General features: G+C 37.6%; 59 protein-coding genes, 1 pseudogene and 1 riboswitch (2 of these 61 only partly in view). Of the genes and pseudogenes, 9 read left to right on the plus strand and 51 right to left on the minus strand.

The features are described from left to right. From RHP64_RS09635 to alr, 3 genes are all read right to left on the minus strand, one after another. Window positions 1-724: the 5' portion of a YdcF family protein gene (locus RHP64_RS09635; protein WP_025268541.1), read on the minus strand. It extends 284 nt beyond the left edge of the window; 724 of the gene's 1008 nt are visible here — the first part of the coding sequence; its start codon is at window positions 722-724; the stop codon falls past the left edge of the window. Between the two features lie 87 nt (window positions 725-811). Continuing rightward, complete coding sequence (locus RHP64_RS09640; protein WP_038534140.1) at window positions 812-1906, minus strand: aspartate-semialdehyde dehydrogenase; 1095 nt, start codon at window positions 1904-1906, stop codon at window positions 812-814. A gap of 9 nt (window positions 1907-1915) precedes the next feature. Further along, on the minus strand, window positions 1916-3028 hold the full coding sequence (gene alr, locus RHP64_RS09645) for an alanine racemase (RefSeq protein ID WP_025268543.1): 1113 nt from the start codon (window positions 3026-3028) through the stop codon (window positions 1916-1918). A 98-nt stretch (window positions 3029-3126) separates the two neighbouring features. Continuing rightward, window positions 3127-3295, minus strand: a riboswitch (Lysine riboswitch). A 125-nt stretch (window positions 3296-3420) separates the two neighbouring features. On the opposite strand from alr, the gene RHP64_RS09650 reads away from it, so the two are divergent. Further along, on the plus strand, window positions 3421-4086 hold the full coding sequence (locus RHP64_RS09650; protein ID WP_010285559.1) for an NAD(P)H-hydrate epimerase: 666 nt from the start codon (window positions 3421-3423) through the stop codon (window positions 4084-4086). 84 nt (window positions 4087-4170) lie between these two features. On the opposite strand, the gene RHP64_RS09655 is transcribed toward RHP64_RS09650, so the two are convergent. From RHP64_RS09655 to RHP64_RS09710, 12 genes are all read right to left on the minus strand, one after another. Next, a complete protein-coding gene (locus RHP64_RS09655; RefSeq protein WP_011680485.1) occupies window positions 4171-4623 on the minus strand; it encodes an Rrf2 family transcriptional regulator in 453 nt (150 codons plus the stop codon). A gap of 53 nt (window positions 4624-4676) precedes the next feature. Continuing rightward, window positions 4677-6842, minus strand: coding sequence for a YhgE/Pip domain-containing protein (locus RHP64_RS09660; RefSeq protein WP_025268544.1), 2166 nt, complete (start codon window positions 6840-6842; stop codon window positions 4677-4679). Between the two features lie 93 nt (window positions 6843-6935). Continuing rightward, window positions 6936-7415 (minus strand): 23S rRNA (pseudouridine(1915)-N(3))-methyltransferase RlmH, encoded by a 480-nt coding sequence (gene rlmH / locus RHP64_RS09665; RefSeq protein ID WP_011680487.1) that lies wholly within the window; start codon window positions 7413-7415, stop codon window positions 6936-6938. 629 nt (window positions 7416-8044) lie between these two features. Further along, complete coding sequence (locus RHP64_RS09670; protein ID WP_014325193.1) at window positions 8045-9184, minus strand: S1C family serine protease; 1140 nt, start codon at window positions 9182-9184, stop codon at window positions 8045-8047. A gap of 60 nt (window positions 9185-9244) precedes the next feature. Then, window positions 9245-10048 carry a two-component system regulatory protein YycI gene (gene yycI / locus RHP64_RS09675; protein WP_010289058.1) on the minus strand — a complete coding sequence of 268 codons (804 nt, stop codon included), beginning with the start codon at window positions 10046-10048 and terminating at the stop codon, window positions 9245-9247. A gap of 56 nt (window positions 10049-10104) precedes the next feature. Beyond that, window positions 10105-11397 carry a hypothetical protein gene (locus RHP64_RS09680; protein ID WP_025268545.1) on the minus strand — a complete coding sequence of 431 codons (1293 nt, stop codon included), beginning with the start codon at window positions 11395-11397 and terminating at the stop codon, window positions 10105-10107. After that, entirely contained in the window at window positions 11387-13252 is a 1866-nt protein-coding gene (gene walK / locus RHP64_RS09685; protein WP_025268546.1) for a cell wall metabolism sensor histidine kinase WalK, read from the minus strand. Before walK ends, RHP64_RS09680 begins: the two co-directional genes overlap by 11 nt. 67 nt (window positions 13253-13319) lie before the next feature. After that, the gene (gene yycF, locus RHP64_RS09690; RefSeq protein WP_010281559.1) at window positions 13320-14027 is read right to left on the minus strand and encodes a response regulator YycF; all 708 of its coding nucleotides are present in this window, start codon (window positions 14025-14027) and stop codon (window positions 13320-13322) included. Window positions 14028-14135: 108 nt separating this feature from the next. Next, window positions 14136-15116, minus strand: coding sequence for a ribose-phosphate diphosphokinase (locus tag RHP64_RS09695; protein WP_011680491.1), 981 nt, complete (start codon window positions 15114-15116; stop codon window positions 14136-14138). A gap of 104 nt (window positions 15117-15220) precedes the next feature. Continuing rightward, the gene (gene tpx, locus RHP64_RS09700; RefSeq protein WP_002815705.1) at window positions 15221-15718 is read right to left on the minus strand and encodes a thiol peroxidase; all 498 of its coding nucleotides are present in this window, start codon (window positions 15716-15718) and stop codon (window positions 15221-15223) included. Window positions 15719-15817: 99 nt separating this feature from the next. After that, on the minus strand, window positions 15818-16630 hold the full coding sequence (locus RHP64_RS09705; protein ID WP_014325196.1) for a Cof-type HAD-IIB family hydrolase: 813 nt from the start codon (window positions 16628-16630) through the stop codon (window positions 15818-15820). Between the two features lie 107 nt (window positions 16631-16737). Then, on the minus strand, window positions 16738-17667 hold the full coding sequence (locus RHP64_RS09710) for an isocitrate/isopropylmalate family dehydrogenase (RefSeq protein WP_223825238.1): 930 nt from the start codon (window positions 17665-17667) through the stop codon (window positions 16738-16740). Window positions 17668-17766: 99 nt separating this feature from the next. Here RHP64_RS09710 and RHP64_RS09715 point away from each other — a divergent pair, with 99 nt between their 5' ends. After that, window positions 17767-18159: a RidA family protein gene (locus RHP64_RS09715; protein WP_002815709.1), complete on the plus strand. Its 393-nt coding sequence runs from the start codon at window positions 17767-17769 to the stop codon at window positions 18157-18159. Between the two features lie 35 nt (window positions 18160-18194). On the opposite strand, the gene ilvA is transcribed toward RHP64_RS09715, so the two are convergent. The 4 genes from ilvA to ilvB form a co-directional block, all read right to left on the minus strand. Continuing rightward, a complete protein-coding gene (ilvA, locus tag RHP64_RS09720; protein WP_014325198.1) occupies window positions 18195-19460 on the minus strand; it encodes a threonine ammonia-lyase IlvA in 1266 nt (421 codons plus the stop codon). Window positions 19461-19532: 72 nt separating this feature from the next. Next, window positions 19533-20576 (minus strand): ketol-acid reductoisomerase, encoded by a 1044-nt coding sequence (gene ilvC / locus RHP64_RS09725; protein WP_025268548.1) that lies wholly within the window; start codon window positions 20574-20576, stop codon window positions 19533-19535. Between the two features lie 36 nt (window positions 20577-20612). Continuing rightward, complete coding sequence (locus tag RHP64_RS09730; protein WP_010296022.1) at window positions 20613-20858, minus strand: ACT domain-containing protein; 246 nt, start codon at window positions 20856-20858, stop codon at window positions 20613-20615. Next, the gene (gene ilvB / locus RHP64_RS09735) at window positions 20858-22570 is read right to left on the minus strand and encodes a biosynthetic-type acetolactate synthase large subunit (protein ID WP_025268549.1); all 1713 of its coding nucleotides are present in this window, start codon (window positions 22568-22570) and stop codon (window positions 20858-20860) included. The genes RHP64_RS09730 and ilvB overlap by 1 nt, the downstream gene beginning before the upstream one ends. A gap of 318 nt (window positions 22571-22888) precedes the next feature. On the opposite strand from ilvB, the gene RHP64_RS09740 reads away from it, so the two are divergent. Then, a complete protein-coding gene (locus RHP64_RS09740) occupies window positions 22889-23680 on the plus strand; it encodes an ABC transporter ATP-binding protein (RefSeq protein WP_025268550.1) in 792 nt (263 codons plus the stop codon). Window positions 23681-24091: 411 nt separating this feature from the next. Here the strand turns inward: RHP64_RS09740 and RHP64_RS09745 are convergent, their stop codons facing one another. Beyond that, entirely contained in the window at window positions 24092-26533 is a 2442-nt protein-coding gene (locus RHP64_RS09745; protein ID WP_014325202.1) for a phosphoketolase family protein, read from the minus strand. A gap of 186 nt (window positions 26534-26719) precedes the next feature. Continuing rightward, window positions 26720-27448 (minus strand): GntR family transcriptional regulator, encoded by a 729-nt coding sequence (locus RHP64_RS09750; protein ID WP_011680498.1) that lies wholly within the window; start codon window positions 27446-27448, stop codon window positions 26720-26722. 77 nt (window positions 27449-27525) lie between these two features. On the opposite strand from RHP64_RS09750, the gene RHP64_RS09755 reads away from it, so the two are divergent. Together RHP64_RS09755 and RHP64_RS09760 are read left to right on the plus strand one after the other, a co-directional pair. Further along, complete coding sequence (locus RHP64_RS09755) at window positions 27526-28026, plus strand: aminoacyl-tRNA deacylase (RefSeq protein ID WP_025268551.1); 501 nt, start codon at window positions 27526-27528, stop codon at window positions 28024-28026. After that, window positions 28019-28561 (plus strand): hypothetical protein, encoded by a 543-nt coding sequence (locus RHP64_RS09760; protein ID WP_025268552.1) that lies wholly within the window; start codon window positions 28019-28021, stop codon window positions 28559-28561. Before RHP64_RS09755 ends, RHP64_RS09760 begins: the two co-directional genes overlap by 8 nt. Before the next feature lie 138 nt (window positions 28562-28699). On the opposite strand, the gene dnaB is transcribed toward RHP64_RS09760, so the two are convergent. The 20 genes and pseudogenes from dnaB to RHP64_RS09860 form a co-directional block, all read right to left on the minus strand. Beyond that, complete coding sequence (dnaB, locus tag RHP64_RS09765) at window positions 28700-30163, minus strand: replicative DNA helicase (RefSeq protein WP_002815498.1); 1464 nt, start codon at window positions 30161-30163, stop codon at window positions 28700-28702. 1 nt (window position 30164) lies between these two features. Further along, window positions 30165-30617 (minus strand): 50S ribosomal protein L9, encoded by a 453-nt coding sequence (gene rplI, locus RHP64_RS09770; protein WP_011680501.1) that lies wholly within the window; start codon window positions 30615-30617, stop codon window positions 30165-30167. 16 nt (window positions 30618-30633) lie between these two features. Beyond that, on the minus strand, window positions 30634-32661 hold the full coding sequence (locus RHP64_RS09775) for a DHH family phosphoesterase (RefSeq protein ID WP_462785049.1): 2028 nt from the start codon (window positions 32659-32661) through the stop codon (window positions 30634-30636). Between the two features lie 169 nt (window positions 32662-32830). After that, window positions 32831-33115: a 30S ribosomal protein S18 gene (rpsR, locus tag RHP64_RS09780; protein WP_004911134.1), complete on the minus strand. Its 285-nt coding sequence runs from the start codon at window positions 33113-33115 to the stop codon at window positions 32831-32833. Window positions 33116-33147: 32 nt separating this feature from the next. Further along, window positions 33148-33714 (minus strand): single-stranded DNA-binding protein, encoded by a 567-nt coding sequence (gene ssb / locus RHP64_RS09785; RefSeq protein WP_002815494.1) that lies wholly within the window; start codon window positions 33712-33714, stop codon window positions 33148-33150. 33 nt (window positions 33715-33747) lie between these two features. Beyond that, a complete protein-coding gene (gene rpsF / locus RHP64_RS09790; RefSeq protein ID WP_011680503.1) occupies window positions 33748-34044 on the minus strand; it encodes a 30S ribosomal protein S6 in 297 nt (98 codons plus the stop codon). A 257-nt stretch (window positions 34045-34301) separates the two neighbouring features. Further along, on the minus strand, window positions 34302-35732 hold the full coding sequence (gene pepV / locus RHP64_RS09795) for a dipeptidase PepV (RefSeq protein ID WP_025268553.1): 1431 nt from the start codon (window positions 35730-35732) through the stop codon (window positions 34302-34304). Next, on the minus strand, window positions 35729-36556 hold the full coding sequence (locus tag RHP64_RS09800; RefSeq protein WP_011680505.1) for an energy-coupling factor transporter transmembrane component T family protein: 828 nt from the start codon (window positions 36554-36556) through the stop codon (window positions 35729-35731). Before RHP64_RS09800 ends, pepV begins: the two co-directional genes overlap by 4 nt. Window position 36557: 1 nt before the next feature. Then, window positions 36558-38234, minus strand: coding sequence for an ABC transporter ATP-binding protein (locus RHP64_RS09805; RefSeq protein ID WP_011680506.1), 1677 nt, complete (start codon window positions 38232-38234; stop codon window positions 36558-36560). Window positions 38235-38265: 31 nt separating this feature from the next. Beyond that, window positions 38266-38829, minus strand: a complete 564-nt coding sequence (locus RHP64_RS09810) for an ECF-type riboflavin transporter substrate-binding protein (protein WP_002815489.1) — start codon at window positions 38827-38829, stop codon at window positions 38266-38268. Window positions 38830-38854: 25 nt separating this feature from the next. Next, window positions 38855-39715, minus strand: coding sequence for an SAM hydrolase/SAM-dependent halogenase family protein (locus RHP64_RS09815; protein WP_014325209.1), 861 nt, complete (start codon window positions 39713-39715; stop codon window positions 38855-38857). Window positions 39716-40067: 352 nt separating this feature from the next. Beyond that, window positions 40068-41876, minus strand: coding sequence for a DNA helicase RecQ (gene recQ, locus RHP64_RS09820; RefSeq protein ID WP_025268554.1), 1809 nt, complete (start codon window positions 41874-41876; stop codon window positions 40068-40070). A gap of 46 nt (window positions 41877-41922) precedes the next feature. Then, window positions 41923-42381 (minus strand): hypothetical protein, encoded by a 459-nt coding sequence (locus tag RHP64_RS09825; RefSeq protein ID WP_025268555.1) that lies wholly within the window; start codon window positions 42379-42381, stop codon window positions 41923-41925. 399 nt (window positions 42382-42780) lie between these two features. Next, window positions 42781-43368: a helix-turn-helix domain-containing protein gene (locus RHP64_RS09830; protein WP_220457714.1), complete on the minus strand. Its 588-nt coding sequence runs from the start codon at window positions 43366-43368 to the stop codon at window positions 42781-42783. A 91-nt stretch (window positions 43369-43459) separates the two neighbouring features. Beyond that, window positions 43460-43800 (minus strand): annotated as a pseudogene (locus RHP64_RS09835) (site-specific integrase). 12 nt (window positions 43801-43812) lie between these two features. After that, window positions 43813-44685 (minus strand): hypothetical protein, encoded by an 873-nt coding sequence (locus tag RHP64_RS09840; protein ID WP_025268557.1) that lies wholly within the window; start codon window positions 44683-44685, stop codon window positions 43813-43815. Window positions 44686-44824: 139 nt separating this feature from the next. Next, window positions 44825-45112 carry a bacteriocin immunity family protein gene (locus RHP64_RS09845; protein WP_010280513.1) on the minus strand — a complete coding sequence of 96 codons (288 nt, stop codon included), beginning with the start codon at window positions 45110-45112 and terminating at the stop codon, window positions 44825-44827. A gap of 104 nt (window positions 45113-45216) precedes the next feature. Next, window positions 45217-45417, minus strand: coding sequence for a helix-turn-helix transcriptional regulator (locus RHP64_RS09850; RefSeq protein ID WP_010280515.1), 201 nt, complete (start codon window positions 45415-45417; stop codon window positions 45217-45219). 10 nt (window positions 45418-45427) lie between these two features. Next, window positions 45428-45739 (minus strand): hypothetical protein, encoded by a 312-nt coding sequence (locus tag RHP64_RS09855; RefSeq protein WP_025268558.1) that lies wholly within the window; start codon window positions 45737-45739, stop codon window positions 45428-45430. Between the two features lie 332 nt (window positions 45740-46071). Continuing rightward, complete coding sequence (locus RHP64_RS09860) at window positions 46072-46416, minus strand: hypothetical protein (RefSeq protein WP_025268559.1); 345 nt, start codon at window positions 46414-46416, stop codon at window positions 46072-46074. Between the two features lie 122 nt (window positions 46417-46538). Between RHP64_RS09860 and RHP64_RS09865 the strand changes: the two genes are divergently transcribed. After that, the gene (locus tag RHP64_RS09865) at window positions 46539-46694 is read left to right on the plus strand and encodes a hypothetical protein (protein ID WP_014325216.1); all 156 of its coding nucleotides are present in this window, start codon (window positions 46539-46541) and stop codon (window positions 46692-46694) included. Between the two features lie 401 nt (window positions 46695-47095). Here the strand turns inward: RHP64_RS09865 and RHP64_RS09870 are convergent, their stop codons facing one another. From RHP64_RS09870 to ulaG, 10 genes are all read right to left on the minus strand, one after another. Beyond that, complete coding sequence (locus RHP64_RS09870) at window positions 47096-47284, minus strand: hypothetical protein (RefSeq protein ID WP_223825242.1); 189 nt, start codon at window positions 47282-47284, stop codon at window positions 47096-47098. A gap of 187 nt (window positions 47285-47471) precedes the next feature. Then, complete coding sequence (locus RHP64_RS09875) at window positions 47472-47669, minus strand: hypothetical protein (RefSeq protein WP_014325218.1); 198 nt, start codon at window positions 47667-47669, stop codon at window positions 47472-47474. A gap of 140 nt (window positions 47670-47809) precedes the next feature. Further along, entirely contained in the window at window positions 47810-48178 is a 369-nt protein-coding gene (locus RHP64_RS09880) for a hypothetical protein (protein WP_014325219.1), read from the minus strand. 346 nt (window positions 48179-48524) lie between these two features. Then, complete coding sequence (locus RHP64_RS09885) at window positions 48525-49253, minus strand: L-ribulose-5-phosphate 4-epimerase (protein ID WP_025268560.1); 729 nt, start codon at window positions 49251-49253, stop codon at window positions 48525-48527. 2 nt (window positions 49254-49255) lie between these two features. After that, a complete protein-coding gene (locus RHP64_RS09890; RefSeq protein ID WP_025268561.1) occupies window positions 49256-50119 on the minus strand; it encodes an L-ribulose-5-phosphate 3-epimerase in 864 nt (287 codons plus the stop codon). 2 nt (window positions 50120-50121) lie between these two features. Then, window positions 50122-50760 (minus strand): 3-keto-L-gulonate-6-phosphate decarboxylase UlaD, encoded by a 639-nt coding sequence (locus tag RHP64_RS09895; RefSeq protein WP_014325222.1) that lies wholly within the window; start codon window positions 50758-50760, stop codon window positions 50122-50124. A 10-nt stretch (window positions 50761-50770) separates the two neighbouring features. Then, a complete protein-coding gene (locus RHP64_RS09900; protein WP_011680518.1) occupies window positions 50771-51076 on the minus strand; it encodes a PTS sugar transporter subunit IIB in 306 nt (101 codons plus the stop codon). Between the two features lie 36 nt (window positions 51077-51112). Then, the gene (locus RHP64_RS09905; protein WP_025268562.1) at window positions 51113-52624 is read right to left on the minus strand and encodes a PTS ascorbate transporter subunit IIC; all 1512 of its coding nucleotides are present in this window, start codon (window positions 52622-52624) and stop codon (window positions 51113-51115) included. A 13-nt stretch (window positions 52625-52637) separates the two neighbouring features. Further along, window positions 52638-53114 (minus strand): PTS sugar transporter subunit IIA, encoded by a 477-nt coding sequence (locus RHP64_RS09910; protein ID WP_011680520.1) that lies wholly within the window; start codon window positions 53112-53114, stop codon window positions 52638-52640. A 12-nt stretch (window positions 53115-53126) separates the two neighbouring features. Continuing rightward, on the minus strand, window positions 53127-54200 hold the full coding sequence (gene ulaG / locus RHP64_RS09915) for an L-ascorbate 6-phosphate lactonase (RefSeq protein WP_025268563.1): 1074 nt from the start codon (window positions 54198-54200) through the stop codon (window positions 53127-53129). A 220-nt stretch (window positions 54201-54420) separates the two neighbouring features. Between ulaG and RHP64_RS09920 the strand changes: the two genes are divergently transcribed. The 3 genes from RHP64_RS09920 to RHP64_RS09930 all read left to right on the plus strand — a co-directional run. Continuing rightward, window positions 54421-55932 carry a BglG family transcription antiterminator gene (locus RHP64_RS09920; RefSeq protein WP_025268564.1) on the plus strand — a complete coding sequence of 504 codons (1512 nt, stop codon included), beginning with the start codon at window positions 54421-54423 and terminating at the stop codon, window positions 55930-55932. Beyond that, a complete protein-coding gene (locus tag RHP64_RS09925; protein ID WP_025268565.1) occupies window positions 55922-56743 on the plus strand; it encodes a Cof-type HAD-IIB family hydrolase in 822 nt (273 codons plus the stop codon). The genes RHP64_RS09920 and RHP64_RS09925 overlap by 11 nt, the downstream gene beginning before the upstream one ends. A gap of 139 nt (window positions 56744-56882) precedes the next feature. Further along, window positions 56883-57671: the 5' portion of a DMT family transporter gene (locus tag RHP64_RS09930; protein WP_025268566.1), read on the plus strand. 168 nt of this gene lie beyond the right edge of the window; the window shows 789 of its 957 coding nt (coding positions 1-789); the start codon lies at window positions 56883-56885; its stop codon lies off the right edge, out of view.

Genomic DNA, 57671 nt, shown 5'->3' on the forward strand with positions numbered 1-57671 from the left:
ATTCTTCCAATATTGTCTTTTCACAGGGAACATTTAGTCTTTTTACAGCAAAGTCTCTCATAGCTTCTGCCTCAGAAACTAATTCATCTTTCCCTTGACCACCCGAAAAAATGATAGTTGGATACTCTGACATTTTGGTTGCATCTTTAACAGCTGCCTGAATACGATTACCAACAATTCGACCAACATATTGTCCATCAACTAACCCACCGCCTAAGACAACAATCGGACCACGGATTGGTCGTTTAACCACCAATCCATACAAGATACTACTGCTAATAAACTGTAAAAATTGCCAAAGAACGTACAGTGACAACCATGGGATAACAACGAGAATGGGTTTTAAAGATATTGAAAACCCATCATTCAGAAGCCAAATGCCAATATCAGCACTAGCATACACAAGCAACACTAGTGGGAAAACTAACTGCTGTAGGCTATGTTGCCATTTACGCCAACTTTGAAAACTGTGATAGGCCAGTGTAATCACCAAAAACAGACCCGCAATATTCCCCCATTTAACGAACAGCTTAGCTTCATTAATTATATGAACAACTGATATACTTGGAAACTGAATCACCTGCAGACCAATAAATAAAAAAATCACAATAATCAATACATAAAATCCCAGTCGTAAACTTGCTGGGTTAATCCTGATTTGATGCCAAAGTAGCCAAGAAAACATACTTATAGCTAAAGTTAAAATTGTTAGAATTGCTATCATAAAGCTATTGTAACACGTTGCTTTTACACACAGTTGTGCCACCGCTTTTTGAGATATAAAAAGAGCGCTGAACGCTCTTAAAAAAATTTATGCTGTGATAAACTTATTTGCTGCGTCTTCTGGGACTCTGACCAAGTCTAAGTCAACAAGACGTTCTGCAATTTGCACTGTATTCCAAGCAGCACCTTTAAGCAGGTTATCTGAGACAACCCACATATGGAAACTATCATCATTTTCCAAATCGGGACGCACACGGCCGACGAATGTTTCGCGTTTTCCTTCGGCATTAATTGGCTGTGGGTACAACTGTTCCTTTGGATTGTCTTCCAAAACAACACCTGGGGCTTCACTCAGAATCGCTTGAATATCAGCGGCTGTCGCTCCTGATCCGGCATCCGTTTCAAAATAAACAGTCTCGCCATGACCAATAGGAACAGGTACCCGGACCGCTGTTGCTGTCACTTTAACTGCTTTAGAATTTTTATCACCGAACATAATTTTTTTAGTCTCATGAATCATCTTCCATTCTTCATGAGTGTAACCGTCTTCTTCAAAAACATCTATTTGTGGCAGTAAATTATAAGCTAGGGGATAATGATGCTTAGCACTTTTAACCGGCAAAATCTCAGCATGCATTTCTTTACCAGCATTGTGGGCATCAGTTTCTGAAACTAGCTCTTGCCATGCAGATTGTCCCGCACCAGAAGCAGCTTGATAAGTTGACACGATAACACGTGTCAAACCATATTTAGCTTTAATGGGCGCTAGAGCAACAACCATTTGAATCGTTGAACAGTTAGGGTTGGCAATAATTCCTTGGTGTTGTTTCAAATCTGCTTCATTAACTTCAGGAACAATTAACGGGACATCATCATTCATTCGCCATTGGCTTGAATTATCAACAACCACAGCGCCGCGTTTCACAGCTTCGGGTGCAAATCGTGCTGAAACTGAACCACCACCGCTAGCCAAAACTAAATCAACCCCATCAAAACTTTCTGGAGTTGCTTCCTCAACAACCACGTCTGTACCTTTAAATTGAAGTGTCTTACCTGCTGAACGTGACGAAGCAAGCAATTTTATATTCTTCACGGGAATCGTTGATTGCTCTAATTGTTCAATAAGTCGTGTGCCCACAGCACCTGTTGCGCCAAGAATGGCAACACTATATTCTCTAGTCATTATCTTCTCCTAATCTACTAAAATACGATGTATTCTATCTTGTAGTCCTGTTGTGATTTCCCAGGGCGCCAAACCTGCAAACTGTGCAACGTCCTCGATTGTATTCTCTAAGTCTCCATCTTGACCAATAAAGGTTACCGTTGTACCTTCTGGATATTCACGAGGCAAACGTATCATTAACTGATCCATTGCTACTTGCCCTACAATAGGGGCGTATTGACCGTCAATAATAACCTTAAATCCCATTAATTTGCGTAGCCAACCATCCCCATAACCAATAGGAACAGTGCCTATCCACTCGTTTTGAGTTGTCGTATATTTGTGTGAATAACTAATACCTTCACCAGCAGGTAAGCGTTTAACAAAATTTACCTCGCTCCGAAGGGCCATGACGGGTTTCAGGTTACGTCCATCTGCTAGTTCACCACGAGAGGGCTCAATCCCATAAAGCACCGTTCCTACGCGGACAACCTCATGGGGAACCTCTTCTGCGTGATACATTGCAGCACCCGAATTAGCAACATGATAATACTTTGGTTTTGGCAAGTCATCCGTCAATTGATGCCAACGTGTTAATTGCTTTTGGAAGTACCTGGTATCTGATGAATCAGATTCGGCAAAGTGCGTCGATAGTCCAACATATTCAAACTTATTAGCATGATCCAAAACAAACTGTATCGCTTTCGCTAAAGTTTCACGATCTCTAAACCCAATTCTACCCATGCCAGTATCGATACCTAGTGTAACAGGTAATCGCTGTTCACCAGTTAACTGATGTTCTGCTTTCTCCAGCCAGTCCAATGAAACAACAGTTGCCATGATATGCTGGACAGCCATTAGTTCAACATACTTTACCTGTGAAATACCTAAAATTAAAATTGGTGCGGTTATGCGCTCATGCCGCAGTGCAATAGCTTCATCAAGAACAGCTACACCTAAGCCATAAATACCTCCTGCCACAGCAGCTTGAGCCATAGGAATCAAACCAAATCCATAGGCATTTGACTTAACGGTCAAAAAGACTTTGTCTGCACCTGATACATTTTTAACGGTCGTTATATTATGTTCAACAGCGCTCTTGGAAACTTCAAGACGTGTTGGACGTGTTATTGCCTCTACCATATGTTAGCCCATTCACAGATATTCTATGAATGCATACCTCCTCTATTAAAAAATCCACAGCGCACAAGTAGCAGCCATGGATCCCAATTAATTGCAATCTATAACATAGCACCCCGCTTACGCGACAGTCCAACGATTTTTCACCGATTGGCCCAGCTACTTGGTGTCACAGCACCAATGCTTCGGCTACATCCCCTTTAACCTGTTTCATTGTGCCTGTAAGCACTCCGCAAGCGACTAATGTCAGCAGCAACCTCTATGATTCTTAAATTGTTATTATTGTATTCTAATTTTTTTTATTTGTCAAATTCAATATTTTTACGCTTGTTTGATTGATAACACTGTCAAATCACCGTATAATGAATTTAATAACTTATGAAATGATGGGAACTATGACGCGACTTGTTACAGCTACAGAAATGCAGCAAATAGATAATTACACGATTGAGACTATTGGTATGCCACAGGATGTATTAATTGAACGGGCCGCAATGGCAGTGCTTGATGTTATCGGCGCCGGTAGATTCGATTTGAGTCATGTGTTAGTACTAGCTGGTCTTGGTAATAATGGTGCTGACGGCGTAGCAATCGCTCGTCTCTTGTACGCTCAAGGCGTAAATGTCTCATTACAATTTGTCGGAAACGTTAGCCGTGCGAAAGACAGTGTGAAACGGCAACTGGCAATCATTGAAAAGCATGGCTTAGTTCGTTCTGAAAAAAGTGACTTTAATGAGGCAACTTTAATTATTGATGCGATATTTGGAGTTGGATTGAACAACGTTCTACCTGAAGGCTTACAAAAAATGATTAAAGCGGCCAACCACATTGATAAACCTGTCATTGCTGTTGATGTTCCTACTGGTATTGATGCAACAACGGGAGAGGTACGTGGCGCTGCTCTTAAAGCTCATACTACAGTCACTTTCGGCTTCACAAAGGTTGGTTTAACGCAACAGAATGGTTGTTACCTTTCCGGAAATGTTATTTTAAAAGATGTCGGGATGCTTATTCCAGATGATTTTGAATTCAGTTTACAGGAGACGCTACCTGTTGCATAGAATATAATACTTCACAATATAAAAACAGTTTATTAATGCCAACCTGGCATTAATAAACTGTTTTTTTAGTCAATATGTGTCACTTCATCGCCAATCAACAATTTCTTCTCCTTCTTTAGCAAACAATAACAAATCAGCAATTGATGTACGTTTTAACCGTTTCTTAAAATCTTTTTCTGCTTCATAGACAATAGATAGAACTTCTTTTGTTCCTTCAGCGACAGCAGTTTTGGCAGGAAACACGCGATCTGCCAATTGGGTAGAATGAATAAAGCTATCTTCTCCTTCAATCGCCTCATAAACATCCAATAACGTAATATCATTGGTATTACGAGCCAATTTGAAACCACCTTCCTTACTAGCGATCGCTTTTATTAAATTTGCAACAACTAATTTGCGCATTGTTTTTTTTAAGTACGATTCAGATACTTCTAAATGTTCACTTAAAACATGACTTTTAACAGGTAAGCCATCTTTTTGCAAAGCTAACATAACCAAGACAACCAAACTTTGTTCAACTGCACTAGACATTTTCATTTATTTTTCCAACTTCATTTCTTTATGTACGCAGTCTGCCGACTGCTTTTAAATTAATGCTTAAAAGTTAACTGATTATGGTTTAATTTCATTTGGTACACAAACCATGTTAGTACCATTGATATCACTCCTAAGGATAACAATACAGTTAAGTCTGATGCAACACTGCCACCCATAGAAATTGTTTCGCGGAAGGCATGGACAGAGTAACTCATTGGCATCCATGGATGAATTGCCTCAAAAAAACTGTTTGACAACTCAATAGGATAAGATCCTGCACTAGCACTCAGTTGTAATACCATCAAAACCAGCATAATCCCTGACCCTAGTTTACCAATTAGCACGTTAAACAAGACAACAAACTGATTGAACCCAAAGGATGCTGCTAAGGCTACAACAAATGTCATCGCTGGCCGCTGCGCTTCCATGCCATCCACTAAGAAGAGTAATCCAGTCATAATCAGTGCTTGTCCAATAAAAACTGGCGCATTAATTAACTGCTTATTAGCCCACCATGTGAAACCATTTTTTGGCTTTTTAGAAACCGTCATGAAATCAAATATGGTCGTAAATGTGATCATACCAACAAATAGCCCAACAGACATCATATATGGCGCCATTCCGGTTCCATTGTTAGGAACCTTTGATAAATTAGATGATTTTTGCTTGACTGGCTGTGATAATGCTACCACATTTGATTTCTTATTGTGTATGGCTGACAATTTCACAGCACCATCAGCTAATTTATTCGCTAAAGTGGTTGCACCAGTACCTGCCTGCTGTAAGGCCTCACTAGCTTGATTTTCACCAGTAAGTAACTGTGTCGTGCCATCATTTAATTGCGAAACACTACTATTAAGTGTATCGTTTTGGGCGGCTAACTGTCCAAGTCCTGTAGTTAATTGAGATGATCCTTGCGCTAGCTGCTGAGCACCTGGTACTGCTTGGTTAGCTATTCCTTGACTGACAGTAGTTAAGCTATCATTTAGTGTTTTAATGGCTGTTTGCGCGCCTTGAGTGGCAATGGATCCTTGTTGACCGAGTTTCTGTAATTCTGGAATTTCTGCCTGCAACGCTTGTAATTGTGGCAACATAGCTTTTAATGTAGTTAATTGATTTTGAATTGTAGTGGCTGCTGTTGCACTTGATTGCACATTTTCAGCCAAATCACTTAATGCTGCTTGATATTTAGCAGCAACAGTAGGATTTTCTTGTAAAAATTTTTGGAAATCAGCATCTTGAGCTAATGCTTTGAAAGCAGCTGCGTCTTTCCCAGCACCAGTTAATCCAGCTGACAGCTTTTCGGACGCTTCGTTAAGCTTTGTTAAATCAACAGTTACCGTTGGTGATTCAACCTTACTTAGTTTTTGCAAGCCCTGTGTCAGTTGCGTCAAGCCTGTATCAAGCTGCTTTAAATCAGCCGCCTTAGCACTTTGCTTTGTATTAATCTCGTCAGAAACCTTTTGGAGCTGTGTGGCAAGTTGTTGAGCACCTGAAGTTAACTGCTGAGCACCAGTATTAGCGGACGACACGCCATTTGTATACTGTGACAAGCCCGTTGCCAACTGTGAAGTACCAGTTTGGAGCTGCGTTGTGCCATCTTGCAATTTTTTAGTACCATCTTGTAATTGTGATAAACCACTCCCAAGTTGTGTAGCACCTTTAGATCCCGATTGAAAACCTTTTTTTGAGGAGGCTGTTGCATTTAAAATTGTTTTATTATAAACACCTTGCAGTGATTTTGAGACATTTGCCTGTACTTTATCAGCCGCGGAAGCCGTTAATTTTTCAGCAATGAATCCTTGCCCTGTATTATGCGCAATTTTAATCTCAGGCTTGACTGGCTTAGCATCCAACAGCGTACCTGAATTCTTAGTAAAGGACTTCGGTATCGTGATGGTCATGTAATACTTTCCAGATGCAAGTCCTTTTTTAGCTTTTTCAGCCGAAGTCTTAGTTAATTTTAATTGCTTGCTGTCAAGCAATTTTTTAGTTAAATCATCGCCTATATTCTGTGACTTTCCATTAATCTTTGCGGTCTTATCTTGATTAACAATCGCAACTGGAAGATGGTCCACTCTACCATAAGTATCCCAAAGTGACGACAAAAAAATGACTGCGTATAAACTCGGAATGAGTGTAATACCAACCAATAATAATGGTAACCCCCTGATTTTTCGAACACGGTTCCATTCTGAATTCTCAAAAAACTTCCTCATACTTCGCACTCTTTCGTGTATATTTTTTATCTATGGATATATTATAGACACGGAAAGATGAAAATGCAACAATAGTTTTCATTTTTTTACATGTTACTTATGATACGGTGATCCTTGTTGAATCATAAAAGCACGATAAATTTGTTCAATCAGTACAAGACGCATTAATTGATGTGGCAAGGTCAGCAACCCAAAGCTCATCTTTAGGTTCGCCCTTTGCTTGATTGCCTTAGATAATCCAAGAGAACCACCAATAATAAAAGTAATGTCCGAATAACCATTAACCGCAATGGCTTCAAGTTTTTGAGAAAATTCCTCGGAAGGAAACTGTTTCCCTTCTATTGCTAGCACAATAACATAATCACGCGAACCAATTTTCGCTTGAATTCGCTCCCCTTCTCTAGCCATAATTTGATTATTCTGTGCTTCACTAGCATTTTCCGGCGTCTTTTCATCAATCAACTCAACTACTTGAACTTTACAAAAGCGAGATAATCGTTTTGTATACTCCGCAATGCCTTCTGTTAAATACTTTTCCTTTAGTTTCCCGACCGTGATTAATTTAATATTCATTTCAAACCTACTCTTTACAATTTCTTAATATTTTTGGTTGATTACCTATATTCATTATATCCGATGTTATCCACACGAACAAAAAAAATATTTTTTTCTGAAAAAGCTTTTATACCAACTCTTTTCGCTGTTCGCTTTTTAAGTTATCCACTGTTTTTTTTAATTTCAAAAAAAATGTGGATAACTTTATAAACGTTATTTTACTCTTATTTAGACAAATTATAGATATTTTCCCGCAAGTTATCCATAGTTATCCACAAAGTTGTACACAATTGTGGATAAGCACACGCGTTCGACTAATGTTTAAAGTAAATTTTCTTTACATTGTTCGGAAAATATATTTTAAATAACATTGCATCAGTGTTATTTCTTTAATCGCTTCAATACACGAACATTGCTGATAGGCGTCTAAAAACTGCCCATTTTCCCTAAATATTGCCTAAAATTACCAATATTTATTATTTCTTATAAAAACAAAGCACTTATCCACGAATTTAAACGTCTTTTCCACATTTTCTGGTATTTAGTCCACAAATTGTCAACATTTTCAGCTTGTTTTCAACATTTACAGAAAATACATATTTTTTAATAAAAGTCAAACAAGGGTAAAGAAAAAGCTAACATTTTTGTTAGCTTGCCAATTTCTGTGTTAATTTAACCTTGACGGTTTGCTTAGTATCCTGATGATAATAAGTCAATGTTATTGTGTCCCCAAGCGAATGCTTGTAGAGTTCTTCTCGCAGATCAGCCTGTGAGCTGACCTTTTTACCATTAATGCCAACAATAACGTCGTACTTCTTCAATCCAGCTTTATCTGCTGGGCCATTGTTAGTCAAACTCATTACAACAACACCACCAGTAACGCTATCTGGAATTTTCAGTGTTGATTTTTGCTCAGAAGCTGTTACTTCTGACAAATTAATCAAACTAATGCCAATTGCTGGTCGTGTGACTTTACCATCTTTGACTAATTTGTTAACAATGTCAACGACTTGATCAGAAGGAATTGCAAAACCCATCCCCTCAACGCTCGTTCCAGAAGAAGATGTTGATAACTTCATTGAGTTAATACCAATAACTTGTCCTGCAAAGTTGATTAATGGTCCACCTGAGTTACCAGGATTAATAGCAGCATCCGTCTGAATAACCGTGGATCCACCATAATTTTGACCATTTTCAGATGTTGCCTCAACTAACCTTTTCTTGGCCGAAATGATGCCTTGCGTCACTGACGAAGCATACTCAGATCCCAGCGGCGAACCAATTGCCAAGACATTTTCACCAACAGTTATTTTACTTGAATCGCCAAATTGTGCAGTTGTTGTAACGTCTGTGCCGTCGATTTTCAGAACAGCTAAGTCAGTCATCGCATCTTTGCCGACTAATGTAGCGGTCACTTTCTTCCCACTGTGCAGCATAACTTGAATTTTAGCCGCTCCAGTGATTACGTGATTATTCGTTACAATAAATGCCGATCCATCCGTTTTTTTATAGATCACGCCAGAACCTTCTGACGATTCTTGATAACTACCTTGACTGGATTTAGTAAAGTTCAATACAGATACAACTGCATCTGATACCTTATTATAAGCTGATGTAGCAGTTGCATTCTTGGCAATCGTTTTTGTACTTGTTGCTGTCGTACTCACTTTTTGATTTTGATTTTGTAACAATTGTACACCCTGCTGCCCATACAAAATTGCTCCTCCACCAACAACACCAGCAATGACGCCAGTTAACAACGTTTTTGTTAATGCTGATTGTACCATTAGTCACCTCTCGACTATATTTATTTTATTTTATCAATTTGAAGTTAAGCAAAAATTAAATTATTCTGATAAATTGTCGCTCGTAAAGGCATTGATTTTCAAAATCCCTGTGCTGCCATTTGCGTGTGTTACAACAAATACCCATACCGGTAAATAAATGTCATAGCCATTAACCTTTACCGATGTATCATATGATAGAGCGCCTTTTGATAATTTATCACCACTATTTAGCTCATTGAATTTATAGAGAGCGACAATTGCGGCTTCCTCTGTAATTGTTGCACGTTCATCGCGCAATACTGTAACCTTAGTTATTTTAGTTTGTGTAAAATCAGTTACCTTACGGTCTTTATCTTTGTTAAAGATCATCAGCCCTTGTTTAGCGATGACCGGCAAATTATCAATATACTGAGAATAGGTTACACGATTTTTCACATTAACTTTAGACAGAATAGGATTATATCGATATCCTGCATTACGTGCTATCTTTGACGCCTCAACATCATCCGCCGCAGCTTTCTTACCACTACTGCTACTACTAGTATTCCCTCTACCTAGTTGCGATGTTTTATTGAAAGTCACGTAGAGCGTCTGATTATTAATATTTGCATTGAAGTTTGACAACTTATCAATCGTTGACATTAAACTATTTGATCGTTTACCAGCTAAATAACTAGCATAAGTAACCGAAGTACTAAAGTTAGCTACTTTTATTTTTTGATTTTTAATCTCACTAATGATATTCGCATTGGCGTCGGTTACTTTAATACTTGGTCTCTGATTACTACGCCACCAAAAAAAGAGAAACACGTCCAAAAAGATGAATAACATCGTCATTAATATTTTTAGTCGTCTAAATTGCATAAAAACGTATTTCTCCTTTCATAGTTTTCAGAACCCTGAATCATCCTAATTGGAAACTATTCTCGATTAGCTAGAAACGTATTGACGCTCATCCAACCCGTTGGCGTTTCAATCATCCATGTAGGATTCATGTTGACTGAAACGTCATTTTCTTTGTTAGCCAACCATTCATAGCCTGGTGCAATAGAATAATACTCACTACTTTTGACACCAGCTTGTTGTAACTTAGCCAAAACATCTGCTGCTTTTGGTAAAGTAACATCTTCTTGCGTATTAGGAACCGGCACACCCAACTCATTTAGCGAATAGGTGCTTGTTAGGTTACCGTATTTATCTAACGTCATATGAATAGCACCAGTTTTTGATTGGTAATAAACTGGTAGCCCTTCAACAAACGTTCGATAAGTAATATCCTTCCCATTATCACGGCTCTGGTAAAAGCGCGTATCAGAGAGATCTAACTGTAACAAATTAATTTGCGAAAAACCGACATTCAACCGATTGTAATAGCTGCGCTGTAATGTACCAGTCGTTCGATTATCTGTAAAGGTCACTGTTTCTAAATCTGGATCATAAATGATTTGTTGATTACTGTATTTATTAGTATAAATTTTTTTATTGTTCTCAGTGGTCTGGGTTAACTGATTTGTAGTCCCTAAGAGTGCTGATACATAAGTCGTTGGATCACGATGATTCACTAAATAAGAGTACACAGGTAATTTAAACTCTTTTGGGTAGTTCAACATCACATGTCCGTTAACCACTTTAAAGTTTACCGTTAAAGCTTTGGGCAACCGAGCAGCGACCTTCCATGCCTCAGTTGTATCAATTTTGCTAATAGTAACTGTCGTAATCGTTTTAGACTGTGTATTCACAAAATATGCTTTTTTAGAATGGTTAAGTGGCACAACAACATAGTTAAAGTTAAAACTTTTATGCGTTGATACACGCTGAGAATAATAAGAATTAAAATATTCAATTGGCACAACGTCTGGATAGTGATACAAGGCAGTTTGCGTTTTATCCAGTAATTGACTAATCTGCTTATTAGTTGCTTTTCTTTGCGTAGGATTCGTCATTCTAGAATTTGCTAAATACTGATGAATACTTTTATATTGCGCATTCGTGGTGTGCATAACCATATGCTGTTTGCCACTTTTATCATTCACAATGTAGTTCGTAGGTCTAAACAACTCGGAAGCTTGTTGCGATTGTTGATCCGTTTGTGTTGGCGCCTCTTGACTGCCTGCTGAAATGAATATTAATGCAGTTAGTACAATAGAAACAATAATAGCAATCGTCAATAAAATATTTATCATAACGCCTTGGACTGATCGATTATTCTGCATCCCAATCGTCCTCCGGTTCTTCGTCAACATAAGCTAACGAAATATAGAAGGTAGAGCCCTTATTTTCAACTGAATCAACCCAAATACGACCATTAAACTTTTCAACTACTTCCTTAGAAATAGCCAATCCTAGCCCTGTTCCACCCTGCGCACGGGACCTTGATTTATCAACTCGGAAGAAACGATTAAATATATTATCCAAGTCTTTTCTTGGAATGCCTAGCCCTTGATCAGAGATGCTTAAGATTGCACGTGTTTTTGTCTTAATCAGTCGGGCTGTTATGGTGCCGCCGTCTGGTGAATATTTCACCGCATTATTCATGATATTGTCTAATACCTGAGTAAACTTGTCCGGATCAACTTCAACCCAAACATCTTCCTTGGTAAATTCACGCAAAATATTATAGTTTTTAGTGATTGTGTTTTCGTTTTTAGCGTCACTTTCCAAAATCATATCAAAACGATTCAAAACAAAGTTAAACAAACTGTTTAAATTAATAACTTCTAGCTTGACCTCCATCGTGCCTTGATCTAGACGCGATAACTCCAACAAATCATTAATCATTCGAATCATACGCTGTGTTTCATCTTGAACAACACCCAAAAAGTTTTGTGCCATTTCTGGGTCATCAATAGCGCCTTCTGCCAAAGCATCCACATAGGATCGAACTGAAGTCAAAGGTGTTCTTAATTCGTGCGATACATTGGAAACAAACATACGCCGTTCAGAATCTATACGTTGTTGCTCGGTAATATCATGTAGGACCACAACTAATCCAGAAATAAAACCAGATTGGCGTTTAATCAAAGAAACATAGGTCTGGACTAACAGTTCTTTACTATCATCTGATAAGTCTACTCTAAAATCATTTAGATTTTCCAATATATCACGTAATGTACGTTTGCCCTCCAAACGTAAGAGACTAACAACATTTTGTCCAAGGGCATCTTCCCGGTTAACCCCTACAAAATCTGCTGCAGCCTGATTAATAATGGTGACTTCACCACGACGATTAGCCGCTAAAACACCATCCGCCATATGTGTCAAAACCGAATCCAAACGATTACGCTCCGCATTGACTGTTTCTGTTGACTCTTCGATACGCGTAGATAGATCATTAACCGATAATGCCAATTGACTTAACTCATCAGAACCATAAATGTGATTCACCATCGAGTAATCACCTTCAGCGATTTTAGTCGTCTGTTCACTGATTTGTTCAATTGGTCTTGTCAAGGTTCTTGCTAAAAATAGGGCCAGCGCCACACTGGCAACTAGTGCAATCAAGCCAGCAATAATAAACAGTCGCATGACACTGTTAATATTCTTATATACTGGCAATAAACTGGCTTTTACAACAATAACACCGGAGACGTCTTTTAATCTCCCCGTAGACACCCCTAGAGGTGTCGTCATGATTTCTTTACGCTCGCCGTTTTCATTGATCGTTCGAGTGGCAACATACGACTGGTCCCCAGCAAGCGCCTTTTGTGCATTAATGTCGGTCGTTTTTTGGCTGATCGTTTGCTGACCTGATACAGAAGTCGTTCCTCGAATTGTTCCAGTTTTATCAATAACTTGTACTTCTTCAATGTTGGTATTGTTTAATCCTGACAAAACGTCTTGGATTTCATGATTGCCTTCATCAGAGTTACTATTACGTAAAGCAGTGTTAATTGGATCAGTAACATATTTAGGTAAGGTGATCTGTTGTTGGAATGTTCTTAAGTTCTGACGTTCCATTTGGCGTACGAAAAAAGCACCCAAAAGTTCGAGTGCGATAATCATTAGCAGCACAAAAACAAGTGTGATGCGAAAACGAATAGATTGGAAAAATTTAGTAATTGACGTCATCTTCATTATGCTCAATGGCGAGCATTCTTCCCCTCATTATGTACGCGTAAACTTAAATTTCATTCATTTATTCTTCTGATGGGCGTAAATAATATCCGACGCCACGGCGTGTTGCTAGCCAATTAGGATGGCTAGGATTGTCTTCAATTTTCTCACGTAATCGTCGAACCGTAACATCTACTGTACGTACGTCACCAAAATAATCATAGCCCCAAACTTGCTGTAACAAGTGTTCACGTGTCATCACCTGTCCAATATGTTGTGCTAAATAATATAATAATTCAAATTCACGATGCGTTAACTCAATATCAGCACCATCCTTTGAAACCATATAGGCTTGGGGATGGATTACTAAATCACCTAAGTGAATATCTTCTGTACTATTAAAAGTCTCTTCAGAAGTTTGCGAAACAGACTTTCGACTTCGCAAATTAGCCTTAACTCGTGCAACCAATTCACGATTAGAAAATGGTTTAGTGACATAATCATCGGCTCCCATTTCTAAACCAAGAACCTTATCAATCTCACTATCCTTAGCGGTCACCATGATGACAGGCACATCTGACTTAGAACGGATTTGACGCAAAACCTCGATACCATCTACTTCTGGTAACATCTGATCTAGTAAAACCAAATCAGGATTTTCATCATTATACATATCTAATGCTTCTTGCCCATCCGCAGCGGTGACTACATCGTAGCCTTCTTTGGTTAGGTTAAATTTAATAATATCAGAAATCGGTTTTTCATCGTCCACAACTAATACTTTACTCATGGCAGAACTCCTATCGTATATGTGTCGTTTCTTTTCATTATAACATTTCGGGTAAACGAAAAGAACAAGCAATGTCACTTGTTCTCATAAAAATGCAACAATATTTTATTAATGTCCACGTCGGTAGAAGCGATTTTTAAACAAAGAACTAATCGCCTCATTTTTGCTAATACGGGTAATTGCCTCACCAATCAGCTCTCCAACAGAAACAATTTCTAATTTCTCAAATTTCTTATCTTCTGGTAAATTGATTGAATCAGTTAGAATAACTTTTTTAAACACTGAATTCTGTAGACGTTCAATGGCTGGCCCGGAGAAAACAGCATGCGATGCTACTACATAAACCTCTTTGGCACCGTGTTCCATAACAAGTTGAGCACCTTGCGTTATCGTTCCAGCAGTGTCAATCATATCATCAATCATGATAGCCGTTTTACCTTCAACATCACCAACAATGCTACCAACTTCAGCCACGTTTGGTTTTGGACGGCGCTTATCAATCACTGCAACTGGTGACTCAAGTTCCAACATATTATTCAAATTACGCGCGCGTGTCATCCCACCGTGGTCAGGGGAAACAACAACCGCATTTTTTTTATCAGCAATGCCTGATTCAATCAAATAATCTGCTAATAATGGGGCGCCTTGTAGGTGATCCATTGGAATATCAAAGAAACCTTGAATTTGAGCGGCATGAAGGTCTAATGCTAATACACGTGTAGCTCCGGCACGTTCTAACATATTAGCTACCAACTTAGCTGTGATTGGCTCACGAGAACGCGCTTTGCGATCTTGACGTGCGTAGCCATAATACGGCAGAACAACATTGATTTGATTTGCACTTGCACGACGCAATGCATCAATCATAATCAATAGCTCCATCAAATTATCATTCACGGGTGCTGAAGTCGATTGAATAACAAAAACATTATCGCCACGAATACTTTCCTCAATGTTAATTTGCACTTCACCATCAGCAAAGCGTTTAACGGAAATACGGCTCAACGGAACACCAACCGAATCGGCAATCTTTTGCGCAAGTGGTTCGTTTGAGCTGAGTGAAAAAAGTTTCAATTTAGGTTCTGGCATGTCTAACTCCGAGTTTTTATAGGTAGCTATTGTAGTATTACTGTATTCATTTTACCAAAAAAAACATTTAAATACAGGTCTTATTACAAGTTTTAAATAAGATATTATGCTATGACATTTGATAATGCTGTCAAAGCTGCATCATAATCAGGTTCATCAGAAATTTCTGGTACAATTTGCGAATAAAGGACCACGCCTGCCGCATCGATAATGTAAATCGATCGTGTGTCAAAACCAGTGTCTGGTACATATAACTTAGTTGCGTATCCAAATGATTCTTGCTCATCTGAAAGCATACGCATGTTATGTACCCCTTCAGCTGCGCACCAATCACGTTGCTCTGCTACTGTATTTGTGGAGATAGTCACAAAATTAACATCTGTATATTGATCCACAGCTTGGTTAAATCGACGTGTCTGTAATGAGCAAATATCTGTATTTAAATCCGGAACGACAGAAAGCAACGTCACTTTTCCTAACAAATCGGCCGTCTTAACTTTTTCATTGTTTTGATCAACTAATTTGAAATGAGGCACCTCATCACCAACTTTAAGGGGATCGCCTTCCAATGCAACTTTATTACCATTTAACAGAACGTTCATCTTTTTTGCCTCCTTGGCTTATATATCGGAATATTTTAAATTAAGTAATCTACACAGATTATAACTTCAGCTGTGTCAAAACTAAAATACAACTATCTTTTAAAGAACATATTCTTCTAGGACCCGCGCTACACCGGAATCATTGTTTGTTGCTGTCTCGATGTCAGCTATTGTTTTAATTTTTTCAATTGCATTACCCATGGCAACACCTAATCCTGCGCGCTCAATCATTGAATAATCATTTTCTTGATCACCAATTGCCATTGTGTTTTTAATATCAACATTTAATGCTTTTGCCAGAGCTTCAAGTGCATTGCCTTTCGAAGCATCTTTGTTGATAAACTCTAGGTTATTGGCAGTTGACCGAATCACTGACATTTTGTCAGAAATACTTGTTGGCACATTCGCTTGTACGTTATCCAAATCGTCAGATTCAGCGTTGGCAATGCCCTTAATAATTTCAACATGCTCCAGCTCATTGTCATTATTAACAATATGTAACGGCAAATTTACAAGAGAATTTTCAAAACTAGCCCAACGATGAATTAAACGATTGGTCGTATAAGCCGCGAACTGATCCTCAGCTTGAATATACGTCTTTTGCTCACGCATAAAGGTATTTAGCTCTTTATACTCTGCCAAATCTAGTGCAGCATGAAACAAAATTTGAGAGCCATCAGCAGTTTGCATTAAGCCACCATTATGTGTAATGACATACTGTTCGCTGCCTACAATGCCTAACTCGTCTAATATATTGCGAACACCAGGAAGTGGTCGACCGGTTGTAATAACAACTTTGACATCTTGTGCAAGTGCCTGTTGAACTGCAGATTTTACATCTAACGGAATTTGACGCTCATCGTTAATCAATGTGCCGTCAATATCGATAGACACAATTTTTATCTCTGACATGTTTTGACTCCATTTTTAGGGATACTATTATTATACCAAACAGCAGCGCATTCAAAACATTAATTTGTATATTATTAATTGCATTATAAACAACAAAAAATTGGTGATTAGACACCAATTTTTTGCAAATTATCATAATGTTTAAAACATTCTTTTAAAATAAGCTTAGCTGTGCCTTCCCCAGCTGTCATCATCAAATTCTTATCATCTACATTGATTTGTGGTAACTGATATAGCATTTGCCCGCTATTATTTTTCATAGATACCGGCACTGTTTCAGGTAGACCCGTAATTTTTTGGCTTTCTTCATTTAAAATCTGGTCAACCCATTTAGGAGCAACAACAACATCTAAGCTAGTTGGTTGCTGAATAATAGTTGATATCACACATGATAATGATACGTAGTTTACAACAACATCGGGATATATTTTAGCAATTTTTTCAGCAGTTAGTGCCCATATTTTTGATGTATAAAACGAATCAAAAGGGGTGACGATTGTGACCGCCCTTTTTCGATTCATCGCTCGCTCAAACCCCGCCGTGATAACTTGTTCAACTTCACGTTGTTCATACGTTATTGTGTCTTGTGCGAAATCATCGACCGAAATATTACCATCCACGTGATCATTAGCCCTCTTAGCACTTTGTACAATTATAAAATCCGTATCCCTGACTATTTGATTCTTGAGTGGTGAGGCATCAACATTATTATCAGAAATTTGAACTGCTTTGCAAGCAAGTGTGATGTTTAAATATTTTCTCAATGCCACAAGCGATTCTTGTACGCTTAGTAAACTATCCGTCCCCACCTCTTGGTTCAGTGCGCCAACCAAAATGCCATCATAATTCTTCAATTCGCGAAGCGTCTGGTTTGGTAACGGTTCATGAAATGAAAGTACTGCGTTGACACCAAAAGGAAGTTCCGTCACCTCGAATGCAGTTGAATCATTTACAGATGACTTAATGATGCCCAAGGCTCTGTCAATTACACTGCTAGATTCTTTATCGCCTTTTAATATTGCTAATTTATACATCATAATTTTTCCTTCTTATTCTCATCTTTTCGTTTTTTTATTCTACAAACATTGCATAATATAGATTTTTAGATTAAAATATCAACCAGGAGGACACTATCCATGTCAAAGAAAGTCGTTTCAACAACTACAGCGCCCAAAGCACTCGGACCCTATTCGCAAGCTATTCTAAATGACAATACATTGTACATTTCTGGACAAATTGGTATTGATCCAGAAACCGACGAATTTGCTGGCGCTACGACAGCCGAACAAGCACATCAAATTTTTGATAACATTGATAACATCTTACACGAAGCTGAATTTTCACGAAATGATATCGTAAAAGCTGCATTATTTTTTGATGATATTGCAGACTTTGCATTAGTTAATGATATCTACGCACAATACTTCGATACAACTTCGGTTGAGGAATTTCCTGCCCGTTCAGCCGTTCAGGTAGCTGCTTTACCTAAAAATGCTAAATTAGAAATTGAAATTACCGCTATGAAATAAAAACTTGATTTAATAAATCAAGTTTTTTTCTTTTCCTAAACTAACATATTGAAAAGCACAGTATTCTCTTGCAAATTGATATATTTCGGAAAAAAAGCTGCTAAACGGGCTGTTAAGTCATCTACTTTCGTAACAGGATCCAGCAGAATACCAACCATGACAGAGCCTGTTTCAGAGTTTATTTTTTTAGTATATTCAAAACGAGTAATATCGTCGTTTGGTCCTAAAACATCATTTACAAATTGCCGTAATGCCCCGGGTCGTTGCGGAAACTCAACTAAGTAAAACTGTTGGCGACCCTTATACATTAATGCCTTTTGTTCCATTTCTTGCATACGGCCGATATCATTGTTTCCACCAGAAACAACTAGAACGACGTTTTTCCCTACGATATCACTGGCCATAAAATCCAAACTAGCGATAGGCATCGCTCCAGCTGGTTCGGCAACTATCGCCTCATAAGTGTACAAGTCTAATACTGCTTGAGCAACCTTTCCTTCAGGGATAGCCAGCAGTTTGTCAACATACTGCTGTGCTTGATTATAGGTAAACTGACTGACACGCGCAACGGCAGCACCATCAACAAAGTGATCAATATTCTCGACGGTGGTAGGTTTTTGAGCTTGAAAAGCCGCTTTCATTGACTGTGCCGTTTCTGGTTCGACACCTACTACTGTGGTTTGTGGTGATACCTTTTTAGAATAGGTCGACAGACCACCGATTAAACCGCCACCACCAACAGAAGCAATCAAATAATCAACATTAATATTTTGCTCTACAGCATCTTCAAATACCTCAACCGCCACCGTTCCTTGCCCAGCCATGGTACGCCGATCATCAAATGGTGCTACAAAGAACATATTATGTTTTTCAGTGTATTCAAACGCTGCACTTTGTGCTTCGTCAAAGGTATCACCGACTAGGATTACCGTAACATATTGACTACCAAAACGTTTAACCGCTTCTACTTTTTGATTTGGTGTAGTGACTGGCATAAAAATAGTTGCTTGTATCTTTAAATTATGACATGTATCGGCTACGCCTTGCGCGTGGTTTCCAGCTGAAGCAGCAACAACCCCATTATTGAGTTTTTCTTTCTCTGCCTTAATGATATTGTAGTAGGCACCACGAATTTTGAACGAACGAACCCGTTGCATATCTTCTCGTTTAAGATACACATTAGCTCTATATTTTTTTGATAGATAGTCATCATATGCCAATGGCGTATGCGTTACTACCTTTGACAAGACTCGATGCGCCTCATCTATTTCTTCAGCCGTTAGCTTTCCCTCAGTCGTCATGTATTCATCTCCAATTACTAATTCATTTTATGTACGAAAAGCACGCCATTTCGGTCAATGCTTCTCATTTTGTTACTTTGCTGCTGAGAATTGCTCAGTATCTGCTGCTGTCGAGTACTTATCTGCATCTGAAATCCATGGCATCATAGCACGAACCTTCTTACCTGTTTGCTCGTACAAACCGCTCTTATACTCTGTCCGCATCTTTTCCAAATCCTTCAAACCAGAATTGTATTCTGCCAACCACTTCTTAGCATAAGTACCATCTTGGATATCTTTCAAAACATCACGCATTCCTTGCTTTGATTCTTCAGTAATGATACGTGGGCCATTCAACATTTCACCATATTCACAAGTGTTTGAGCAATCATGTCTCATCTTTTCGAAACCACCTTCGAAAATCAAATCGACAATCATCTTCATTTCATGTGATGTTTCAAAGTAAGCCAATTCTGGTGAATAGCCAGCTTCAACCAATGTGTTAAATCCAGCTTCAATCAATTGTGTCAAACCACCACAAAGAACAGCTTGTTCACCGAATAAATCTTCAGTTGTTTCTTCTTCAAAACTTGTTTCCAAAATACCTGCGCGACCCGAACCAATACCCTTAGCATAAGCTTTGGCAACGTCAGCTGTGTCACCAGTAGGGTCTTGCTGTACACCATACAAAGAAGGAATACCACCACCTTCAACGAATTGACGACGTTCAATGTTCCCTGGACCCTTAGGCGCAATAATCATGACATTAATGTCAGCATTTGGCTTAATCAAACCATACACAATGTTAAATCCATGAGAAAATCCAAGATATGAACCAGCTTTAATGTTAGGTTCCACTTCTTTTTCCCAAACTGCCGCTTGTAATTCGTCAGGGGTTTCCATCATAACAACATCCGCTTGTGCCGTTGCTTCAGCAGCTGAGTAAACTTCGAACCCATCTTTTTTAGCACTATCAAAAGATTTTCCTGGGCGCAATCCCATGATGACATCAAATCCTGAGTCGCGTAGATTATTCGCTTGAGCATGCCCTTGTGCACCATAGCCAATAACTGCAATCTTTTTGTTTTCCAATGGTGTTGTATCAATATCTTTATCATAAAACATTTTTGTAGTCATAATAAAATCCTCCGTGATTTTAAATTCATTTTCTAATTAATAATGGCAAAAACCATCATTTACCGTTAATACATCTAATTGCTTCAATAAGTTACGTCGTACCGTTGCTGTTTGTTTGTCATTTTGAGATTCAAAGATAAATGAAATTGTCGAAATCTTTTGATCTTCATCTGGCGTCACCATTAGTGATTTAATGTTCAGATTTAACCGTGTCAACACACTCGCAAACCTTACTAACAATCCCGGACGATTGTACACACGTGTTATAAATGTTTTATCCATTAAGCATCCTCCTCGGTAATCATGTCACGATAAGGCGCACCCGCATTAACCATTGGCAAAACCTTTACATCATCAGGAATAATTATTTCAATTAGTACTGACTTGTCCGATTGAAAAGCTAATTGCAAATCTTCAAGCATTCGCTCAGGTTTCTCAATTCGAACATAATTAATACCATACGCCTGTGCTAACTGATTAAATTGTGGTTGTGATTTGAAAACTGTACTAGATAATCGACCATTATAAAATAGTGTTTGCCATTGTCTCACCATTCCTAATGAATGGTTGTTTAACAATATGATCTTAATATTTAAGTCATTATCGTTTAAAATTGCTAGCTCTTCTGACGTCATTTGAAAACCGCCATCACCAACAAAAAGTACCACCTCTTTGTCCCGTCTTGCAAACTTCGCCCCAATCGCTGCCGGAATACCGTACCCCATTGTCCCTAAACCACCGGAAGTCAACATCTGGTAATTATTCTGGAATGGATAATACTGTGCTACCCATATTTGATGTTGACCAACATCTGTGACCACAACCGCCTCACCTTTAGTAACTTTGCCAACCGCTTGAATCACTGCTTGTGGCATAATCGCTGTTTCTGACTTCTGATAGTAAAACATTGAATCTCTTTTCGCTTGACGAATACTTTCTTGCCATTTTGACGTATCTGTCATTTTGGCATTTTTAATTTCCGTCAAGATTGCATTTAACGCATCGTCAGCACTAGCATGTATAGCGTGAGCGGTTGGTAGCACTTTCCCTAATTCCGTTTCATCAATATCAATATGAGCGATGGTTGCATGTTTTGCAAAATCATCAACATTCGTAACAACACGATCATCAAATCTCGAACCAATATTTAAAACAAAGTCAGCCTGGTCAACAGCTTGATTGGCTGCTATGGATCCATGCATGCCCACCATTCCCAAAAATAGTGGGTTTTCTGATTCAACTGCTCCGAGTCCCAATAATGTTGAAACAGTCGGTATGTGGTAGTGCTGTATAAGTGTGCGTAGTAAATCTTGTGCATTTGATTTCAAAACCCCTGCCCCAGTAATAATAAGTGGCTGACGAGCTTTAGACAAAGCCGCTACTAATTGATGAATCTGAACAGCATCAACATCCGGTTTTTGCGTATCAATTTGACGTAGCCAGATATCAGCTTGACTTTCTTCAGTGTTCTTTGCCAACATCACGCTCTTTGGCAAATCAATTAACACTGGGCCCGGACGACCAGAAACAGCCACCTTAAATGCTTCTTCAACAATTAACGGCAATTCGCCAACTGTTCTAACTTGGTAACTCATCTTAGTTATTGAACTTGTAATTGACAATATGTCTAACTCTTGAAAAGCATCTGAACCAATAGCTGCCGATCCTACTTGGCCGGATATCACAACAAGCGGTACAGAGTCACAAAACGCATCTGCTATACCAGTGACGGTATTTGTCGCTCCCGGACCAGACGTGACTAGAACAACACCTGGTTTCCCTGTAGCTTTAGCATAGCCTTCCGCAGCGTGAGCAGCTGCTTGTTCATGTCGAACAAGTATGTGCTTGATGTGCGATGATTCATATAGTGCGTCATATAGCGGTATAACAGCTCCACCAGGGTATCCAAAGAGACTATTAACACCTGCTTTCTCTAAAGAATCTAGTAGTATGTGTGCCCCATTTTTACCTTCGGTTAATACTACATTTTTCATAGCTTACTCCCTTCTTAAATTTATCAGCCACTTCGAAAATTAGTAAAATTAGATTTTGATTAACAAAGCAACAAGTGTATTGTGACAAATCGAATTAGTGCTGTCAACGTTAAAAACGGAAAAACCATGAAAAGAGAATGATATTAAAACTAATTATCACTTGGTACAACAGTATTTCTGAAATGAATATATAACTTTGGAATATTTAAGCCTATATAAAAACGGAATATTTTTAGTAATCACAGCAACTAACTAATTATAAAAATGATATTCTGAATCTATAATTTCATTTATTTTTAATACAAAGGAGAGCAGTATATGACAAATAATGCTGTATTATCGATGAAAAATGTTTCGTTTGAACGAGACAAAATGATATTAAAAAATATTAATTGGTCTTTACATAGCGGCGAAAATTGGGTGCTGATGGGACTAAATGGTGCTGGAAAAACCACATTACTATCATTGATTTATGGTAATCATTGGGCAACAACCGGAAGCATAGAAGTTCTCGGAGAAACTTTTGGGAAGACAAATGTTTTAGCGTTGAAAAAACGCATTGGTCTCATTTCTACTGCCGTACAATCCCGATTTCCAGAACATCATCTAGCCCAATATATTGTATTGAGTGGAAAATTTGGTACCATTGGTATTCACAATGATTTTGAAAAAAATGACTTGAACGAAGCCATTGGACTATTAAAGAAACTAGGCGGGGATGAGTTAATTAATAAACCTTATCGTGTTCTATCCCAAGGCCAACGACAGTTGGTGCTAATTGCCAGGGCTTTGTTAGGAAAACCTGAACTGCTTATACTTGACGAACCATGTAATGGTTTAGATTTATTCTCCCGCGAATTATTGTTGGAACAAATTAATAAGCTCGCTCAATTACCTAATCACCCAACCTTACTATTTGTCTCCCACTACACCGAGGAAATTTTACCGATCTTTAAAAATATTATGTTGCTTAAACAAGGTGAAATTTTTGCACAAGGAACGCGCGATAAGATATTAACAGAAAACGTGCTTTCTAAGTTTTATCCCAAGCCCATCAAAATATTTCCCGTAACTAATAATCGTTTCGCGGTATATCCAGCTGAATTATGAAATTTAAATGTGAGGTTGACATTATATTTCTTATATGATTTAATTTAAGTTAAATAAAACGTCGGAGAAAATGCTATGAATAAGACCATACCAGCAACTACAAAACTCATTCTCAGCCTCATCGTCATTATTACCTAACGACAATGAGCTGATGTTTGTACTGCTTATTGTCATTAGGACTATGAGCAGCTGATATGGTGATTTACAAAAACCCCCAATTAGCTAACTAATTGGGGGTTTTTATTATTCTTGTTATGCTTATATTTTTGCGTTGCAAACCAAAAAATAAAAAGAACTCATTAAATAAACTGTGTTGTACTTTTACATGGTTTCGTTTAGTATGTAGTCAATTTAGCCATAAAAAAACCAACCATTAAAAATAATAGTTGGTTTTGATAAAATAATTTTAAATTACTTAAGTGGTGACCATGTCCAGTCAGTGAATTCTTCGATATCACGACCTTCGTTACGAGTAACTTGGAAATGCTTTGCCAAAGTATCATCCATCTTAGCGATGAATGTATCAGCAGCAGCTTGATCAATCTTACCATTTGCAGACAAGATTTCAGCAGCTTCCTTAGCTTGATGGAAGCGATCCAAGTGTGAATATACACGCATATCATATGTCGTTGTGATGTCACCATCTTCACGATATCCATGAACGTATACATCACCCGTGAACTTACGTTCGAAGAAGAATGATTCAATCAAGTTTTCATAAGCATGGAAACCGAAGATAACTGGTGTATCAGCTTGGAAATACTTGTTGAATTCTTCGGCTGATAATTCACGTTCATCATTCATGTTAGGTTCTGACTTCTTTTGCAAACGTAGTAATTCAACAACGTTAACATAACGGAACTTAACATCTGGGAATGCTTGGTTAATCAACCACAAAGCAGCCAAAGTTTCAATTGTTGGTTCAGTACCAGCAGATGCGAATGTAATATCAACATCACCAGAAGGTGCAGTAGAAGCCCAATCAATGATCTTCAAACCTTCGTTAGCCAATACTTCAGCTTCTTCAACTGTAAACCATTGTTGACGTGGTTGCTTAGAAGCAATCAACAAGTTAACCTTATGACGTTCTGAGAAGGCACGTTCTTGAACAGCCAACAATGAGTTACCATCAGCTGGCAAATATTCACGAATAAAGTTAGACTTCTTTTCAGCCAAGTGAGTCAACATACCTGGATCTTGGTGAGTATATCCATTGTGATCTTGTTGGAAAGCAGTTGAAGTTGCAATCAAGTTCAATGATGGATAGTCATTACGCCATGCTTGTTCTGAAGCGTGACGCAACCACTTGAAGTGTTGTGTAACCATTGTATCGACAACACGCAAGAATGATTCGTATGATGCGAAGATTCCAACACGACCAGTCAAAGTATATCCTTCAAGCCAACCTTCAGCTTGATGTTCAGACAATTGTGAATCAATAATGCGACCCGTAGGGCTCAACAATTGATCTTGTGGTTCCTTGATTTCTTCCATCCATTGACGTGGTGTAACATTGAACAATCCCCACAAACGATTTGACATTGTTTCATCAGGACCGAAGAAGCGGAAACGAGTTGGGTTCAATTGTGAAACAGCACCCAAGTAGTTTGACAATGTTGCCATGTCCATATTGCGCTTGCTATCAGCGAATTCCTTACCACGTGTATCATCATTGATATCGTTAGCGAATTCTCTCCAGTTAGGCAACTTCAAGTCTGAACGATCAGCACCACCATTTGTAATAGGGTTAGCTGACATACGCTTGTCACCCTTAGGAGCGATAGCTTTCAATTCATCCTTCAAAGAACCATCAGCATTGAATAATTCTTCAGGCTTGTATGAGTTCATCCAGTCTTCGAATTCAGGCAATGTTGCAAGATCGTGTTGTTCAAGAGGCAATGGCACTTGGTGCGCACGGAATGAGTTTTCAATAGGATTGTTACTTGCATCGTGCGTTGGTCCACCCCAGCCCTTTGGCAAGCGAGCAATAATTACTGGCCATGCAGGGATTTCACCATCTTGATACTTACCATTTTCACGTGCATCATTTTGAATAGCTTGAATATCTTCAATAGCTTGATCCAAAATGTTTGCTGCAAGTTGGTGGTATGTTGCGTAGTCATGAATATCATCGTTTTCGATGAAGCGAGGTGAATAACCCAAACCTTCAAAGAACTTTGTGATTTCTTCATCACTCATACGTGAGAAGATAGTTGGGTTTGAAATCTTGAATCCGTTCAAATCCAAGACAGGCAAAACGGCACCATCATTCTTAGCATTCAAAAACTTAATTGAGTGCCATGAAGCCATTGAAGGACCTGTTTCAGCTTCACCATCACCAACAACTGCGAAAGCAACTTGGTCAGGATTGTCCAAAACGGCACCAAAAGCGTGGCTCAATGAATAGCCCAATTCACCACCTTCGTGTAATGAACCAGGTGTTTGAGCTGTCATGTGTGATCCAATACCGCCAGGGAATGAGAAGCGCTTGAACAAGTGGCTCATACCTTCGATATCTTGAGTAATTTCAGGATAATCTTCAGTATATGCGCCGTCTAAGTAAGCGTTAGTAACCATAACTTGGCCACCGTGACCAGGACCACCAACGTAAAACATGTTCAAACCATACTTGTTGATCAAACGGTTAGCATGTGCATACAAGAATGTCTGACCTGAGATAGTACCCCAGTGTCCGATTGGCTTAACTTTTACATCTTCAGCCTTGATAGGTGTATTAGTAACTGAGAACAATGGGTTGCTCTTCAAAAAGATCATCCCAGCTGACAAATAGTTAGTTGCGCGCCACCACTTATCAACAAGTTCCAAGTACTCTTTTGAATCGAAATCTGCCATGAGATTAAGTACTCCTTATTTTTTGCAAGAATCATAAACACCGTAAACCACGAACTTCTTCCGTTATTTACTCTTACAGTATAACCGATTACAGATTTTTCTTCAAGGGAAAAGGTTCAATTGGGTCAGGTTTTTAAAAAATGTGGTTGGCTTTTTAATTATATTGGAACGTACCAATGCTGTAACTTATTCGGAGTCTAAACTCACGAAGGCATTATAGCGAAGATACTTATAATGTAAACGCATTGTCGAAAATTCTAGCGGTGTTCCATCATCCATGAAGAAAATGCCTTCCATGATGCCGACTGGTTCGTTAGCAGTTAATTCTAGCAACTCTTGGTCCTCATCATTAGAAGGCTCAGCCATAATGGTCATAAACGACTTAGTTACCGTGCGGTGCTTTGTTTTTTCGATATATTCATAAACGGATCCGGAAACTATCGTTCTGTTCAGCCCAGGCAAAACATTGATAGGTACATAGCCTCGTTCAATCATAAATGGTACCCCTTCTAGTCGGCGTAACCGTTTAATTTCATAGACAAAATCTCCCTCGTTTAAAAAAAGGGCCTGTTGTTGTTCGGTTGTAGCCGGAATGACTTGAAAATCCAACAATTCAATGCTTGGCGCTTTTCCATCAACACGAAACGAATCAGAAACACCTAGGTTAGATCCTTCATGTTGGAAAATTGCATGGTTTTTTAGATAAAGCGGATTAACAAAGGTGCCACTGCCACGCTTTTTAAAGATAACACCTTGTTGTACCAGTACATTAAGTGCCCGTTTGATTGATGAGCGTGACACACCATATTGCTCAGCCAAAGAACGTTCGTCTGGTAATTTTAAGTTGGGAAATTCGCCCTGGTAAATTTTTTGTTTTAGATCCGCTTGTACGGTAACATAGATAGATTCTGACATAGTAATTATTAGTATACCACACATTGGTCAGACCAGTCATTGTATTGGTGGACCCAATTTGTGATAAAATATTACTTATGAGTAAAAAGAAAATGAAAAAAACGTTGCCCGAACAAGTCATGGACAAACACAAAGTGAAATATGAACCACTTGAACTAAATATCTTGGATAAAACGCCAGTTCAGCGCGATGCAATCCTGGAAACGTTTCACGTGAAACATGATGACATTTATAAAACACTCGCCGCACATGGGGATAAAACTGGGCCCATTGTAGCAGTGTTACCTATCACAAAACATCTGTCACTAAAAAAGTTAGCAGCTGCATCAGGTAATAAAAAAGTGGCCATGTTACCTCTTAAAGAATTACAAAGGACGACTGGTTATATTCACGGCGCTAATAACCCTGTTGGAATCTGGCAGAACAAGCATTTCCCTATTTATTTTGATCTCAGCGCTGCTGAGCAACCTTTCATTCTTGTCAGTGGCGGCGAGTTAAGTCGTTCAGATAAAATCAATCCGCGTGATGTTGCATCATTAGTTGGTGCCGAATTTGTAGATTTATTAGAGCATGACTGAATTTTCACTTCAATTTGCGCAAAATATTGGTTACTTTTTGATTTTACCTATCATAATTGCTTGGTCAATTAGTTTTTTGTCTAGCTTATTATCGCAGTGGCTGACAATTCACACATCTTATACGATAACTGCTATTCTAAGTTTTTTTGGTGTGGTAATACACGAATTGAGTCATCTAATTGTTGCCATTATTTTTCGCCATCATATTACTGAGTTTCGTTTGTGGCAAATTAGTGACGATGGTGTGCTAGGTTATGTCAACCGCGAATATAATCCCAGTAGTTTTTATCAAAAACTTGGCAATATCTTTATCAGCATCGCGCCAATAGTAGGTGTAACAGCTGCTATTTGCTCACTCATAAAATTTATATGGGTACCAGGTTTATATATTAGAAACACATTCGTTATTTTAATTATCGGTAGCCTGTTACTTGGGTTTAACCTATCAGCTGCAGATTGGCAAAATTTCAGGCGTGGTATACCATTATACTTGATTATCATTTTGTTCATCTCAACACTACAATATCTATTTTAAAAAGCACTAGTACTTGTTCTGCTGTTTAAGCGAGCATCTCATACTAGTGCTTTTTTAATTTACTGTGTATTTTACTATCTAACGTAAACTAAGATAGTTTATAAATGGATCTTATATAGTTACTTGACTGTTATCTACTTACCACCCTGGACTAACATCAGGCGCTCCAGCGTTCATATCATTCCGATATAGCGGTGCCATAGCATTAAACTTGAATGTCGGTTTATTAAACATCAAGGTAGCTGTACCACGAGCGCCGGCTCGGTTTTTTTCAAATATAATTTCAATCGGCACCGCTTCTTGTTCTTCACGCGGATCCCCGTCACCATCTTCAGAATCGCCACGTGAATAATCATCTCGATACAAAAACGCGACAACATCAGCATCTTGTTCAATCGAACCCGAATCACGTAAGTCTGACAAAACTGGGCGCTTGTCAGTACGTTGCTCCACACCTCGACTCAATTGTGCCAGTGCGATAATTGGTGTATTTAATTCTTTTGCCATTTTTTTAATCGCTCGTGAAACTTCAGAAACAGCTTGTTGACGGCTTTCAGAGTTATTGGACTCAATTAGGCCCAAATAATCAATTACGACCATACCGATTGGATGCGGATTTTGAATGCGCTCTTCTTGAGTCATGTCACTTAACAAATCACGTTCCAATTGATGTAGCTTGGCACTAATCTGATTAATTTTAATACCAGCAGTATCATCCATGTAAATTTTCATTTGCGCCAATGATTGCATAGCAAGTGTTAACGCCTGCCAATCTTCTTGCGTCATCTGCCCTGTGGTTAAATGATTAGAATCAATTGACCCCTCACCCGCAAGCAATCGACCAACAATATCTGTCGCACTCATCTCCATTTCAAAAATAACGACAGGCACTTTTTCATTTTTGGCTACATTACGAGCGATATTCAACACGAAAGCTGTTTTACCAACGGCTGGGCGAGCACCAAAAACAATCATCTGATCATTTCGAAAGCCATGTGTAATTTTGTCCATTTCAGGATATCCTGTTGATAAACCAACAACATCACTATCATTTTTAACCGCTTCGTCTAGATTAGCTTGATATTCCTGCAGTACATCTTTAATTTTCCTAAAGTTTTCATCACCACGATTTTCAGCAATGGTATCAATACTACGTGATAATTGCGCTAATAAATCTTCACTTGGTTCTGCAGCATCATAAGCCAACGACATTGTTCTCGTTAACGTATCAATCATTTTTCGTAAAACAGATTTTTCTCGAACAATATTTGCATAATGCTTCAAATTGGCGGATGAAGCTGTTGACTCTGATATTTCTGCCAGATAAGCCATGCCACCAACGTTTTCAAGTTGATGCATACTATTCAGTTTATCTTGCACTGTCAACATATCAATTGGACGGTTTTCATCCACTAATGCCTGCATGGCTTTAAAAATAGTTTGGTTCGCTAATTTATTGAAATCCTCAGGTACCAAGATTGCACTAGCTTCAACCATCGCATTTTCTGACTTAACAGCAAAAAAGATGGATCCGAGAACTGCGCGTTCAGCATCACCATCTTGCGGCACTTGCCGATATTCATTTGATACCGGATTATCCATATTAACCCTCGCTTACATGAACACGCAATTGCGCTGTCACTTCTCGGTGTAATTTAACTGGTACATCTGTATAACCAAGTGCGTGTATTGGTTGATTGAGTTCCATTTTTCGCTTATCAATTTTGATTTGATATTGTTTTTCTAAGGCAGCCGCAATTTGTTTTGTTGAAACAGCACCGAATAAACGTCCATCTGTTCCTGATTTGCCAGTTAGCTCAACAACTGTCTTCTCGTTAGCAAAAAAATCTGCTAATTTTCTCGCTTCAGCTAGTTCCTCGGCTGCCGCTTTTTCTTCAGCCTTTTGACGCCCCTTAACTGCGCCCAAGTTTTTGCCTGTAGCCGGCTCCGCTTTCTTATTTTTAATTAGAAAATTATTGGCATACCCATCAGGTACTTCCTTAATTTCTCCTTTTTTTCCGCGACCTTTAACGTCTTCTAAAAATACTACTTTCATTTTTTAATCCCCTATGTTAATCTTCTGATTGTTCCGCAATTATATTTAATAATTGTTGTTTGGCTTCTTCGGTTGTTACATTAGCAATTTGGGTGGCTGCGTTAGATAAATGCCCGCCGCCGCCAAGGGCCTCCATTGTACGTTGAACATTACGTTCCCCAGTTGATCGAGCTGAAATACCAACCCGTCCATCCTGACGTTTAGTGATCACAAATGAGGCATACACACCGCTAATCTGCAAAAGTTCGTCCGCAGCTTGTGCAGTAAGCAAACCAGAATAGATATCCTTGTTATCACCAACAGCAATAGCATTTCCTTCATGAATCTCTGCTAAATTAACCAAATGACTTCGCGATTTGAAATCCGAAAACTTCTCTTTCATAAATGACTGAATCAAGTTGCTATCAGCTCCGTTAGCACGCAAATAGCTAGCAGCATCAAACGTACGTGATCCCGTACGCAAAGTGAAGTTTTTAGTATCAATCTGTATGCCACCTAACATCGCCGTCGATTCTAGCTTTGTAATTGGTGCATGTGACTGATCTTGATATTGCAGCAACTCAACAACTAGTTCTGATGTCGATGATGCATATGGCTCTATATAAGACATCAATGGTTTTTCATCTAAACCTTGCTCGGCTAGACGATGATGATCAATCACAACTACACGGTTGGCTAACCTCTCGAGTAACTGTGGTGCACCAGAAATACTTGCTTTGGCATGATCAACTAATACCAATAAAGTATTATCACGTACTAGCTTCAATGCTCGCGCTTCATCTACGATAGAATCATCAATATTTGATCCTGGTGCCACAAATTCTGCTGGCTTTTTGCGAAGTTCAGCTAACAGTAGCTGGATATCGCTGTACACATGTTTTTCGTCCAACACAAGAAAAGCTGGTTTATTTTTTGTCTGGGCCGTACGCCAGACACCCAATCCAGAGCCAACTGCATCTAAATCCGGCATTGCATGTCCGACAATCATAATATTATCAGCCTGCTCCATTAGTTCAGCAATAGTTTGTGATACCATGCGAGCCCGGACACGGGTACGCTTTTCCATCGGATTGCTTGCACCACCATAAAAACGTGCCGCTGCCTTTTCAGATTTCACAACCACCTGATCACCACCACGACCCAAGGCCAAATCTAAGTTCGTCTGGGCCATTTTAGCAAGCTTATTAATATCTGTGTCATCATATGCTATTCCGACCGACAATGTCACAGGTGAGTTCTGTTGTGCCGTTGCTTCTCGAATGTCCTTTAGGACACTGAACTTATCTTCCTCAGCTTCTTGAAGGGCTGACTGATAACCAAACATGACATAATGCAGTGTATTCAAACGGCGGATATAAATATGATGTTCGAGTGCCCAATCAGACAATGCGCGTGTCACGTATGTCCGTAAAGTAGACGTTTCGGACTCGCTCATACCATCAGTGACTTCCTCGTAGTTGTCAACCGATATTAACCCACTGAACAGCTGATGATCTTCATACTTTTTAGTAATCGCAGCATACTCACTGATATCCATCAAATAAATGACCCGTAAGTTTTGTTGAACAAATAACGAAAACTGCCTACCCTGCCAGGTGATTGTATTCGTCTCGGAAGCATCGGCATAATTATCAATCTCTAGAGCCAATTTATTATCTAGCTCCGACAATTCTAATCCAAGCACATCTCTTTTGTCTAGATATGCTTGCATATATGGATTAATCCAATCAATTTTTTTATCTTGATTAAGCAGAATAATGCCAATCGGCATTCGAATTAAAGCTTCTTGTTCACTACGTGCAATTCGATACCCCAAGCCAGACAAGTACTCTTGTGCATCTTCACTAACCTCTTTGAAAGCTTGTGCACTAAATACTAATCCAATAATAACTATTGCCAACCAAATAAGTCCAAATGTTATATTAAAAAGCATAGCAAAAATAACACTCATTACACTTGATACAAGTAACAGAAATGCCACTGTACTTAGTTTAGTGTTTTGAAAGAATATTGGTAAATTTTTAAAACTAAAAAATCGTTTCACGTGCTACTTCCTTCTGATTATCATATCTTCTATTTTACCACAGGGTGTCATGATTAATATGATAATACTTCAGACAAGCCATAACATGGTGCGTTAGATACAGCTATATCCCGAATTTATACAAAATATACAAAAAAGCCTGAGGCAAACCGCCTCAGGCTTTTAGGAATTAATCTTCCGTAACGAATGGCAACAAAGCCATGATACGTGCACGCTTGATAGCAGTAGTTACCTTGCGTTGGTTTTTTGCAGAAGTACCAGTCACACGACGTGGTAAAATCTTACCACGTTCTGAGATGAAACGTTCTAATAATTCAGTGTTCTTATAGTCAATATATTCGATGTGGTTAGCAGCGATAAAATCAACCTTACGACGACGACGTGGACCGCCTTGTGGGCGACGTGAACGTTGTGGACGTTCTGAATTTTGTGGACGTGAGTTTTGTTCTGACATAATAAAGCTCCTTTCGTAGTGTTTAATTTATTTTAGAATGGTAAATCATCATCTGATATATCAATTTCTGTATTGCCACTAGCCGCAAATGGATTAGGGGCACTATTTGACGAAGCTGATGATTGCGTATTTGAGTTTGAACTCGCACTTGCAAAAGGATCAACACCGTTAAATGAGTTGTCATTACCGCCAAACGAATGATCGTTTGATCCGCTGAAGTTGTCAGCACCATTATTAGATGCCGATGATCCGTTCTGAGAACGACGCTTTTCACTTTCAGCGCGAGATTCGAGTAATGAGAAATTATCAACAACAACTTCCGTCACGTAAACGCGTTGGCCAGCATTATTTTCATAATTTCTTGTTTGTAAACGACCTTCAACGGCCACAAGTGCACCTTTTCCAGTGAAGTTTGCAAAGTTTTCAGCTGCTTTTCGCCAAATAACGGCGTTAATAAAGTCAGCTTCACGTTCACCACTTGCGTTGGTGAACTGACGGTTAACCGCCAAGCTAAACGTACCGACTGCTACACCTGATTGTGTGTAACGTAATTCAACATCACGGGTCAATCGCCCAATTAATACTACTCGATTAATCATAATTAACGCTCCTTTCCCAGTGAAAATTTAAATTTATTCTGCGTCGCGCTTAACAATCATGTGACGTAAGATGTCTTGAGAAATCTTTGCCAAACGATCAAATTCATTGATAGCCTTATCGTCTTCTGCAGTAAAATTGATAATGTGGTATGTACCTTCACGGTAACCAGCAATTTCGTATGCAAAACGACGAGTAGCCCAGTCGGCTGACTTTTGAATTGTTGCACCATTATCTGTCAAGATTGCATCAAAGCGCTCAACAAGAGTCTTCTTAGCATCCGCATCCAAATCAGGGCGAACAATATAAGTCATTTCGTATGATGTAGCCATTTTATTTCCTCCTTTTGGTCTCTGGCAGCCTTGGCTGCAAGGAGTGATCGCACAAATTGTGCATTCACAACTACTAATTGTACTACAATATAGCCTTACTTTTCAAGTGTTTATCAGAATTATTTCCACTGGTAACTTATAATACGATTTTTTTGTCTGTCTTACTTATATAGATATGCTGTCGAATTACATTAACTACCTATCTGCTTATGCAAAAAAAGCCCGCATTGTTAAGTTTGCGAACTCATTTATCTTCGTTATCGAGTCATTTCATACATTACTTGCGCGAAAATAGCTTGCGTCTTAGGGATGTTATCTACCAGTACATATTCGTTTGGCTGATGACTCATGACTGGTACATCAGGAAATTGCCCACCAAAAGCTACGCCACGTTTCAATAAGCGTGCATACGAGCCGCCATTAGAAATTTTATATGTCTTTTGCGTATGCGTGTGCTGAGCATAAACATCCGCAAGTACTGTCACAATTGGATCACTGAGGTCTACCATGTGCGGATGTGTACCAAAAGCTTCCTGCTTAAATATTTTGGCGTTCAAGCTCCCCATATGTCGCTGAACTTGTGTCAAAATAGCGGTTTCCGTTATGCCCATTGGATAACGGAAATTGATCCGAATCTCACTATCAGCATTAGCTTGGAATAAAATCTTACCCACATTTACTGTTAAGTCACCCATAATATCATCATGATAAATCAATCCGAGCTTTTCACCGAAAACGTTTTTATGATTTGTCAAACCAAGAAACTCTAAGAATCCATGCGCTTGATCATCAAAATTATAGTTTAATAAAAAATTAGCCAAATACGTTGCCGCATTCAAACCATCTTCTGGGTAAGCGCCATGAACAGATTTCCCATACAGTGTTAATATAATATGACCATCATCATATTGACCTATACCCGAAATCATTAGTGTATCTTTGAGATAACGCTCATACGCAGCTAAAAACCCATTGATATCCACACCATCAGGCAGCTCAACATCAGCAACTGCAGTCCCTGGTACAACATTATCTCGTTCCCCAGACTGAAATCGATGTAGTTTCCACTCACCCAATGTTGTGCCTTTAAACTGAATTGATAAGGTTAGAACACCTTTTTCACCAGGAACAACCGGGAAGGCTCCGTCAGGTGAAAAACCAAACGTCGGTTCACCTACTTGATCCAAATAGGCCCGCATATCACGCCAATCAGATTCTTCATCACTACCAAAAATCAAACGTATTTTTTTTCGTGGTTGAAAACCAGCATCTTTTAATTGCTTCAAAGCGTAATAACTAGCTATTAAATCAGCTTTCATATCGTGTGAACCACGTCCATACAAGCGATTGCCTATAACTTTAGGGCTAAATGGCAACGTTATCGTCCATGCATCCCCACCAGGAACAACATCAACGTGTGACAAGACCCCAAAGGTTTCCGTTGCATCCTCTGGTCCATAGTCAATAACAACAACCATATTATCCGCGACACGCTCAACTTTAAACCCGTCACGTCTGCCCATATCAACTAGAAATTGTAGTGCTGTTTCAATACCTGCTCCAAAAGGTTGTTGAACATTAGCTGTTGTTTTATCTAACACAGATGGTATTGATAAAAACTGTAACAAGTCAGTCAATAATTCTGATTTGTACAATTGCGACTTTTGTTGCCACTGTTCAGCTGTCATTTGAAAGGATTCCACATCCGACCTCCATTAGTTATAAATAGCAAGACGCCAATCACGACAATCAATGTCGACCATAGAATCATAGCCACATCACGCATGGAAAAACGTTGTTCTTGATACCATGAACGTTTATTATAGCGCCCAAAGCGGCGCAATTCCATAGCTTGGCTAATCGTATCAATCCGACCTAAACTTGAAAATACTAATGGTAGAATAATTTGTACAGTCCCCTTCATCCGTTGGATTAAACTAGATTTTTTTGATATTTCGTAGCCACGTGCCTGTTGGGCCAAACTAATCGTTCGATAATCACTCTGTACGTCAGGAATATAGCGCAAGGTAATTGCAACGGCATACGCTACTTTGTAGGGTACGCCAATTTTATTTAACCCAGCAGCAAACTCACTAGGATTAGTGGTGAAAAGCAATACAATTGACAGCGGGAATGAGAATAAATACTTTAGTAGAAGATTAAATTCGTAAAACAACTGTTCTTGCGTAATTGTAAACCAACCGCTACCAAACATCACATGTTTTGTACCATATAATTGTTCACCATATTGAGGGGCCAAAACGGTAATCATCACAAGGTTAATCAAACCAATGAATAATACCAACTTTAAAAGTAGCGCGTATTCCTGATATTTAATATGAGCCATTTTAATTAAAACAAATGACAATATTGTTAAAGCAATTAAAAAACGCGTATCATAAGAAATCATGCCAATTGTTGTTAATGCTAAAAAGCCAACTAATTTGGCGGTACCCGTAGCATGATTAATCCAAGTATTTCTTGCTTTATATCCGAAAAGTGAGTTATCCATCTTATTTCCTTATAGCTGCATTTAATTCTTCTGGATGCACAATGCTAAGACGCTGGGCTAAACGATAAATACTGGTAGTTCGCAAACTAGCAGCGTCAACTAATGCTTCATTTGCAAGTAACTCCGCTGGTGTTGTATCCGCCAATATTTGCCCATCAACAACAACCAGAGCCCGTTGAACAAAGTTTGCTAATAAATGCATATCATGAGTAATGATTATAATAGTCGTATGGTTCGTAATGTTAATATTCTGTAAGAAACTGAGTAACTGAGACGTGTGCGTTGCATCTTGTCCAGCTGTTGGTTCATCTAATATTAGAATTTCTGGTTTTAAAACCAAAACAGCCGCAATTGTAAGCCGTTTCTTTTGCCCAAAGCTTAATGCAGAAATGGGCCAATTACGCATACCATCAAGATCGACAAGTTGTAACATTTCACGCACACGTTCCGTTACTTGTTCTTCATCAATGTTACGCAATCGCAGCCCACTGGCAACTTCATCAAATACTGTTGCTTTCGTAATCATATGATTAGGATTCTGCAAAACATAGCCTATGTGGTCGGCCCGTTCTTTAATAGAATCGCTTAGCAGCGAACGTCCATCTAATTGAATATCTCCCCCACTGGGTGTCAAAAAGCCAGTTAATAGGTGGGACAAAGTTGTTTTACCTGATCCATTTTTGCCCACAATACCAAGAATTTCACCTTCATGAATTGATGTCGACAAATTTTCAAACAATGGTTCTTGCTGGTCGTACGCAAAGGTTAAATTTTGGACCAACAACTGCTTGTCATCATGAGTGACTGTCTGCACTGGTTCTGCCAAAGTTTCAATTTGGTCCCTAAAGTTTGAAACGTCCACTTTTTCAACATCTGCTACGTGAGGTATTTTATTCACTGGAACGCCTGCTCGGCGTAATAGTTGTATGTATAGTGGTTCGTCTAAGCCATTTGCAGACAACACGCCTGCTTGGATAATGGCAGTAGGCGTGTCATTAGCGACAATTCTACCATGTGCCATGACAATTACACGATCAACATGAGCACGTAACACATCTTCTATCCGATGTTCAATCACAACCACTGTCATATTACGTTCTTGTTGCAGTTCATCAATCAGTGCCATTGCAGCCGCACCAGCAGCTGGATCAAGACTAGCCAATGGTTCGTCAAATAACAATAGATCCCCTTCATCAACCAAAACACCTGCCATAGCAGTACGTTGTTTTTGGCCACCAGACAATGATTGCGGTGCCAACGTCAAACGTTTTCCTAACCCAAATCGATTGGCCCATTTAGCGACTTTTTCTCTGACAATTTTTATCGGCTGATTATCATTTTCAAGAGAAAAAGCTATATCTTCGGCGACCGTCATGCCCACAAATTGCGCATCAGAATCCTGAAGAACAGTACCAGCTTGCAAAGATAGGTCAAACAACGACTGATTTAGGATCTTTTTACCATTAATTGTCAGTTCACCAGTAATATCCCCTTGATAGGCTTGCGGAATTAAACCATTCAGTAAACGCAGTAATGTTGTTTTACCCGAACCAGATGCACCGGCTATTAAAACTTTTTCACCAGGATAAATTTGAAAACTCACATCATGTAACGTCGGTTCAGATTGCGCGTGATATTTAAATGTCACATGTTGAAAATCAATAAATGGTTCTACCATGTTTTCCCCTATGTACGTAGCCCGTGGCTACTTATTCACTACGCAATGAGCTCTTCTTAGGACGTGACTTGACATAAGCCACTAGTAAAATAGAGCCAATAATAGCGACAGACAAAATGTTAACAATTGTTGCCGCTGCGCCCTGTAAGAACACCTTACTAGCTGGCTGTTTGTATATTAATATATCGCCGATTGGCGCAACAATCAACCATGCAATAACGTTAGCAATTATTTGCCAAACATTAAACTGAACTAACTTTTTTGTTGAAAGATCCCCGCCCTCGAGGTCCAAGAATCTTTTACTCAAACCAAGTAATAGTCCAAACACACCATCAGCTAAGACCCATGACCACCAAGGGGCACCATAGGTCGCGTCAGTAATTGTGTGTCCAATAACACCAACTAAAAAGCCAACAACTGGACCAAATAAACCAGCAATCAATGCTAACCAGCCTTCAGCGACGTTAACATTAGTATTTGGCACACCAGTTGGAATAGCAATGTACTTCATTAAAATGAAAAACACAGCAGCGCCGATACCAGTTGCAACGACTGAACGCACCGATAATCCTGTTTTTTTGTTATTTTCTTTCATTTTTCTCTCCTTTTCTTTGAGACTATCATATTTCTTTGGTTAATGAAACAGCCCATCCTTGGCCAGCACCCACATGGTACGTTTGTTCAAAACTACCAGTATGCAAACCAAACGCAACTGTATACACTGAATCAATATAAATTAACGGTTCGCCAGGATTGACATCGGTAAATGTGTGCACATATGGTAGCACCTCATCAAATAACAAACTACCATCACATTTAATTTGAACACGCAGGGTATCACCATATTGCAAATTCATCTTTTCAAATTCGCGTAGGGGAATATTTGACCACAGCGAACCAAAATTGACATCAGTGATATCAATATTACCCACTAATTGTGGTTGCCCATAAACCGTTTCTTGATAAACACCAGGTGTAATTGGTAAACGTACCAAATCGCTAACTGATAATTCTTCCGTGTAGTCTTCAAATACTACTTGTCCACTAGCTAATTTAGCCCCATTATAAGCATAAATATCACGCCCATGAAATGTTGATGATTTTTCTGAACCGGGAAGGCGTTGTGTTGTTTCATCAATCACACGTACACTTTCGATTAAATCATTAGATAATAGATGCGATAAAGTGCCGTTATCTGGTGTCACAATATAGTGGCCAGCTGTCGTCTTGGCAATTACTGACAAACGTTTTGAGCCAACCCCAGGGTCGACAACAGATACAAAAACTGTGCCCGGTTGCCAATAGTCAAAAGTTTGAAACAATCGAAACGACCCTTCAAAGATATTAAATGGCGTGATACCATGTGTTAAATCACTAACAACAATGTTATCGGCAACATTGTAGGCAACACCTCTCATGGAGCTTACCGCACCATCCTGTAATCCAAAATCTGTTTGTAACACTAAATGATTGTTTGTCATTTTCAATTCCTCGGTCATCTTATTAATGGCTTTCTAGTAGGTTATAAAAATCGTAAGAAATACAAAAAGTCCCTGTTAATCATACAGATTAACAGGGACGTAAAAAACGTGGTACCACCCAGATTTAGCATAATACATGCTCTCATACTGTAACGGCGCTAACCGACCGCGAAACTTAACAACTTAAATCTCACGATATCATCCACGTTCATCTTCAATAAACTGCTTCATGTCAGCTTCCACTATCCTGACTCGCTTGAATTTCCGCTCGTTATCTACTCTTCGCTTCAACGATTTTAATATCCTAATAATACCTTAAGATAATTATGAATATTTGTCAATACGTTTATGATTAAACTGCAATAAAATCATTAATAACCTTTGCAAAATCATTATGATAAATTTCAAACTTCTTTTCACCCACACCAGAGATTGCTAAGAACTCTGTATCAGTTTGCGGACGCGCCTGTGCCATACTCATTAACGTTTTGTCTGAGAATATTAAGAAAGGTGGCAAACCAGCGGCCCGAGCTAATTCTAAACGTTTTTCCTTTAACTTTGCAAACAGACGATTATCTTCGTCGGAAAGTTTCAAATCATCAGTAGTCACTTTCTGACTGACAATACGTACCTTCTCAAGACGTTTTTTAATCTCAATTTCACCTTTTAATACTTCGGCCCCTAACGATGTTACTTTTAACACGGGAAACTCTGCTCCCTCGAAACGTAAATATCCTTCAGCCGTTAAGTAGTCAATAAAGCGCGTCAACTCTTTTAGCGTTCGCTCTTTCATCAAACCAAACGTTGGTAAATCATGTAAAAACTCATACTTACGCACACTAGCATCATTTGATCCTTTTAAAACCTTAGCGACCATCGTTTTACCAAAGCGTTGATTCATACGCATCACATTAGCCAGCACTTTTTGCGCATCTACCGTAACATCAACCCACTCGCGCGTATCTAAACAATTCGAGCAATGACCACAATCTTCTGTCACCGTTTCACCGAAGTATTGCAATAAATACCGTGCTAAGCAAGTTTGCGTATTAGCAAAAGCGTTCATTTCTCGAATTTTGTCATATTCATTTTGCTTGTGTTCTTCTGAACCTTCTGACTTTTGAACAAAGAATTCTTGCAGATGCATATCCTGTGGTGCATATAATAATATAGCTTCGGCGGGTAACCCATCACGACCCGCACGGCCAATTTCCTGATAATATGCCTCAATGTTTCCCGGGACGGAGTAATGGATTACGTAGCGCACATTTGGTTTATTAATACCCATCCCAAAAGCGTTTGTAGCCACAATAACTGGATTTTCATCATATAGAAACGCTTCTTGCTGTCTTTGACGTTCCTTTTCAGATAATCCAGCATGGTAACGACCTGCATTAATGCCTATTTTATTCAAATAAGTGGTCAGTTCATCAACTTGCTTACGTGTTGCTGCATAAATAATACCAGTTTGTTCACGATTTTTTTGTAAATATTCAACCACATACTTTCGTTTGTCCTGATTATGTACAATATTCAAAGCCAGATTATCTCGCGCAAAGCCGGTCAAGACCGTATCATCATCGTCTACTTGTAACAATTGTTGTAGGTTTTCACGAACACGCTCTGTTGCGGTGGCCGTCAAACCAAGAACTGCTGGATGTCCAGAAATTTGTTCCAACAAAGGTAGAATATTCAGATAACTCGGACGAAAGTCATGTCCCCATTGTGATAAAACGTGGGCTTCGTCAACAGCAATTAACTCAATATTGAGACTTTGAACAAAACTAAAAAAGCTAGGGACCTCTAGTCGTTCAGGCGCAACATACAACATTTTGTAAAGGCCATGTCTTAGGTCCGACATACGTTGTGCTTGTTCTTGCCCATCAACTGTCGAATTCAAGAACGTCGCAGGAATGCCCATGGTGTTCAGCCCGTCAACTTGGTCTTTCATTAACGAAATTAATGGGGAAATGACTAAGGTAATGCCTTCAAACATCATTGCCGGTAGCTGATAGGTAATTGATTTTCCACCACCAGTTGGCATAATAGCTAAAGCATGTTTATGTGCGAGTACTTTATTAATAACATCTAGCTGACCAGCTCGAAAGTTATCGTACCCAAATTTTTCTTTTAAAATTGTTTGTGGATTCGCAGTTTGCATATTTTCTATTATAGCATGTGCCCTCTAACTAAAAAGCAGACGACGATTAGTTGTCATCTGCTCCCATTGGATTTAATTGAAACTTTATTGGCGTTATACATCTTAGCAACCAGTTCATAATTGCTAAGATGCCTGACACAAGCGTTAACAACCAAAATTGCTTTACTTGAAAATTACTAAACAACTGTAATAGAACAAAACCAATTGCAAACCAGCCAAAGTACGCAGCCATCGTATTGCCACCAATTCGCAATACTTTATCTAACAAGTTTTCCGATTCATTCTGAAAAAACTTAACATGTAACCAATCGAAAAAAAGCATGATAAATACAAAACTAACCAGATCCATAGAAACAAACTTCAATATCGTTATATAATCTCGCATGGGATTAAAACGTGTTGATCCTTGATATAACAACAAACCATATGTCATCATAATATCCGAACCAAATATGAATAATAACCAACTAATTGGCTTAGTTCGTACCATATCCCGAATTAACATATATCCCCCAAGAATTGACTCAACATCATGATTATCTTAAATTATTATATCATTTATCGGGTTCTTTAAATGGTTCCGGAACAAAACAAAAGATTATTTTTGATTGCATAGGGTCTTTCTTTGACCCCTAGTAACAGATTATGAGACAACCGCAATTGTTTTAAACTACTCGAAAATGACATACCTCTGAACTTATTTTTATTAGTATGAATGAAAGAATAGACGTTCATCAAGCACTTTAACTAGAAGTAGTATCGTGTTATTCGAGATATATTGATTTTGATGACTTTACGTAGATTATACAAAGAAGAAAATACCTAATATGATTTACTTAGTATTTGCTTTTTATAATGCTGACTATAGTGAGTTACTAGTATTATTCACTTTTCCCCCTGTTATTTAATTAACACCAGATCCGACAAAGCCTCTAATCAGACCGTCTACAATGTCCATTACTGGCATAATAGCATACAAAAATAGAAGAAAGCCGATGGCAATGATGATCTTTTTATTTAAAATGCTAATCAATGAATGCCAGTTAATTTTTGTCAGAATGTAGATAATTAGAATAAACATTGGAATAGATAAATAACCAGATAGGTTAGATTCAATTAAAATCATATTCGATGAATAGAACAGTTTTAAAAATAAATAACCGATAGTTCCAACTATAATTGCACTGATTAAGCTTATCGTAACAATACGATAAAATTTGCGTTCCTGTTGATTTTCTCTTAATTTTCCGACCATCGTTTCGTCTCCTAAAAACAAATCATCTAACGATATGTTTAAGTACTTAGATATTAAAATAATATTTTCAATATCTGGCAATGTTTTACCGGTCTCCCAATTAGATATGGTTTTATTGGATACTAATAACTTATTAGCCAACTCCATTTGTGTTAAAGACATTTTTTGTCTTTTTTCCTTTATCAAATTATGAAATATCACGACTTTCCTCCTGGTCCTTGTTATGACATTAAACATAATACCCCGTCGCTATTTTAGCAATAGAAAGTCCTTACCAATCCTTATAATATTAGGTTTCATCATGTTATTGAGAGTTAACAAAATTACTTTAATCTAAAATTATTTCACGACTTGCTTGATTCAAACCTAAATAAGTTAAAGTCATCGCTTCACTAGAATGGTTTAATAATTGCATGACAAGTCCGATATTATAGTTAGACTGCATGTAGACACGATAAATACCAATTTTTTTGATTGTAGGTAAACGTATTTTTCTTAATCGTGACATCTGCGTTAAACACATTAGCCTTTTATCATAACATCACTCACCCGTAGTAAGGTTGCTTCCCCAACTTGAAATACGGTGTAGTTACGACATCCAGCACGAAAACTATCAAATAAGGTATTTTTGATCATTTTCAAGACATTAGAATCTTTTATGGAGTACATTTTGTTGCATATTTATTTAACCTCAATAATAGGGATATCCTTGCTTGGCTTACTCTTTTCAAGGAATGACCAATTACTATTACCATAATATTTAAATGTAAATTCTTTAATCTGAAAACTATTTTGACCTTTCGACTTATCACTGATATCTCTCAGAAAGTTAAAATATAAATGCCTCTTATTTTCATTTTCCGATAGATCTAAGAACTCAATTTTTTGTTTAAACCCAGGAGTTGTTAGGGTATTGTGCGTCTTAAATACTTCAAATGATACTAATAATTCTTCTACAATTTGACGCATAGCAGAATATAGGGGATTACCGTTAGGATAATTCCCGTTTTGATCATAGAAACCGAGTAATTGTGACTTTTTAAAATCGTCAATAGGATCTTTTTTTTCATCTACATGTGATCCACCATCTTTATTAGCTATGAATAATACAATATCTCTACGAGAAATATATTCTGATTGTTGTGCAAACACAATTTGTTGCCACCACAGTTCCACAGGACAAAAAACTTCTGAAAGAATCTTATCAGAGCTGTCTCGACGATTATTAAATACTTCCTTACTTCCTAACGGCATGTAAGAAGCACCTTCCGCCCCAATTGACATCATCAACAGATCCCAAGAAGGCAATAAATTATTGGGAGAAAAGCTACTGTTAGGTGAATGCCAAGCTTTAAATTTATTTATTAAATCTAGTTGATTTAGTAAAGAGTTTGAATTGTGGGTTTGATGTATTAGAACGCGAACCTGTGTAGCCATTGGTAGCGCCATATCAGTTACACCAGAGTCAAACATTTTTGCATAGTGACGAAGTAAGTCTAGCTGAACGTCTAGTTTATTATTTTTTTCCTGTATTGATAGTTTTTGTTTAGACATATAAGCCCTCCACTTCGAGAATTATTATATCATTTAACTAAAAAACAACCCCTATACTCAACAATCAGAGTATAGGGGTTGTTTTAACGGGTTTTTCGAGGGATTATTTTTTTGAATAGCCCCTAAATTTGGTATAAACTTAGTGGTTACCAAAATTCATACCAAAGCCATAACCAAGACCTTGATATTTGTCAGCAAATTCTTGGCTTATTATCTGTAAATAAAACGGGGACAAAGGTTTAGAAAGACTATTTTTCATGGCTAATGGTGTTAAGTCTGTTTTTAAATCAGCAATTATTTTAGGTAGATATTGATTATTTTCCAAACTTAATTTTGCTACTATCAGAGCTTCCCGTTCTGTTTGGTTAATGCTTTCGTCCAAAATTAGATCCGTAATTTGGTTTAACAAATCGATTTCATCATTCATAGTTCAGTTCCCCCTAAAATGTTTACATACTATCTCTTTATTTTGGTAATGCTAATTATGTTAAGTCTTTAAAAATAATTAAGTTGTATTTATAAAAACACAACTTAATCATTTTTTTCGTAAATAAATAATTTATCTACGGTAGAATTAAGTTCTTTCGCTAACTTAAAAGCCAAAATTAAAGTTGGGTCATACTTATTATTCTCAATCGCATTAATTGTTTGTCTAGAAACTTCACAATTATTTGCCAATTCTTCTTGAGATAAATACTTTTTTTTTCGTAACTGATTAATTAAATTTTCCAAAATAACCGCCTCAGTCACCCATTTTGTTACGATTATATCGCACTGCGAATAAAAACGTAACAACTGCAAATGTTAGTGAAAAAAAATCATCAGAGTGATTTGTATAATTATCAAATTGAATATTTAAAATTGGACCTAATAGGAATGTCAAGCATTTTAACGTCAAAGAAATAATAACAACGATAAAAGAAAAACAACCACTTTTTAAAATAATCATATGTTTTCTTTCATCACCTTTTCTTAGTAAAGATGCTACAATTCCTATGTCAAAAATAAATACTACAATCCCTATTATCCATAATGCAAAATATCCTTTATTCATAAATTTCTCCTCAGCTAATGTAAAAAAGATTTAACATATATAATATAGTATATTATATTTGATAATATCAAATGTTTTTGACATTATCAAAGTCGTTATAGGCCACTATATGTCACTTTTTTTGCCGATCACTTGCGGGCACGAGCCTACCCATATCCGAATTATTTATCCCCCACAATACCGTTATTTATATTACTTTGAACGTGTTTTAGACTGTTGTGGTGCAAAATAAAAATCAAATGATGATGAGATTGAATTATGGACCACTTCATATTCTTTATTATGTTTAATGCTCAGGCACTCTACTAGTTTAACGAGTATGAGTGCTTTTTTTATTTAACTTCAAGTTCTAACAACTCTTGTAAATCTTTTGTTGTTGCTGGGTTAGCTGTTTTATAGTCGAATCGTTTGCCTTTGAGAGGAACGTTGCCAGTATAATCAATCAATTTAAACCATACACGTCCTGCATCATCACCAGTTAAATGATACCCTGCTTCGTCACCTAAGCTATAATCAGCTACAACCTTTTGTTGATACATAGCAACAACATGAGTAATGTTTTTCTTGATTATTGTGTCAAGGTTAATACGCCAAGCACCTGAAACACGTTTTTTTAGCCACCCTGTTTCATTCTTGATTTCACTCAACTTAATTATGAGTACTCGTTCTTTATTCATATCTGCCTCCTAAATTTTTATATCAGTAAATCATTAGTTTACTAATTAATACTTTTATATTACATAATTTAATGCAAATTTATATGATAAAATAATTTAAATAAATTTTTTTGGGAGAACCTATGAAGAAATGGTACGAAGAGAAGCGACATAAAGACATGTTATTTTATGTTGCTATGGTAATATTAGTTATTAGTCCATTCTTATTCAAAGGATATAAATTAATGTTTGGATCAGCAATAGCAGTATTAATTGGCTTTTATAGTGGGCAGGACTAATTATGAAAAAATGGTTATATAAGTACAATCCGTTACTGATGTTTATTTTAGGGTGTTTACTGCTGACTGATGCAATAGTTAGTAATAATGTCGTAAATATGATTTCACCTAGTATATTAATAATATTAGCTATTTACATCACTATTGTAAGAATTATTCGTAATAAGTAGTCCTAATCGTTTATATAAAGCCCATAAAAACGTTTTAAGCACATGTTTATATTCAAATGTATTTATAATGTCTTAAGATTGATTATATTGACAAAAATTTTAATATATACAAAAAAGCCCACAAAGTAATGTGAGCTTTTTAGTTATCTTCAACCAAAAAAACGTAAATTATATAATATTCCATAGAACCAATCTTGTCTGTGAAGTTCTTGAAGTAATATTTTACCTTCATCAGACAGGCCCACTAAGAGACATGGTTTGGAGCTTATTAACAGTCTGTTGAATTTCACGATACTGTAGTGAATTAGGCTTATTCAATTCTTCAATAGTATCTAATATCACTTTTTTCTCATCACTGCTTAATTTTTGATGGTTTTTCAAAAATTTATTTAAATAATTCCGCTTGTCTGATTTAAACATAGCCTCTCTATCCCTTTAAATTAACGTCCTGGGGCATATTGCCCTTTTAACCATCGGTCATAAGTTTGTTGATATCCATCAATAATAACATTAACTGTGTGGTCAGTAAAAGAAGTTACTTGGACCAATTTGTATGTATCAATAGTTCTATTATAAAAAAGAGCAAATGGTTGAGCAGTGAATATTCTCAACGTCCTTTTGAAGCTCCGCCACCACTATACATTTGCACTTTACTTTCTGCAAATTGACTAGCACCAACTGAATTGCTTACTTGAAAAGTGTTTGTTATTGTATCAGCTGATACCTTAGAATCAACCGCAAAACCAGATGCACCAACTACTCCCAAATTACCTAAAAATAAGGCTGTAGACTTAAACATGTTCATAAGAATTTCCCCCTAGTATTTATATTTTGTTATAAACATAAATTACTATCTAAACACGAATGACAAACGTATGTCAAAACGTTTTGTGAAATTACTTACTTTTAAAATAAAAACCCCTACAGTTGTAGAGGTTTTTATAATTAAATACCAGGTAGTTTATTATCTAGTTGATATGTTTGTGTTAAATACTTGGCAATTGGGTATAAGTCATCAATGTACATAATTGCCAAACCATTTAATACCTTAATAATAATTACATCATTAACATTTTTAAATATTTCTGGCTCTATTTTCTGATAAAATGCTTTAAAATCAGCTATGGTATATTGACTAATGTCATTATTATGTACTAACATATGTGTTCTTGTTAATACATTGGAAAAAGTTTCCTCAGTACCTCCAAGGTCTTGTATAACAAGCGCTATTGACACTGGTCTTATATACGAATCCCCTAGAAATGTTGCCATTTCCATTAATATTTGTCCTTGTAATCTAACATCTTCAAACATTTATATACCCCCAATTAATAAGCTAATATTACACTTTAACCCACTTGCAATACCGCGATGCTTGTTATCTTCCATACTTCCTTGCAAACCTCTAAATTTTGAAATCTAAAGGCTGTATTCTGCACTATGTTCACAATATTTTCACATAATTCATTTTTTTATAAGCATGAATACTATTAAACCTCAATGGTAAACGTTTGTCAATAATTTTTTAAATTAATCATTACTCCTTTGGAAGGTAAGCTATTTTACGAAACCTAAAATGAACCCGCTAACTTTACGAACATTTAATTTGTTCAAGTTATCGGGTTCATTTTATTGATTTACGTAGGCCTTTTTTATTATATTAGGCGTGCGTAATGTGATTTCTTGATTGTGTTGATGACTGACCATAATAGGCATTATCGCCGTGCTTCCTATAATAATGTTTATCTAACAAGTATTGCGGAACATGAATTTCTGATCTTGTTGACTGCAAAGCATGGTAACTAATTTCTGCCGATACTTCGAGCACTTTAGCGTTGTATACGGATTTCTCTGGGGTCGTGCCCCATGTAAATGGGCCATGTTGACTGACCAAGGCAGCAGGCGTCGCGTCTGGGTCAAGCCCACGATGCTCAAACTCTGATACAATAACTTTCCCAGTATTTAGTTCGTAGGCCGTCTTAATTTCCTCTTCACTTAGGGCCGGTGCACAAGGAATATCCCCATAAAATGTATCGGCGTGCGTTGTACTGACAGCTGGGATATCCATTTTTGCCGCAGCAAACGAAACGCCCCAAGGTGAATGAGTATGCGTGATACCACCTATATTTAAAAAGTGTTGGTATAGATAGGCGTGTGTAGGCGTGTCACTAGATGGATTGAGATTACCTTCTACAACTTCTCCGTCCAAATTAACCACAACCATATCGGAAGGTTTTAATTGGTCATACTCAATGCCAGAGGGTTTTATTACAAATAGCCCTTTTTCACGATCAATGCCTGAGACATTTCCCCATGTAAATGTTACTAATCCTAATTTAGGCAACGCCATATTAGCCTTATAAACTTCATTTTTAAGCTTTTCTAACATAATTACACCTCGATGAAAATTCCAGATTCGGTTAGTAAATCAACTATAAAATCATGAGCGTTCTCAATTTTATTAATGCAATCGTTCTCCTTTTCAGACCACATTTCAATTGTAAATGTACCCTGATAATCTAGTCGTCTTAACGTCTTAAATAATCCTAAGAATCCAACATTTCCTGTTCCAAAAGGTACGTTTTTAAATTTTCCTGGTGTATTTGACGTAACAGCTAGCGTATCTTTAACATGTATAGCAATAATACTGTCTAATCCTTCTGTCAAATCCTCTCCTGGATTATTTTCAGGCCAAGCTGAAATATTGCCTAAATCTGGATATGCCTGAAGCCAAGGTGAAACAACGGATTTCTTAATCTTCTTCACCTTAGCAATCGAATTAATAAAAGTGTCATCCATTGTCTCAATGGAAATCATAACCTGGTTTTCAGCTGCAAAATCAACTACCCGCTGCAAGTTTTCAATGAAATTTTCACGTGTTAACACTGTCTTAGAACCATAATACTCATCATATCCAGCAATCTGTATGTTCCTGATTCCCAGGTCTTTAGCCAAGATAATTGCTTTCTTACACATGTTATATGCTTGAGCGTATATTTTTGGATTCTCAGATCCGAGAGGATATTTTCTAAGCGCGGACAGCATCATTGTATCAATTGGTATGCCTGTTTCGTACACATCTCGAACTAACTGAAACCGTTGTTCCTTGTTCCAATCTAAGCGTTCAATACGTTCATCTGTCTCATCAATTGAGATTTCTACAAAAGAGAATCCATGTTTTTTTGCTAAATTGAGTTTATCTCGCCAAGACATCTGAAAAGGTAATGACTTCTCGTTAATTCCAAGTTTTGCCATCGTTACGCCCAAAACTTTTTAATCTCATTTTGAAAATCTTGGGCTGTCTTAGCAGGATCCTTTTGCCCTGTAATTGCACGACCAGCAATAAATGTGTATACGGGAACGCCTTTGAATAATTTAATCGTATCGATATTTAGTCCACCTGTAACAGATACTTTGAACCCCATATCCACAAAACGTTTTACAATGTCCAAATCTTTTTTACCCCAAACCTCTCCTGCTAATAATGCGTCTCGGCTTTGATGATAAATGACTTGTTCGATACCAATTTTTTGCCATTCTTTAGCCCGGTCCCAGTTCCATGCTGAATAGAGCTCAACTTGAATGCCATCCAACACAGATTTAGCTGATTTCATTGTTGCAATTGTAGCTGAATCAATTACTGTCATCAGGTCAGCCCCAGCATCCTTAGAATTTTGTGCGACTGTCGACCCCGCGTCAGCACATTTTGTATCAGAGGCAATAATCTTATCTGGAAACATTTCTCGCAGTACGCGAATGGCTTGCTGGCCTGCTTGTAATTCTAGAATTGTCCCAACTTCTACAATATCGACAATTGGTCCTGCTAGATGAGCAATTCTTGCTGCATCTGCCAATGTATTTTGATCTAAGGCTATTTGTAAATTAGGTTTCGTCATTATCATATCCTCACTTTTTATATTTTTCTTCAAAATCTGTTTCATCAATGATGCGTTGGGTGATTTCTTTATCGCTCATAACATTCTTCACACCAACGACCGTCACACCTTTTTTACTGGCATCTTCAAACATACTGACAAAGTTTAAAGGTGTGAAAACTGCGTCATACTGACTTGCTGTCGACTTTCCTTCAGCAATACTTGTATGATTAATCTTACTGATTGGAATACCTAGTTTTTTCATTGATTTTTCAACACTCTTCATCATCATCAAACTGGTACCCGATCCATTGGCACAAGATACTAAAATATTCATAATAATTTCTCCATTTCTTTTTAATTACAAATTGTTTTATTCAATTCCCTTATTTTCTTTATATGCATCGTAATCCTCAACCATTAAGAAATAGTTTTTTGGATCTTTACGATATTCTAGTTGAGGAATCAAGAGTAAGATTGCCGCTACCAGCACTACTCCAAAGTAACCTAAGTATTTCAAAATAACTGTAAACACTGGCCAAACCGTATCCCAATCAAACATACCCAAGTAACCACCAAACTTAGACATACCAATCCATGTTGAAATTAGCGCAGCGCCAACTACTTGAATAATGCCTGAGAAGAAGGGTAATATCATCGCCGCTTTTGCACCCGCACGATTATTGGCAATAACACCAAAGACCGCATTATCGAAGAAGAGGGGGATAAAACCAGCAATTATAATTGTTGGTGAATGAAAGATCATCAATGCACCAATAGCTAAGAATTGGCCCAATGCACCAAACAAGAAACCGATTGTTACTGCGTTTTGTTCTCCAAAAGCAAATGTTGCTGCCACATCAATTCCAGGCACAGAATTTGGCAAGATTGTGTCACTGATACCTGTAAAGCTTTCAGTTAATTCGCCAACGAAGGTACGAACCCCTAGTTGTAAAATTGCCAAATTGACAGCAAATCCCAATGATGTAGTCAAAATGTAGAAGAAGAAACTAGTTCCTTGGGCTAATCCTGAAGTCCCCTTACTAGTAATAAACAATTGATGAAAATAGTTTTCTCCTAACACAACCATGATGATTCCAAAGAACAAGAACATCAGGATAGCCGTTGCTACCATGTTTTCATTGAATATTCTCAAAAACCCAGGAAGCGTTATATCTTCTAAACGTTTTGCTGATTTATTTTTGCTTTTATCAGAAGACTTTTTCATTTTGTCGGAAATCCACGCAACCAAAGCAATTCCAAACATTTGCTGATGCGCAATGGCAAATCCGCCACCATCTGTAAGTTGTTGTGTTGCTTTGATGGTCATATTCGATCCAACCGCCCAATATAAACCGAGTAACACGCCCATCACCAGCAGCACTTCAATTCGTCCTAAGCTAGGAATGGCAAAGAGTAGAATCCAGAATGCTGTCGCAGCTTGTTGCACTTGAACATTTCCTGTTGTAAACACTGCTCGTAATTTTGTATATTTTGAAAATCGAACGAGCAAAATGTTAAAAACAAATGCAATCAACAACAGAATCATCACATCACCAAACGAACGGCCAAATGTTTTCTCTAATCCATCCGTAACAGCATTTTGACCAAAATACGGATCAATTACTGTCGCTGTAAGATGAAAACGATCTTTCAAACCTGTTAAAATCGGACGAAAACTGGTTACTAATCCGTTTGACCCCACTATCAAAATCATATAACCAATCGTGGCTTTTAAAAACCCAGCCAAACTTTCATACCAAGGTTTCTTTTCCAACATATACCCAATCAATACAATGAAACCAATCATGTATGCTGGCTGAGTTAAAATATTATCAGCAAAGAATTCCCAAATTTTTAATATTCCTGCTAGTATGCTATCCATTTTATTCTCCTCATTATTCTGCAGGGATACTCTCAAAATGATTCATAACTTGATTAAAATCATCTAGTGTTTCGATATTAGATAACGCTTCAATCATGCCATCGGTCATTAATAAAGCCATCAAATTTTGAATGTTTTCTAAGTGTTGTTCTTCGTTTTTAGCAGCCAGTGTGAAAAATAGTTTTCCTTGTTTTTCTGGATTTCCTTCTTCAAAAGACACCATCTCACTGAATTTAGCGAAGCCAATACCTGTACCTAAAACACCGGGTCCAGTAGCCAATGCATGTGGCATTACAACTCCTGGAACTATCACAATATACGCCCCATTGACTTCGACGTTTTTGATGATTTCATTTATATAAGCGTCAGTGATAATTTCTTTTTCCTTTAAATTTTCACTGGCAATACGTAGTGCTTCACGCCAATCTTGCGGTGTCTCATCATAAATACGTACCAAATCATTATCATGAAAATATTTAAGCATCGTCATTTTATTGCTCCTTTAGAGGAATGATGGGAATGGCACATCATTGTCCGTTGAAAAGACATCTGAAAATCCTCGATCATAATGGTATTGGAGTTCATCCTTATCTTGTGGAAATGTATAGCTCCCGCCAACCTTCCATACAAATGGATGGAACTGATAATTAAGCGTGTCCTTCTTCATTTGCCAAAGTTTTACAATTTCTTGTGGATCAGCATCAAAGTTAGACCAAATATCATAGTGAACTGGAATAACCACCTTTGCCTTTAGATCTTCTGCTGAACGAAGTACATCAATTGACGTAACCTTATCAGTAATTCCTCTTGGGTTTTCGCCATAATTAATAATTTCAACATCTATATCATTTTCATTACCATGCTTAGCAAACATATTAGACATATGGGAATCAGCCGCATGATACAAATTGCCACCAGATGTTTTAAGTAAGTAGTTCACTGCAATTTCGTCCATATCCTGTGGTAAAGCACCATTAATTTTCACATCTGGCTCTACCGTTAATAAAGCTGTGCGATCGAAGGCTTCTAAAGCTTTAATCGTTACCGATTTTACCGTGACCTCATCCCCTGGATGAACTACAACAGTACGATCAGCTGGCACACCCCAACTTTCCCAGATATCAACGACTGCCTGAGGCCCAATAAACTTTGTTTCGGGGCTACTATTTTGTAGCACAGCTGCTGCTGTATTAATATCTAAGTGATCTGAGTGGATATGTGTTACTAGGAGTGCATCTACGTTTTTTATAGCATATGGGTCAATAACAAATGGTTGCAAACGTAGATTGGGTTGCATTTTTTGAACACCACTCATTCGCATCATCTGGTGCCCTTTTTTCATTAAACCGGACCCATGCGATTGTTTTCCAGTACCGTTCCACAAATCTACTAAAATGTTGGTATTTTCGTGTGTTTTAAGCCAAACACCATTATTGGCCAGCCACCACATTCGGAAATTATTTTCCGGTACTTGTGATGCTTCAATTTCTTCGTTTAACCAAGTTCCCCACTCTGGAAATGTATTCTCAATCCAGTTTTCACGTGTTGCTTCTTGAACATTCTTTGCTTTTACCATAGTATTTAAACCCTTTCTATAAATAACTAAACTTTAAATGTATGCGCTTACATTATTTGCTACAACTCTATTATTAAACATGATAAAATAAAAAAACAGTCCCATTCCGCCACAAAAAGAGCGCTCTAATGAGACTGTTTACCTTCTCTTCCACATTGTAAAATAAACATAAACTAGGGATGATATTATTTGTTCACATATAGGAGAGGAACGATTAAAAATGCAAGTGTCAAACATGAATTATGCGAAATTTATTAATTATATAGCCACACAAGAACTATTACCGAACGTACAGACCATGGCAAATCGTTTGAACTTGTCTAGCCGTAAAATTTATTATCTACTTCAGGCAGCGAATTCCGATTTACGTTCATCAAACCAACCTTTTCTTGTTCCAAGCACAAAAATTTCAGATTCTCAAATTTCTGTATTAAAAAATAAGCTATCACACGCGCCATCCGATGAATACCTTACTTCGTATGAACGGCAGCAGATCATGGATATTTGTATTGCCCTCCCCTTAAAAAAATGGACTCTATCTGCATTTCAATCTTTATTTGATGTATCCAGAAATACCGTATTACGCGATATCGCAGATTTAAAAAAGAGAAAAAAATTTCGTCCTGAATTTTCTAAGAAAAATGGTTTTGAGTTTAAGGAACCTCGCTATGATTTATTAGTCCATGCATATAACAGTCTGATGCTACTGCAAAGTCACAGAAACCCGCTTAACTACTTTATTCACTCACTAGATGGAGAACCCTCTCACTCCAAATTTTTACTAGTCAGTGAAAAATTGAAAAATATGTACAAAGATTCTTTGGAAAAAAGTATCTCTATTTCTAATGCATTGACACTCACTATTTTTTCTGTTGTTTCTTCAATGTATAGTAGCCATCATCCTATTACTGAAGAAATGCTGTTCAATGATTCTGATATTACATCATTTACAAATCGGCGAGAACATAATATCATTCAAGACTATGCTCTTGTAGCAGAAACTAATTTTTCGATTCACATACCAACTTCTGTGAAACTATTTTTAACACTACAACTTCTTAGTGTTACCAAAGAGCAGGATGATCACTTTAGCTCACACTCGTTTCAAGACCTCTTGATTCTAAGTGAGCACATTGTTGATGCTTTTATGACTATTTCTCACATCACCAGTAAAAATACTGAAAGAAAAATACTGATCCGAGAAATACAGACTCAACTCAAACCGTTTTGGTACGCTGTTCGTTATCAGAATATTACTGTCTACGAATATTTATATCACGAACCACTTTTTGAAAAGTATGTTGTAGAATCCCTAAATCAATTAACTGATAGCGCTTTATATAACCATTTATTTCCTTACGGTTTGCTTCCAGATCAAATCAGTGTCCTAGCCATGATATTCTACAATTTCAGCCTATCTCAGCAAAAAGAGACCAAACTGAACATATTGATGGTTACATCCCTGCCAATATACAGCCAGAACTTATTTAAAACTGTCATTGAAAAAAACAGTACTGTCCCATGCGCACTGACTATTCATGCGCTAAATAGTTTTGATAATTCATCAAACAATGTCAATCAATTTGATTTAATTATTACTGAATCTACCGAAATCAGTACCAAACAACCAACATTTCTAATCGACAGTGAATTGAAAGAAAGTGAGTTCGATCGTCTTAAGACTGTTATATCACAAATCAATCCTATGGAGAAAATAACAAATGACAAATAAAATAAAAATGATTGCCCTAGATATGGATAATACACTGCTTATGCCAAATAAAACCTTATCCGAAAGGAACATAAAAGTTCTACAAAGTCTACACACTATGGGAAAAAGCATAGTGCTGACCACTGGTCGCCCATTCCCCAACGTGCAGCCTTTCCTTTCACAACTGCAATTGAATCAAAATAATGATTACGCCATTCTATTTAACGGAGCAATTATCAAAAACATATATACAAATCAAAATCTAATCAATCATGTCTTTACTCTTTCAGACGTTGATGAAGTGTTTAACTTAATACATAATATTCGTTTGCCAATTGACCTTGTTACGCAAGACAGCGTATATTCTATTAAAGATTTTGGAAAATCTGGGTATGTTGAATTAGTAGGGAAACTTATTCCTTATTCAGAAAAACTTTTATCTGAATTAACTCCAGATCTGATGTTTAATAAGTTTGTCGTCTGCGCCACGGACGCAGAGTTAAATTATTTAGAAAACGTTCTCCAACACACGCCCATACTAACTAAAAATATAAATTTTGTCAGATCAAGAAGAAATTTATTAGAGTTTGTTCCAAATAAGGTTACTAAGGGCGCTGCATTATCAAAACTACTCAAACAGTTGTCATTGACTCCAGATAATTTAATGGCCTTTGGTGATGAAGCAAATGATTACTCTATGTTGAGCTTAGCCAGAGTTTCAGTAGCTATGGATAATGCCATCCCATCGATTAAAAAAGTATCAACAAACATTACTAAGAGCAATGCAGAAGACGGCGTAGCTGAATTTTTGGAAAGTTATTTTTCATTGTAGTAGTTATAAAATAAATCAATTTTCTCTCTCAATCGAAATTCTTGACAAAACCATACAATTTTCCTAGGATAATATCTATGTTGATTAAATCATATGTATCTTATGATTCAGATATTTCTCAGAAAGTGGTGAAACCGTCATGCCTTTATTTATTCTTGGATTAGTCATTGGTTTTGGCTTGCCTATACAAACCGCAGTTAATTCCAAACTTCGCAGTGTGCTTGGTTCTGCATTTAATTCTTCGTTAGTTTCATTTGGTGTTGGAACACTTTTTCTAATAGCTGTAACACTAGTAACTACTCATTCTCTCACGATTAGTGATTCCTTTTTTTCAACTGAACCTTGGTGGATTTGGATTGGTGGTGCGCTAGGTGTCATCTATTTAACCGGTAATATTGTCTTATTCCCCAAATTAGGTAGTGTCCAAACTGTCATTATGCCAATTCTTGGTCAAATTGTCATGAGTATGCTCATTGATAATTTTGGTTGGTTTTACTCTAAGCAACATGATTTTACTTGGTTTAGAGGAGTGGGCGCCCTACTAGTTTTAGCCGGCGTCTTTCTTTCTGTTTCATTAACACAACTAGTATTAAAGCAAAAAAACAGTCCAAAAGAAGCAACTTCACAAAATAATGAGTCAAACTACATAAGATTACCTTGGCAATTTCTGGGATTTGTAACCGGTATGCTTAGCGCTCTCCAAACAGCTATTAACGGTCATTTAGGTAAAGTAATTAACTCCTCACTTAAGGCAGCTCTTATTTCATTCTTAGTCGGATTCGTAACACTGCTTATTATTGTCTTAATAAATCACTATGCTCATAAAGCAAAACAAGCTATCCAACTTTCACAACAACCTTGGTGGATTTGGGTCGGCGGTATCATTGGGGCTCTATTTGTCTTAGGAAATGTTTATCTAGTGCCTTTA

The sequence above is a fragment of the Leuconostoc sp. XM4 genome, from assembly GCF_055698815.1.

Coding starts and splice junctions, on each gene's coding strand:
- RHP64_RS09640 (WP_038534140.1), bottom strand. CDS start 1,906: ATGACTAGAGAATATAGTGTTGCCATTCTTGGCGCAACAGGTGCTGTG.
- alr (WP_025268543.1), bottom strand. CDS start 3,028: ATGGTAGAGGCAATAACACGTCCAACACGTCTTGAAGTTTCCAAGAGC.
- RHP64_RS09650 (WP_010285559.1), top strand. CDS start 3,421: ATGACGCGACTTGTTACAGCTACAGAAATGCAGCAAATAGATAATTAC.
- RHP64_RS09655 (WP_011680485.1), bottom strand. CDS start 4,623: ATGAAAATGTCTAGTGCAGTTGAACAAAGTTTGGTTGTCTTGGTTATG.
- RHP64_RS09660 (WP_025268544.1), bottom strand. CDS start 6,842: ATGAGGAAGTTTTTTGAGAATTCAGAATGGAACCGTGTTCGAAAAATC.
- rlmH (WP_011680487.1), bottom strand. CDS start 7,415: ATGAATATTAAATTAATCACGGTCGGGAAACTAAAGGAAAAGTATTTA.
- RHP64_RS09670 (WP_014325193.1), bottom strand. CDS start 9,184: ATGGTACAATCAGCATTAACAAAAACGTTGTTAACTGGCGTCATTGCT.
- yycI (WP_010289058.1), bottom strand. CDS start 10,048: ATGCAATTTAGACGACTAAAAATATTAATGACGATGTTATTCATCTTT.
- RHP64_RS09680 (WP_025268545.1), bottom strand. CDS start 11,397: ATGCAGAATAATCGATCAGTCCAAGGCGTTATGATAAATATTTTATTG.
- walK (WP_025268546.1), bottom strand. CDS start 13,252: ATGACGTCAATTACTAAATTTTTCCAATCTATTCGTTTTCGCATCACA.
- yycF (WP_010281559.1), bottom strand. CDS start 14,027: ATGAGTAAAGTATTAGTTGTGGACGATGAAAAACCGATTTCTGATATT.
- RHP64_RS09695 (WP_011680491.1), bottom strand. CDS start 15,116: ATGCCAGAACCTAAATTGAAACTTTTTTCACTCAGCTCAAACGAACCA.
- tpx (WP_002815705.1), bottom strand. CDS start 15,718: ATGAACGTTCTGTTAAATGGTAATAAAGTTGCATTGGAAGGCGATCCC.
- RHP64_RS09705 (WP_014325196.1), bottom strand. CDS start 16,630: ATGTCAGAGATAAAAATTGTGTCTATCGATATTGACGGCACATTGATT.
- RHP64_RS09710 (WP_223825238.1), bottom strand. CDS start 17,667: ATGATGTATAAATTAGCAATATTAAAAGGCGATAAAGAATCTAGCAGT.
- RHP64_RS09715 (WP_002815709.1), top strand. CDS start 17,767: ATGTCAAAGAAAGTCGTTTCAACAACTACAGCGCCCAAAGCACTCGGA.
- ilvA (WP_014325198.1), bottom strand. CDS start 19,460: ATGACGACTGAGGGAAAGCTAACGGCTGAAGAAATAGATGAGGCGCAT.
- ilvC (WP_025268548.1), bottom strand. CDS start 20,576: ATGACTACAAAAATGTTTTATGATAAAGATATTGATACAACACCATTG.
- RHP64_RS09730 (WP_010296022.1), bottom strand. CDS start 20,858: ATGGATAAAACATTTATAACACGTGTGTACAATCGTCCGGGATTGTTA.
- ilvB (WP_025268549.1), bottom strand. CDS start 22,570: ATGAAAAATGTAGTATTAACCGAAGGTAAAAATGGGGCACACATACTA.
- RHP64_RS09740 (WP_025268550.1), top strand. CDS start 22,889: ATGACAAATAATGCTGTATTATCGATGAAAAATGTTTCGTTTGAACGA.
- RHP64_RS09745 (WP_014325202.1), bottom strand. CDS start 26,533: ATGGCAGATTTCGATTCAAAAGAGTACTTGGAACTTGTTGATAAGTGG.
- RHP64_RS09750 (WP_011680498.1), bottom strand. CDS start 27,448: ATGTCAGAATCTATCTATGTTACCGTACAAGCGGATCTAAAACAAAAA.
- RHP64_RS09755 (WP_025268551.1), top strand. CDS start 27,526: ATGAGTAAAAAGAAAATGAAAAAAACGTTGCCCGAACAAGTCATGGAC.
- RHP64_RS09760 (WP_025268552.1), top strand. CDS start 28,019: ATGACTGAATTTTCACTTCAATTTGCGCAAAATATTGGTTACTTTTTG.
- dnaB (WP_002815498.1), bottom strand. CDS start 30,163: ATGGATAATCCGGTATCAAATGAATATCGGCAAGTGCCGCAAGATGGT.
- rplI (WP_011680501.1), bottom strand. CDS start 30,617: ATGAAAGTAGTATTTTTAGAAGACGTTAAAGGTCGCGGAAAAAAAGGA.
- rpsR (WP_004911134.1), bottom strand. CDS start 33,115: ATGTCAGAACAAAACTCACGTCCACAAAATTCAGAACGTCCACAACGT.
- ssb (WP_002815494.1), bottom strand. CDS start 33,714: ATGATTAATCGAGTAGTATTAATTGGGCGATTGACCCGTGATGTTGAA.
- rpsF (WP_011680503.1), bottom strand. CDS start 34,044: ATGGCTACATCATACGAAATGACTTATATTGTTCGCCCTGATTTGGAT.
- pepV (WP_025268553.1), bottom strand. CDS start 35,732: ATGACAGCTGAACAGTGGCAACAAAAGTCGCAATTGTACAAATCAGAA.
- RHP64_RS09800 (WP_011680505.1), bottom strand. CDS start 36,556: ATGGATAACTCACTTTTCGGATATAAAGCAAGAAATACTTGGATTAAT.
- RHP64_RS09805 (WP_011680506.1), bottom strand. CDS start 38,234: ATGGTAGAACCATTTATTGATTTTCAACATGTGACATTTAAATATCAC.
- RHP64_RS09810 (WP_002815489.1), bottom strand. CDS start 38,829: ATGAAAGAAAATAACAAAAAAACAGGATTATCGGTGCGTTCAGTCGTT.
- RHP64_RS09815 (WP_014325209.1), bottom strand. CDS start 39,715: ATGACAAACAATCATTTAGTGTTACAAACAGATTTTGGATTACAGGAT.
- recQ (WP_025268554.1), bottom strand. CDS start 41,876: ATGCAAACTGCGAATCCACAAACAATTTTAAAAGAAAAATTTGGGTAC.
- RHP64_RS09825 (WP_025268555.1), bottom strand. CDS start 42,381: ATGTTAATTCGGGATATGGTACGAACTAAGCCAATTAGTTGGTTATTA.
- RHP64_RS09830 (WP_220457714.1), bottom strand. CDS start 43,368: ATGTTTAATGTCATAACAAGGACCAGGAGGAAAGTCGTGATATTTCAT.
- RHP64_RS09840 (WP_025268557.1), bottom strand. CDS start 44,685: ATGTCTAAACAAAAACTATCAATACAGGAAAAAAATAATAAACTAGAC.
- RHP64_RS09845 (WP_010280513.1), bottom strand. CDS start 45,112: ATGAATGATGAAATCGATTTGTTAAACCAAATTACGGATCTAATTTTG.
- RHP64_RS09855 (WP_025268558.1), bottom strand. CDS start 45,739: ATGAATAAAGGATATTTTGCATTATGGATAATAGGGATTGTAGTATTT.
- RHP64_RS09860 (WP_025268559.1), bottom strand. CDS start 46,416: ATGAATAAAGAACGAGTACTCATAATTAAGTTGAGTGAAATCAAGAAT.
- RHP64_RS09865 (WP_014325216.1), top strand. CDS start 46,539: ATGAAGAAATGGTACGAAGAGAAGCGACATAAAGACATGTTATTTTAT.
- RHP64_RS09870 (WP_223825242.1), bottom strand. CDS start 47,284: ATGTTTAAATCAGACAAGCGGAATTATTTAAATAAATTTTTGAAAAAC.
- RHP64_RS09875 (WP_014325218.1), bottom strand. CDS start 47,669: ATGAACATGTTTAAGTCTACAGCCTTATTTTTAGGTAATTTGGGAGTA.
- RHP64_RS09880 (WP_014325219.1), bottom strand. CDS start 48,178: ATGTTTGAAGATGTTAGATTACAAGGACAAATATTAATGGAAATGGCA.
- RHP64_RS09885 (WP_025268560.1), bottom strand. CDS start 49,253: ATGTTAGAAAAGCTTAAAAATGAAGTTTATAAGGCTAATATGGCGTTG.
- RHP64_RS09890 (WP_025268561.1), bottom strand. CDS start 50,119: ATGGCAAAACTTGGAATTAACGAGAAGTCATTACCTTTTCAGATGTCT.
- RHP64_RS09895 (WP_014325222.1), bottom strand. CDS start 50,760: ATGACGAAACCTAATTTACAAATAGCCTTAGATCAAAATACATTGGCA.
- RHP64_RS09900 (WP_011680518.1), bottom strand. CDS start 51,076: ATGAATATTTTAGTATCTTGTGCCAATGGATCGGGTACCAGTTTGATG.
- RHP64_RS09905 (WP_025268562.1), bottom strand. CDS start 52,624: ATGGATAGCATACTAGCAGGAATATTAAAAATTTGGGAATTCTTTGCT.
- RHP64_RS09910 (WP_011680520.1), bottom strand. CDS start 53,114: ATGACGATGCTTAAATATTTTCATGATAATGATTTGGTACGTATTTAT.
- ulaG (WP_025268563.1), bottom strand. CDS start 54,200: ATGGTAAAAGCAAAGAATGTTCAAGAAGCAACACGTGAAAACTGGATT.
- RHP64_RS09920 (WP_025268564.1), top strand. CDS start 54,421: ATGCAAGTGTCAAACATGAATTATGCGAAATTTATTAATTATATAGCC.
- RHP64_RS09925 (WP_025268565.1), top strand. CDS start 55,922: ATGACAAATAAAATAAAAATGATTGCCCTAGATATGGATAATACACTG.